Source organism: Nocardia sp. NPDC057353, assembly GCF_042667085.1.
GTDB lineage: Bacteria > Actinomycetota > Actinomycetes > Mycobacteriales > Mycobacteriaceae > Nocardia.
On record NZ_JBHVAK010000012.1, the window covers coordinates 1 to 54379 of the forward strand.

The 54379-nt window shown below is 72.3% G+C and carries 57 protein-coding genes and 1 tRNA gene (1 of these 58 cut by a window edge); 28 read left to right on the plus strand and 30 right to left on the minus strand.

Going from position 1 to position 54379, the window contains the following annotated elements; translation table 11 throughout:
- Positions 1–203 precede the first annotated feature (203 nt).
- Positions 204–941, plus strand: coding sequence for a glucose 1-dehydrogenase (locus tag ACFUUZ_RS08545; RefSeq protein ID WP_378693942.1), 738 nt, complete (start codon positions 204–206; stop codon positions 939–941).
- Between the two features lies 1 nt (position 942).
- Here ACFUUZ_RS08545 and ACFUUZ_RS08550 read toward each other — a convergent pair whose 3' ends face one another.
- Positions 943–1731 carry a LysE family transporter gene (locus tag ACFUUZ_RS08550; protein WP_378693944.1) on the minus strand — a complete coding sequence of 263 codons (789 nt, stop codon included), beginning with the start codon at positions 1729–1731 and terminating at the stop codon, positions 943–945.
- Between the two features lie 71 nt (positions 1732–1802).
- On the opposite strand from ACFUUZ_RS08550, the gene ACFUUZ_RS08555 reads away from it, so the two are divergent.
- Positions 1803–2681, plus strand: coding sequence for a LysR family transcriptional regulator ArgP (locus tag ACFUUZ_RS08555; RefSeq protein ID WP_378693946.1), 879 nt, complete (start codon positions 1803–1805; stop codon positions 2679–2681).
- 23 nt (positions 2682–2704) lie between these two features.
- Here the strand turns inward: ACFUUZ_RS08555 and ACFUUZ_RS08560 are convergent, their stop codons facing one another.
- Positions 2705–4237 carry an aldehyde dehydrogenase family protein gene (locus ACFUUZ_RS08560; protein ID WP_378693948.1) on the minus strand — a complete coding sequence of 511 codons (1533 nt, stop codon included), beginning with the start codon at positions 4235–4237 and terminating at the stop codon, positions 2705–2707.
- Between the two features lie 174 nt (positions 4238–4411).
- Here ACFUUZ_RS08560 and ACFUUZ_RS08565 point away from each other — a divergent pair, with 174 nt between their 5' ends.
- The 5 genes from ACFUUZ_RS08565 (at position 4412) to ACFUUZ_RS08585 (ending at position 8899) form a co-directional block, all read left to right on the plus strand.
- Complete coding sequence (locus tag ACFUUZ_RS08565; RefSeq protein ID WP_378693950.1) at positions 4412–4873, plus strand: Zn-ribbon domain-containing OB-fold protein; 462 nt, start codon at positions 4412–4414, stop codon at positions 4871–4873.
- A complete protein-coding gene (locus ACFUUZ_RS08570) occupies positions 4867–5409 on the plus strand; it encodes a Zn-ribbon domain-containing OB-fold protein (protein WP_378694133.1) in 543 nt (180 codons plus the stop codon). The genes ACFUUZ_RS08565 and ACFUUZ_RS08570 overlap by 7 nt, the downstream gene beginning before the upstream one ends.
- A complete protein-coding gene (locus ACFUUZ_RS08575; protein ID WP_378693952.1) occupies positions 5402–6469 on the plus strand; it encodes a lipid-transfer protein in 1068 nt (355 codons plus the stop codon). The genes ACFUUZ_RS08570 and ACFUUZ_RS08575 overlap by 8 nt, the downstream gene beginning before the upstream one ends.
- A 70-nt stretch (positions 6470–6539) precedes the next feature.
- On the plus strand, positions 6540–7688 hold the full coding sequence (locus tag ACFUUZ_RS08580; RefSeq protein ID WP_378693954.1) for a thiolase domain-containing protein: 1149 nt from the start codon (positions 6540–6542) through the stop codon (positions 7686–7688).
- 14 nt (positions 7689–7702) lie between these two features.
- Positions 7703–8899, plus strand: a complete 1197-nt coding sequence (locus ACFUUZ_RS08585) for a beta-ketoacyl synthase N-terminal-like domain-containing protein (RefSeq protein WP_378693956.1) — start codon at positions 7703–7705, stop codon at positions 8897–8899.
- Positions 8900–8922: 23 nt separating this feature from the next.
- On the opposite strand, the gene ACFUUZ_RS08590 is transcribed toward ACFUUZ_RS08585, so the two are convergent.
- Entirely contained in the window at positions 8923–10005 is a 1083-nt protein-coding gene (locus ACFUUZ_RS08590) for a diacylglycerol kinase (RefSeq protein ID WP_378693958.1), read from the minus strand.
- An 87-nt stretch (positions 10006–10092) separates the two neighbouring features.
- Between ACFUUZ_RS08590 and ACFUUZ_RS08595 the strand changes: the two genes are divergently transcribed.
- Together ACFUUZ_RS08595 and ACFUUZ_RS08600 are read left to right on the plus strand one after the other, a co-directional pair.
- A complete protein-coding gene (locus tag ACFUUZ_RS08595) occupies positions 10093–10833 on the plus strand; it encodes a glucose 1-dehydrogenase (protein WP_378693960.1) in 741 nt (246 codons plus the stop codon).
- A 141-nt stretch (positions 10834–10974) separates the two neighbouring features.
- Complete coding sequence (locus ACFUUZ_RS08600) at positions 10975–11634, plus strand: TetR/AcrR family transcriptional regulator (protein ID WP_378693962.1); 660 nt, start codon at positions 10975–10977, stop codon at positions 11632–11634.
- 55 nt (positions 11635–11689) lie between these two features.
- Here the strand turns inward: ACFUUZ_RS08600 and ACFUUZ_RS08605 are convergent, their stop codons facing one another.
- Together ACFUUZ_RS08605 and ACFUUZ_RS08610 are read right to left on the minus strand one after the other, a co-directional pair.
- Complete coding sequence (locus tag ACFUUZ_RS08605) at positions 11690–13282, minus strand: AMP-binding protein (RefSeq protein WP_378693964.1); 1593 nt, start codon at positions 13280–13282, stop codon at positions 11690–11692.
- Positions 13283–13383: 101 nt separating this feature from the next.
- The gene (locus ACFUUZ_RS08610; protein WP_378693965.1) at positions 13384–15081 is read right to left on the minus strand and encodes a PQQ-binding-like beta-propeller repeat protein; all 1698 of its coding nucleotides are present in this window, start codon (positions 15079–15081) and stop codon (positions 13384–13386) included.
- Positions 15082–15396: 315 nt separating this feature from the next.
- Here ACFUUZ_RS08610 and ACFUUZ_RS08615 point away from each other — a divergent pair, with 315 nt between their 5' ends.
- The gene (locus ACFUUZ_RS08615) at positions 15397–15696 is read left to right on the plus strand and encodes a DUF1540 domain-containing protein (RefSeq protein ID WP_378693967.1); all 300 of its coding nucleotides are present in this window, start codon (positions 15397–15399) and stop codon (positions 15694–15696) included.
- A gap of 53 nt (positions 15697–15749) precedes the next feature.
- On the opposite strand, the gene ACFUUZ_RS08620 is transcribed toward ACFUUZ_RS08615, so the two are convergent.
- Both ACFUUZ_RS08620 and ACFUUZ_RS08625 read right to left on the minus strand, forming a co-directional pair.
- Positions 15750–15956, minus strand: coding sequence for a hypothetical protein (locus ACFUUZ_RS08620; RefSeq protein ID WP_378693969.1), 207 nt, complete (start codon positions 15954–15956; stop codon positions 15750–15752).
- A 144-nt stretch (positions 15957–16100) separates the two neighbouring features.
- Positions 16101–16173 (minus strand) — tRNA-Asn (locus tag ACFUUZ_RS08625).
- Between the two features lie 166 nt (positions 16174–16339).
- On the opposite strand from ACFUUZ_RS08625, the gene ACFUUZ_RS08630 reads away from it, so the two are divergent.
- Positions 16340–16594, plus strand: coding sequence for a hypothetical protein (locus ACFUUZ_RS08630; RefSeq protein WP_067654740.1), 255 nt, complete (start codon positions 16340–16342; stop codon positions 16592–16594).
- Here the strand turns inward: ACFUUZ_RS08630 and dnaG are convergent.
- Genes dnaG through ACFUUZ_RS08645 form a run of 3 tightly spaced genes read right to left on the minus strand, consistent with a single transcriptional unit; the run spans position 16591 to position 20323 of the window.
- Complete coding sequence (dnaG, locus tag ACFUUZ_RS08635) at positions 16591–18489, minus strand: DNA primase (RefSeq protein WP_378693972.1); 1899 nt, start codon at positions 18487–18489, stop codon at positions 16591–16593. The genes ACFUUZ_RS08630 and dnaG overlap by 4 nt on opposite strands.
- Before the next feature lie 14 nt (positions 18490–18503).
- Positions 18504–19748, minus strand: a complete 1245-nt coding sequence (locus ACFUUZ_RS08640) for a deoxyguanosinetriphosphate triphosphohydrolase (RefSeq protein ID WP_378693974.1) — start codon at positions 19746–19748, stop codon at positions 18504–18506.
- Positions 19745–20323 (minus strand): YdcF family protein, encoded by a 579-nt coding sequence (locus ACFUUZ_RS08645; RefSeq protein ID WP_378694135.1) that lies wholly within the window; start codon positions 20321–20323, stop codon positions 19745–19747. Before ACFUUZ_RS08645 ends, ACFUUZ_RS08640 begins: the two co-directional genes overlap by 4 nt.
- A gap of 255 nt (positions 20324–20578) precedes the next feature.
- Here ACFUUZ_RS08645 and ACFUUZ_RS08650 point away from each other — a divergent pair, with 255 nt between their 5' ends.
- Positions 20579–21424 carry an NAD(P)-dependent oxidoreductase gene (locus ACFUUZ_RS08650; protein ID WP_378693976.1) on the plus strand — a complete coding sequence of 282 codons (846 nt, stop codon included), beginning with the start codon at positions 20579–20581 and terminating at the stop codon, positions 21422–21424.
- On the opposite strand, the gene ACFUUZ_RS08655 is transcribed toward ACFUUZ_RS08650, so the two are convergent.
- The gene (locus ACFUUZ_RS08655; protein ID WP_378693978.1) at positions 21425–21769 is read right to left on the minus strand and encodes a hypothetical protein; all 345 of its coding nucleotides are present in this window, start codon (positions 21767–21769) and stop codon (positions 21425–21427) included. It lies immediately after the preceding gene.
- 40 nt (positions 21770–21809) lie between these two features.
- Positions 21810–22484, minus strand: coding sequence for an MBL fold metallo-hydrolase (locus tag ACFUUZ_RS08660; RefSeq protein WP_378693980.1), 675 nt, complete (start codon positions 22482–22484; stop codon positions 21810–21812).
- Positions 22485–22533: 49 nt separating this feature from the next.
- On the opposite strand from ACFUUZ_RS08660, the gene ACFUUZ_RS08665 reads away from it, so the two are divergent.
- On the plus strand, positions 22534–24474 hold the full coding sequence (locus tag ACFUUZ_RS08665) for a TPM domain-containing protein (protein WP_378693982.1): 1941 nt from the start codon (positions 22534–22536) through the stop codon (positions 24472–24474).
- Positions 24475–24483: 9 nt separating this feature from the next.
- Here the strand turns inward: ACFUUZ_RS08665 and ACFUUZ_RS08670 are convergent, their stop codons facing one another.
- Positions 24484–25728 (minus strand): acyltransferase, encoded by a 1245-nt coding sequence (locus ACFUUZ_RS08670; protein ID WP_378693984.1) that lies wholly within the window; start codon positions 25726–25728, stop codon positions 24484–24486.
- 188 nt (positions 25729–25916) lie between these two features.
- Here ACFUUZ_RS08670 and ACFUUZ_RS08675 point away from each other — a divergent pair, with 188 nt between their 5' ends.
- A complete protein-coding gene (locus ACFUUZ_RS08675; RefSeq protein ID WP_378693986.1) occupies positions 25917–26573 on the plus strand; it encodes a DUF899 domain-containing protein in 657 nt (218 codons plus the stop codon).
- Here the strand turns inward: ACFUUZ_RS08675 and ACFUUZ_RS08680 are convergent, their stop codons facing one another.
- Entirely contained in the window at positions 26574–27959 is a 1386-nt protein-coding gene (locus ACFUUZ_RS08680) for a glycine--tRNA ligase (protein WP_378693988.1), read from the minus strand. It lies immediately after the preceding gene.
- 215 nt (positions 27960–28174) lie between these two features.
- On the opposite strand from ACFUUZ_RS08680, the gene ACFUUZ_RS08685 reads away from it, so the two are divergent.
- Both ACFUUZ_RS08685 and ACFUUZ_RS08690 read left to right on the plus strand, forming a co-directional pair.
- A complete protein-coding gene (locus tag ACFUUZ_RS08685) occupies positions 28175–28513 on the plus strand; it encodes a helix-turn-helix transcriptional regulator (RefSeq protein WP_067654691.1) in 339 nt (112 codons plus the stop codon).
- On the plus strand, positions 28510–28926 hold the full coding sequence (locus tag ACFUUZ_RS08690; protein ID WP_378693990.1) for a Fur family transcriptional regulator: 417 nt from the start codon (positions 28510–28512) through the stop codon (positions 28924–28926). The genes ACFUUZ_RS08685 and ACFUUZ_RS08690 overlap by 4 nt, the downstream gene beginning before the upstream one ends.
- Before the next feature lie 103 nt (positions 28927–29029).
- Here ACFUUZ_RS08690 and ACFUUZ_RS08695 read toward each other — a convergent pair whose 3' ends face one another.
- Positions 29030–30001 carry a hypothetical protein gene (locus tag ACFUUZ_RS08695; protein WP_378693992.1) on the minus strand — a complete coding sequence of 324 codons (972 nt, stop codon included), beginning with the start codon at positions 29999–30001 and terminating at the stop codon, positions 29030–29032.
- Between the two features lie 102 nt (positions 30002–30103).
- On the opposite strand from ACFUUZ_RS08695, the gene ACFUUZ_RS08700 reads away from it, so the two are divergent.
- Entirely contained in the window at positions 30104–30724 is a 621-nt protein-coding gene (locus ACFUUZ_RS08700; RefSeq protein ID WP_378693994.1) for a TetR/AcrR family transcriptional regulator, read from the plus strand.
- On the opposite strand, the gene ACFUUZ_RS08705 is transcribed toward ACFUUZ_RS08700, so the two are convergent.
- The 10 genes from ACFUUZ_RS08705 to ACFUUZ_RS08750 form a co-directional block, all read right to left on the minus strand.
- Positions 30700–31065, minus strand: coding sequence for a hypothetical protein (locus tag ACFUUZ_RS08705; RefSeq protein WP_378694137.1), 366 nt, complete (start codon positions 31063–31065; stop codon positions 30700–30702). The genes ACFUUZ_RS08700 and ACFUUZ_RS08705 overlap by 25 nt on opposite strands.
- Positions 31066–31112: 47 nt before the next feature.
- Positions 31113–31943: an isoprenyl transferase gene (locus ACFUUZ_RS08710; RefSeq protein ID WP_378693996.1), complete on the minus strand. Its 831-nt coding sequence runs from the start codon at positions 31941–31943 to the stop codon at positions 31113–31115.
- 75 nt (positions 31944–32018) lie between these two features.
- The gene (gene recO / locus ACFUUZ_RS08715) at positions 32019–32762 is read right to left on the minus strand and encodes a DNA repair protein RecO (RefSeq protein ID WP_378693998.1); all 744 of its coding nucleotides are present in this window, start codon (positions 32760–32762) and stop codon (positions 32019–32021) included.
- Between the two features lie 31 nt (positions 32763–32793).
- Positions 32794–33258, minus strand: a complete 465-nt coding sequence (locus tag ACFUUZ_RS08720) for a hypothetical protein (protein WP_378694000.1) — start codon at positions 33256–33258, stop codon at positions 32794–32796.
- Between the two features lie 146 nt (positions 33259–33404).
- Entirely contained in the window at positions 33405–34325 is a 921-nt protein-coding gene (era, locus tag ACFUUZ_RS08725) for a GTPase Era (protein WP_378694002.1), read from the minus strand.
- A complete protein-coding gene (locus ACFUUZ_RS08730) occupies positions 34297–34653 on the minus strand; it encodes a cytidine deaminase (RefSeq protein WP_378694004.1) in 357 nt (118 codons plus the stop codon). The genes era and ACFUUZ_RS08730 overlap by 29 nt, the downstream gene beginning before the upstream one ends.
- The gene (locus tag ACFUUZ_RS08735; RefSeq protein WP_378694006.1) at positions 34650–36080 is read right to left on the minus strand and encodes a hemolysin family protein; all 1431 of its coding nucleotides are present in this window, start codon (positions 36078–36080) and stop codon (positions 34650–34652) included. Before ACFUUZ_RS08735 ends, ACFUUZ_RS08730 begins: the two co-directional genes overlap by 4 nt.
- Positions 36077–36631 carry an rRNA maturation RNase YbeY gene (gene ybeY, locus ACFUUZ_RS08740; protein WP_378694008.1) on the minus strand — a complete coding sequence of 185 codons (555 nt, stop codon included), beginning with the start codon at positions 36629–36631 and terminating at the stop codon, positions 36077–36079. Before ybeY ends, ACFUUZ_RS08735 begins: the two co-directional genes overlap by 4 nt.
- 22 nt (positions 36632–36653) lie before the next feature.
- On the minus strand, positions 36654–37682 hold the full coding sequence (locus tag ACFUUZ_RS08745) for a PhoH family protein (protein ID WP_378694138.1): 1029 nt from the start codon (positions 37680–37682) through the stop codon (positions 36654–36656).
- Between the two features lie 177 nt (positions 37683–37859).
- Complete coding sequence (locus tag ACFUUZ_RS08750; protein ID WP_378694010.1) at positions 37860–38795, minus strand: LysR family transcriptional regulator; 936 nt, start codon at positions 38793–38795, stop codon at positions 37860–37862.
- An 89-nt stretch (positions 38796–38884) separates the two neighbouring features.
- On the opposite strand from ACFUUZ_RS08750, the gene ACFUUZ_RS08755 reads away from it, so the two are divergent.
- Positions 38885–40090 (plus strand): MFS transporter, encoded by a 1206-nt coding sequence (locus tag ACFUUZ_RS08755; RefSeq protein WP_378694012.1) that lies wholly within the window; start codon positions 38885–38887, stop codon positions 40088–40090.
- A gap of 196 nt (positions 40091–40286) precedes the next feature.
- Here ACFUUZ_RS08755 and ACFUUZ_RS08760 read toward each other — a convergent pair whose 3' ends face one another.
- From ACFUUZ_RS08760 to hrcA, 3 genes are all read right to left on the minus strand, one after another.
- Positions 40287–41027 carry a 16S rRNA (uracil(1498)-N(3))-methyltransferase gene (locus ACFUUZ_RS08760; protein ID WP_378694013.1) on the minus strand — a complete coding sequence of 247 codons (741 nt, stop codon included), beginning with the start codon at positions 41025–41027 and terminating at the stop codon, positions 40287–40289.
- Positions 41028–41029: 2 nt separating this feature from the next.
- Positions 41030–42181, minus strand: coding sequence for a molecular chaperone DnaJ (gene dnaJ / locus ACFUUZ_RS08765; RefSeq protein WP_378694015.1), 1152 nt, complete (start codon positions 42179–42181; stop codon positions 41030–41032).
- A gap of 164 nt (positions 42182–42345) precedes the next feature.
- Positions 42346–43377 carry a heat-inducible transcriptional repressor HrcA gene (gene hrcA / locus ACFUUZ_RS08770; protein ID WP_378694017.1) on the minus strand — a complete coding sequence of 344 codons (1032 nt, stop codon included), beginning with the start codon at positions 43375–43377 and terminating at the stop codon, positions 42346–42348.
- A gap of 186 nt (positions 43378–43563) precedes the next feature.
- Here hrcA and ACFUUZ_RS08775 point away from each other — a divergent pair, with 186 nt between their 5' ends.
- From ACFUUZ_RS08775 to ACFUUZ_RS08790, 4 genes are read left to right on the plus strand one after another with little or no spacing between them, the layout of a single operon-like run.
- Positions 43564–44100 carry a DUF3558 domain-containing protein gene (locus ACFUUZ_RS08775; RefSeq protein ID WP_378694019.1) on the plus strand — a complete coding sequence of 179 codons (537 nt, stop codon included), beginning with the start codon at positions 43564–43566 and terminating at the stop codon, positions 44098–44100.
- 21 nt (positions 44101–44121) lie between these two features.
- Positions 44122–44595 carry a hypothetical protein gene (locus ACFUUZ_RS08780; protein ID WP_378694021.1) on the plus strand — a complete coding sequence of 158 codons (474 nt, stop codon included), beginning with the start codon at positions 44122–44124 and terminating at the stop codon, positions 44593–44595.
- On the plus strand, positions 44592–45815 hold the full coding sequence (locus ACFUUZ_RS08785) for a hypothetical protein (RefSeq protein ID WP_378694022.1): 1224 nt from the start codon (positions 44592–44594) through the stop codon (positions 45813–45815). Before ACFUUZ_RS08780 ends, ACFUUZ_RS08785 begins: the two co-directional genes overlap by 4 nt.
- 13 nt (positions 45816–45828) lie before the next feature.
- Positions 45829–46590, plus strand: a complete 762-nt coding sequence (locus ACFUUZ_RS08790; RefSeq protein ID WP_378694024.1) for an ESX secretion-associated protein EspG — start codon at positions 45829–45831, stop codon at positions 46588–46590.
- Positions 46591–46794: 204 nt separating this feature from the next.
- On the opposite strand, the gene hemW is transcribed toward ACFUUZ_RS08790, so the two are convergent.
- Positions 46795–47991 carry a radical SAM family heme chaperone HemW gene (gene hemW / locus ACFUUZ_RS08795; RefSeq protein ID WP_378694026.1) on the minus strand — a complete coding sequence of 399 codons (1197 nt, stop codon included), beginning with the start codon at positions 47989–47991 and terminating at the stop codon, positions 46795–46797.
- Between the two features lie 160 nt (positions 47992–48151).
- Between hemW and ACFUUZ_RS08800 the strand changes: the two genes are divergently transcribed.
- The 6 genes from ACFUUZ_RS08800 to ACFUUZ_RS08825 all read left to right on the plus strand — a co-directional run bounded on the left by ACFUUZ_RS08800 (position 48152) and on the right by ACFUUZ_RS08825 (position 54114).
- A complete protein-coding gene (locus ACFUUZ_RS08800) occupies positions 48152–48244 on the plus strand; it encodes an Ms4527A family Cys-rich leader peptide (protein WP_378694027.1) in 93 nt (30 codons plus the stop codon).
- A gap of 151 nt (positions 48245–48395) precedes the next feature.
- A complete protein-coding gene (locus ACFUUZ_RS08805) occupies positions 48396–50216 on the plus strand; it encodes a nitrite/sulfite reductase (protein ID WP_378694029.1) in 1821 nt (606 codons plus the stop codon).
- 34 nt (positions 50217–50250) lie between these two features.
- Entirely contained in the window at positions 50251–50967 is a 717-nt protein-coding gene (locus ACFUUZ_RS08810) for a phosphoadenylyl-sulfate reductase (protein WP_378694031.1), read from the plus strand.
- Positions 50946–51896 carry a sulfate adenylyltransferase subunit CysD gene (cysD, locus tag ACFUUZ_RS08815; RefSeq protein WP_067654630.1) on the plus strand — a complete coding sequence of 317 codons (951 nt, stop codon included), beginning with the start codon at positions 50946–50948 and terminating at the stop codon, positions 51894–51896. Before ACFUUZ_RS08810 ends, cysD begins: the two co-directional genes overlap by 22 nt.
- Positions 51896–53218, plus strand: coding sequence for a sulfate adenylyltransferase subunit 1 (locus ACFUUZ_RS08820; protein ID WP_378694033.1), 1323 nt, complete (start codon positions 51896–51898; stop codon positions 53216–53218). The genes cysD and ACFUUZ_RS08820 overlap by 1 nt, the downstream gene beginning before the upstream one ends.
- A 164-nt stretch (positions 53219–53382) precedes the next feature.
- Positions 53383–54114 carry a sirohydrochlorin chelatase gene (locus tag ACFUUZ_RS08825; RefSeq protein ID WP_378694035.1) on the plus strand — a complete coding sequence of 244 codons (732 nt, stop codon included), beginning with the start codon at positions 53383–53385 and terminating at the stop codon, positions 54112–54114.
- Positions 54115–54216: 102 nt separating this feature from the next.
- On the opposite strand, the gene ACFUUZ_RS08830 is transcribed toward ACFUUZ_RS08825, so the two are convergent.
- On the minus strand, positions 54217–54379 hold the end of the coding sequence (locus tag ACFUUZ_RS08830) for a cation:proton antiporter (protein ID WP_378694037.1). It continues 1430 nt past the right edge of the window; 163 of the gene's 1593 nt are visible here — the last part of the coding sequence; its start codon lies beyond the right edge, outside the window; the stop codon is at positions 54217–54219.

Here is a 54379-nt window from a genome sequence, read left to right on the forward strand (position 1 = left end):
GAGTCTCGGTGCTGTGGGCGTTGCTGCGCGACCATCGGATATTCACCCCCGCTCCACCGGTCGCGCTCCCGGCTTGACAACTTCATTGAGACTCCTTCAGTCGGAATTACCGTAACCGGGAGTACGGATTATCTGCAACACCCGGTCACAGCTACAACCGGCGTAAGTTCGGTGCCGACGCTCTACTCAGGTGAGGAGATCCGGTGAGCCGACTCAGCGGCAAAGTGGCACTGATCAGCGGCGCGGCCCGCGGCATGGGCGCGGCCCACGCCAGGGCGGTGGTGGCCGAGGGCGGGCAGGTGGTGCTCGGCGACATCCTGGACGAGCCGGGCGCGGCGCTGGCCGACGAGCTCGGCGACGCTGCGGCCTACGTCCCACTCGACGTCCGCGACCCGGAGGCGTGGAGCGCCGCGGTGCGCACCGCGGAGGAGCGGTTCGGCGGGCTGCACGTGCTGGTCAACAATGCCGGAATCGCGAACGGGAACCTGCTCCCCGATTTCGAGCTCAGCGAGTGGCAGAAGATCATCGACATCAACCTGACCGGCACCTTCCTCGGCATGCGCGCCTCGGTGCCGCTGCTGAATAAGTCCGGCGGCGGGTCGATCGTGAACATCTCGTCGGTGGAGGGGATGCGCGGCAGCGCGGGGCTGCACGGGTACGTGGCGACCAAGTTCGCGGTGCGCGGGCTCACCAAGTCGGCGGCGCTGGAGCTGGCGCCGCAGGGCATTCGAGTGAACTCGGTGCACCCGGGGCTCATCCGCACGCCGATGACCGAGGGGATCCCGGAGGACTTCCTGCAGATCCCGCTCGGCCGCGGCGCGAATCCGGAGGAGGTGTCGGCGCTGGTGGTCTTCCTGGCCTCGGACGAGTCGTCGTACTCGACCGGCGCGGAATTCGTGGTGGACGGCGGGCTCACCGTCGGGGTGCCGCACAAGTCCTGACTCAGCCCAGCAGCAGCCCGGCGCCGAGCGCCAGCATGATCAGCGCGATGGCGGCGTCCAGCACCCGCCAGGCGCCGGGCCGGGCGAAGAGCGGGCCGAGCAGCCTGGCGCCGTAGCCGAGCGCGACGAACCACAGCACGCTGGCGAGCATGGCGCCCGCACCGAGGTACCACTTGTCCGCACCGGCGTGCGTCGAGGCGAAGGAGCCGAGCAGGACGACGGTGTCCAGGTAGACGTGCGGATTGAGCCAGGTCAGGGCGAGCGTCGTCGCGACGGCCGCGCCCAGCGCCGGCCCGGAGCGGCGCGACGTCGTCCGGCCCGGCGCGGAGTCGACCGGCCGAGTGGCCGGTTGATCTGCCCCGGCCCGGCGCGGGCGGCCCCGGTCCGCGGCCGCGCGATCGTCGATGGCCCGCGGTGCGGTGTCGCCCGCCGCCCCCACCCGCACCAGCTCGGTGTCCGTGCGCTCCGATTCGGGATCGGCGGCGGGCACCAACCCCGCCGGGCTCCACGCCCGCCGCAGCGCCAGCACCGCGTACCCGAACAGGAACAGCGCCCCGGCCCACCGCGCCACCACCAGCACCTCGGGCACCGAGCGCACCACCGCCCCGAACCCCGCGATCCCGGCCGCGATGAGCAGCACATCCGAGACCGCGCACACCGCGACCACCGCACCCACATGGGTGCGCGCGATCCCCAGCCGGAGCACATGGGCGTTCTGCGCGCCGATCGCCACGATGAGCGTGAGTCCGAAGCCGAAACCGGTGAGGGCGGAGGAGAGAGTCGAGGTCACCCAGCCAAACTAGGAACCCCCGGATCACCAGTCCACCTGAAGATTTTCACGCACCATTAGAATCGCTGAACATGGATCTGCAGCTCGACCAGCTGCGCGCCCTGAGCGCGGCGGTCACCGAGGGCACCTTCGACGCGGCGGCACGCAGCCTGCACATCACCCCGTCGGCGCTCAGCCAGCGCATCAAGGCACTGGAGGACGCCGCGGGCCGCATCCTGGTCCAGCGGGTGAAACCGGTGCGCCCCACCGAATCCGGCGCCGCTGTCCTGCGGCTGGCCAGGCAGCTGGAGCTCCTCGTCGGCGAGACCGCCCGCGAACTCGACGCCGAATCCGGCCCGGTGCGGCTCCCGTTCGCCGTGAACGCCGACTCGCTGGACACCTGGGTCATGCCCGCCCTCGCCCGCACCCCGCCGGGGCTGAGCTTCGAGATCCACCGCGAGGACGAGGAGCACACCACCGCGCTGCTCCGCGACGGCACGGTGGTCGCCGCGATCACCGCCACCCGCAGGGCGGTGCAGGGCTGCAAGGTCCGCCCGCTCGGCGTCATGCGTTACCGCCCCATGGCCGCCCCGGAGTTCGCCGCGACCTGGTTCCCGGACGGCGCCGACGCCGAATCGCTCGCCACCGCCCCGGTGGTGAACTTCGACCGCAAGGACAACCTGCAGGAGGCGTACCTGCGCAGGCGCACCCGGCGCCCGGTCACGGCGCCGCGGCACTTCGTCCCGACCCCGCACGCCTACGTCGCGGCCATCCGGCTCGGCCTCGGCTGGGGCATGGTCGCCGAGCCGCAGCTCACCGCGGCCCCCGAGCTCGCGCGGATCGACGGCGACGCCACCGTCGACGTGCCGCTGTACTGGCAGCAGTGGAAGGTGGAGTCACCGGCGCTGGAGGCACTGGCCGCCGCCATCGCCATCGCGGCGGCCGGCACCCTCCGTCCGGCGGGCCCCTGAGCTCGGAGCCCGCCCTCCGCAGGTCAGCGCATGAGTTTGCGCGCGAGCCTGCTCCCGAAACCGACCCGGATGGTGCGGTCCAGCGTCTGCACCATCTGATCGGCGTACGGGTACCAGATGCTCTCCTTCTTCGGCTGCCAGCGGTCGATCAGCACCGGCTGCGCGTGCGTGAACCCGCGCAGCGCGTCGATGCCGTTGACCTGCCCGAGCCCGCTGTCCTTGCGCCCGCCGAACGGCGCCTCCGGCACCCCGTAGATGACCGAGGCGTCGTTGTGCACCACCGACCCGGTGTGCAGCCTGCGTGCCAGCCGCACTGCCTTCTCCCGGTCGCGGGTGAAGACGCTGCCGCTCAGGCCGTAGGCGCAGTCGTTGGCGAGCCGGACGGCCTCGTCCTCGTCGGCGACCCGCATGATCGAGACGATCGGCCCGAACGTCTCCTCGCGCATGAGTTCCATGTCGTGCGTGACGTCGACGACGACGGTGGGCTGGAAGTACACCCCGTTCGCGGTGTCCTGCTCGCCGCCGAGCAGCACGGTGGCGCCCTTGTCCCTGGCGTCCTGCACGTGCTTGGTGACGATGTCGAGCTGGCGGTCCCAGAACAGCGGGCCGACGTCCTTGCCCGCGCCGTAGGTCACCGCCGCGGCCTTCTCCCGCACCTTGGCCACGAACTCGTCGGCCACGCTCTCCACCACGTAGATCCGCTCGACGCCGACGCACACCTGCCCGCTGTTGAACATCGACAGGTACACCGCCCCGGCCGAGGCCCGCTCCAGGTCGGCGTCGGCGCAGACGATCATGGCGTCCTTGCCGCCGAGCTCGAGCGTGCACGGGATCAGCCGCTCGGCGCAGGCCGCCGCGATCCGCTTGCCGGTCGGCACGCTCCCGGTGAACGAGACCTTGTCGATATCGCCGTTGACCAGGGCGGCGCCGGTCTCGCCGTCGCCGTGCAGCACCTGCAGCACGTCCGCGGGGACGCCCGCCTCGTGCAGCACCTTGACCGCCCACTCGCCGGAGTGCGGGGTGACCTCGGAGGGCTTGAGCAGCACCGCGTTCCCGGCGAGCAGCGCCTGCGCGACCGGGTTGATCGAGAGCACGAACGGCCCGTTCCACGGGGTGATCACGCCGACGACGCCGAGCGGCCGGTAGCTCACCCGCAGCTTCTTCAGCGGCGCCAGGTACCCGTGCAGCCTGCGCTTCTCGTCGGCCAGGTCCTTGACCGCGCGGCCGCTCCAGTAGTTCAGGAAGTCGCAGGAGGGCAGGATCTCCACCGCGAGCGCCTCGACCAGCGGCTTGCCGGTCTCCCCGCGCACGGTGGCGGCGATCTCGGCGCGCCGGTCGACCAGCACCTGCACCGCGCGCCGGATGATCGCGGCGCGCTCCTTCAGCGGGCGCTCGGCCCAGCCGGGCTGGGCGGCGCGGGCCTTCGCGATCGCGGCGGTCACCTCCTCCGGCGTGCGCACCACGATCTCGCCGACATCCGCCCCGTCCGCGGGCGAGCGCAGGCCGAGCCTGCGATGCCCGTCGGCGGTGGGCGTCAGCGTTTCGACGATGGCCATGCGATCTCCTCACACCGAATGGTGGAACAGGTTCTAATTATGCTCGAGCTTACGACACCGGCGCACACCTGTACACCTGTCCGAGCAGACCGAACCGCCTTGATTCAATCAGTTGATTGACAACGTCGCGGCCCCGGTCCACGATCGGGGGGCGATCCCTACCGAGGAGGTTCCGTGCCGAGCGAACCCGCCGAATCCGGCCTCACCGCGCCGTACAGCGTCGAATTCCCGTTCACCCGCACGGTCGGCCCCACGCTCGGCGTCTTCTTCGGCGGGCTGCGCGAGGCGCGGCTCTTCGGCGCCCGCACCGATCGCGGCACCGTGCTCTGCCCACCGCTGGAGATCGACCCCGAGACCGCACGCCCCACCGGCGAACTCGTTCCACTTCCCGACGTCGGCACGGTCATCGGCTGGACCGGTGTGCCGAGCCGGGAGGGCGACGAGCTCGGCCCCGGCCACTTCGCCTGGGCGCTGGTCCGGATCGACGGCACCGAGGGCGCCTTCTTCCACGCGGTCGACGTCGGCGGCGAGCTGGACCGGATCACGCCGGGGCTGCGGGTCAGGGTGCGCTGGCGCGCGGAGCGGGAGGGGAGCATCCGCGACATCGTCTGCTTCGAGCCACTGGAGGAATCGTGACCATGCCCGCCCCGGTGACCACCTTCACCAGCCCGTTCAAGATGGACTACACCTACGTGGCGGGCGGCGGGCGCTCGCTCTTCCTGCGCGGCCTCGCGCGGCGCGAGCTGCTGGCCCGGCGCTGCCCCGGCTGCGCGCAGGTGTACCTGCCGCCGCCGGAGTTCTGCTCGCGCTGCCTCACCGAGCTCTCCGCGCCGTTCCCGCTCGCGGGCACCGGCACCGTGCGCACCTTCTGCGTGGTGAACTTCCCGTTCCCCGGGCAGAAGTTCGACCCGCCGTACGCGGTCGCGCAGATCCAGGTGCACGGCGCCGACACCAGGCTCATGCACCTGGTGCGCGAGATCGACGCGGGCGCACTGGAGATCGGCATGGAGGTCGAGCCGGTGTGGGCCGATGACGCCGAGCTGACGCACTCGCTGGACAGCATCCGCTACTTCCGGCCGATTCGGAGCGCCGGGGAGTCACACTCGCGCAGCCACTCGCCGGCGCGACCGGGTGCGGGTGTCCCGCAGAACACCGGGGGTGCGCATGCGTGACGTCGCGGTGGTGGCGTACGAGCGGTCACCGGGGAAGGCGGCCGACCGCGAGGTCGACATGGCCGAGATCCTGCTCCCGGTCATGCGCCGCGCGCTGGAGTCGGCCGGGATCACCCGCGACCGGGTGGACTTCTGGGCCTCCGGCAGCCACGACTTCTTCGAGGGCCGCACCTTCGCCTACATCGACTCGCTGGACGCGGTCGGCGCCTGGCCCCCGATCTCCGAATCGCACGTCGAGATGGACGCCGCCTGGGCGCTGCACGAGGCGTGGACCTGGCTGCAGCTCGGCGAGGGCGAGATCGCGGTGGTGTACGGCATCGGCCGCGCCGCGCTCCCCAGCGACCTGGACCAGGTCATGGCCGCCCAGCTCGACCCCTACTTCCTCGCTCCCCTGCGCCCGCACCGGGACGCCGCCGCCGGGCTGCAGGCCGCCGCGCTGCTCGCCGCGGGCGCGCTGGACGAGAAACAGCTGGCCGAGGTGGTGGCGCGCAGCTTGGCCGCCGCCGTCGGCGAGCCGGGTGCGCAGGTCAGCGGGGTGGTGACGGTCGAGGAGCTGTTGGCAGCGCCGTACGTCGCCAGCCCGCTGCGGGCGCACGACTGCGGCCCCGCGGGCGACGCGGCCGCCGTGCTCGTGCTCGCCGCCGGTGCCACCGCGCGGGCGCTCGCGGAGCATCCGGCCTGGCTGCGCGGCATCGACCACCGGATGGACACGCACTACCTCGGCGCACGGGATCTCACGAGGTGCGACACCGTGATCCGCGCCGCCGCACGAGCCGCGGAGTTCGCCGGGTTCGGCGCCGCCGAGGTCGATATCGCCGAGCTGCACACCGAGTACAGCTACCAGGAGCCGTTCCTCGCGGCCGCGCTCGGCCTCGGCGCGACCCCGATCAACCCGGGCGGCGGCCCGCTCACCGGCCGCCCCGCCACCGCCACCGGGCTCATCCGGATCGGCGAGGCGGCCGCGCACATCCTGCGCGGCCGGGCCGGGCGCACGCTGGCGCACGCCACCAACGGCCCTGCGCTGCAACAGAACATGATCTGCCTGCTGGAGGGCCGATGAGCGACACTCGGCGTACGCCCGCCCATCGGCCCGACCGGGTGCGGGTGTCCCGCATGACACTGGAGGGCCGATGAGAACCGCGGTGGTCGGGATCGGGCAGAGTAAGCAGGCCAAGCGGCGCGAGGTCACCATCGGGGCCATGGTCCGCGAGTCGGTGGACGCGGCGCTCGCCGACGCCAGGCTGGAGTTCGCCGACATCGACGCGGTGGTGCTCTCCAAGACCCCCGACCTCTTCGACGGCGTGATGAACCCCGAGCTCTACCTCGCCGACGCCATTGGCGCCCGCGGCCTTCCGGTGACCAGGGTCTTCACCGGCGGCAGCGTCGGCGGGCACGCCGCCATCTACGGCGCGCACCTGGTGCAGGCCGGGCTGGCGCGGCGGGTGCTGGTGGTCGCCTACTCCAAGGAGTCCGAGGGCGACTTCACCTGGGCGCTCTCCCGCGGCCTCCCGTTCAGCGCGCACCTCGGCGCGGGCGCGGGCGCGCACTTCGCCCCGATCATCCGCGAGTACATCCGCCGCTCGCGGGCGCCGGAGCACATCGGCTGGCAGGTCGCGGTGAACCACCGGCTGAACGCCACCCGCAACCCGTACGCGCACATCCAGCGCCCGGACATCACCGTCGAGGAGGTGCGCGCATCGCGCATGCTCTGGGACCCCATCCGCTACCTGGAGTCCTGCCCCTCCTCGGACGGCTCCTGCGCCGTCGTGGTCACCGGCGAGGACGACACCGGCGGCGGCGCCAACCCGCCCGCCTGGATCCACGGCATGTCCTGGCGCACCGAGACCGGCCACTTCGCGGGCCGCGACGAGGTGAACCCCGAGGCGGGGCGCCAGTGCGCCGCCGACGCCTACCGCCAGGCCGGGATCACGAACCCCGCCGCCGAGATCGACACCGCCGAGCTGTACATCCCGTACAGCTGGTACGAGCCCATGTGGCTGGAGAACCTCGGCCTCGCCGAGGTCGGCCGCGGCTGGGAGCTCGTCGACGACGGCAGCACCGCGTTCGGCGGCAGCCTCCCGGTGAACCCCTCCGGCGGCGTGCTCTCCGGCAACCCCACCGGCGCCACCGGGCTGCTCCGCTTCGCCGAGGCCGCGCTGCAGGTGCGCGGCACCGCGGGCGCGCACCAGGTGGACGGCGCGCGCCGCGCGGTCGGGCACGCCATGGGCGGCGCCTCCCAGTTCCACGCCCTGTGGGTCGTCGGCAGCGACCGGCCCTGATCCGAGGAGAACGCATGACCAACCGGGCCTACGTCATCGGCGTCGGGATGACGAAGTTCGAGAAGATCCAGAGCCGGGACTGGACCTACCCGCAGATGGTGGCCGAGGCGGTGCACGGCGCGCTCGGCGACGCGGGCATCGGCTACGACCGGGTGGAGCGGGCGGCGGTCGGTTACGTCTTCCAGCCCTCCACCGCGGGCCAGCGCGCGCTGTACGAGGTCGGGCTGACCGGTATTCCCGCGGTGAACGTCAACAACAACTGCGCCACCGGCACCTCCGCGCTGCTGCTCGCCCAGGAGTGGGTGCGGTTCGGCGCCGCCGACGTGGCGCTGGCGGTCGGCTTCGAGCAGATGACCAGGGAGGCCATGGCCGGGTCAGGGGCGCGGCCCGCGGTCACCACCATCGACCGGCACCTGGCGGCGCTGAAGGCCGCGGCCGGGTTCGGCACGGCGCCGCTCACCACCCAGTTCTTCGGCGCCGCCGCCACCGAGCACATGCGCGCGCACGGCACCACCCGCGAGCAGCTCGCCGCCGTCGCGGTGAAGAACCACGAGCACTCGACGCGGAATCCCTACGCGCAGTTCCAGGATGCCTACACCGTCGAGCAGGTGCTGGCGGACAAGCCTGTGCACGACCCGCTCACCCGCTCGCAGTGCTCCCCCATGTCCGACGGCGCGGCCGCCGCGGTGGTCGCGAGCGAGCGGTTCGTCGACGAGCACGGGCTGGGCGGGCAGGCGGTGGAGATCGCGGCGCAGGCGATCGTCACCGACGACGCCGAATCCTTCGCGAGCGGGTCGATGATCGACGTGGTCGGCACGCACATGACGCGGCGGGCCGGGCGGCAGGTCTTCGCGGCGGCCGGGGTCGGGATCGAGGAGGTGGACGTGCTCGAGGTGCACGACTGCTTCTCCATCAACGAGCTGCTCACCTACGAGGGGCTCGGGATGTGCGCGCCCGGGGAGTCCGGGGCGCTGGTGGAATCCGGGGCGACCACGTACGGCGGGCGCTGGGTGGTGAACCCGTCCGGTGGGTTGATCTCCAAGGGGCACCCGCTCGGCGCCACCGGGCTGGCGCAGTGTGCCGAATTGTCCTGGCAGCTCAGGGGTCTCGCGGGCGAGCGGCAGGTGCCCGGCGCCCGAATCGGGCTGGCGCACAACCTCGGCCTCGGCGGGGCCTGCGCGGTGACGCTGTACCGGGGTCCGCAGGGATAGGGCTTCCCGCGGACCCCGACCCCTCACTTCCCGGGAATCGCGAACACTCCCCTGCCGGTGCCGAGCGGCAGATCCGCCGTGGTCCGAATGCCCGGCTCCGCCGCGACCACGTCCGGGATCGCGTTCACGATCCGCCCCGCCGCCGCCACGATGGCGGCGTGGTTGTGGTCACCGAGCTCGCTGGTCGGGCAGATGTCCACCGTGTACGACGGCTCCCCGGTGATCTCCACCCGGTACGACCCGCCCTCCTGCGCGGGCCGCGCCCAGTCCGGCCGCAGGTCGTCGCGGAGCCGCGTCACGTGCTCCACCACGATCGCCGGGTGACCCTGCACCCGCCCGGTGATCTCGAAGCGCAGCGCCGCGACCCCGCCCTTCGGCACGTGCCCCGCCGCGATGTCGAACGCCTCCGGCGCCGGCTCCCGCTCGTAGCTCTCGGTGATCTCGTCCAGCTCGATTCCGAACCCGGCCGCCAGCTGCCGCAGCGTCGACCCCCATGCGATGGTGAGCACGCCGGGCAGCAGCAGCATCGGCACCTCGTCCAGCGGCTTGCCGAACCCCATGACGTCGAACATGACGGTCGCGCCGTCGTAGGTCGCGTAGTCCGCGATCTCCAGGCAGCGCACCTGCTCGATCCGCTGACAGGTGGAGGCCAGCGCGAACGGGATCAGGTCGTTGGCGAACCCGGGATCCACCCCGGTGACGAAGAAGCTGGCCCCGCCCTCGACCGCGGTCCTCTGCACCCGGTCGATCACCTTCTGCGGCAGCACCTGCCACGGGTACTGGAAGGAGACCGGCGCCGAGCCGACCACGTTCACCCCGGCGGCCAGGAACTTCAGGCAGTCGTCGAGCGCCTCGGTCGGCCTGGTGTCGCCCATGGCGCAGTAGACCGCGCACTCGGGCTCCAGCGCGAGCAGCGCGTCCAGGTCGTCGACCGCGGTGATACCGGTGACGACGTCGAGCCCGGCCAGCTCCCCGGCGTCCCTGCCCACCTTGTCCGGCGTGGAGACCGCGAGCCCGACGAGCTCGAAGCGCGGATCGGTGACGAGCTGGCGCAGCGCCAGCGCGCCGACGTTGCCGGTGGCGATGTGGACGACGCGGACGGGCATGTGGGGCCTCCCTCGGCCGGACGGTGCCGAGCACCTGTCTGGAAATCTGTCTGGAACCTGTTCCAGATCCTATGGTAACGTCGCCCCATGGGACGCGTTGACGGCAAAGTTGCACTCATCACCGGCGGGGCCAGGGGCATGGGCGCCGCGCACGCCAGGCTGCTGGTCGCCGAGGGCGCGCAGGTCGTCATCGGCGACATCCTGGACGACGAGGGCAAGGCGCTGGCCGAGGAGATCGGCCCGAACGCCCGCTACGTCCACCTCGACGTCACGCAGCCCGAGGAGTGGGAGGCGGCCGTCGCCGTCGCCGTGCAGGAGTTCGGCTCGCTGACCGTGCTGGTGAACAACGCGGGCATCGTGAACGGCGCGCCCGTGCACAAGTTCGACCTCGACCAGTGGCGGCGCATCCTGGACGTCAACCTGACCGGCACCTTCCTCGGCCTGCGCGCCGCCGTGCCCGCCATGAAGAAGGCGGGCACCGGCTCGATCATCAACGTGTCCTCCATCGAGGGGCTGCGCGGGGCGCCGTGGGCGCACGGCTACGTCGCCACCAAGTGGGGCGTGCGCGGCCTGGCCAAGTCGGCCGCGCTGGAGTTGGCGCCGCTCGGCATCCGGGTGAACTCGCTGCACCCGGGGCTGATCCGCACCCCGATGACCGAGAACATCCCGGACGACATGGTCACCATCCCGATGGGCCGCCCGGCCGCGCCGGAGGAGGTCGCGACCTTCGTGCTCTTCCTGGCCAGCGACGAGTCGTCGTACTCCACCGGCGCCGAGTTCGTGGTGGACGGCGGGCTCGTCGTCGGCGTACCGCACAAGACCTCGTAGCGATTCGAGCCGCGGGCCGGTGGCATGCGGTCTCGGGGCCGGTTGCCACACCGCGCTCGCCCCGGTCGAGCCGCGCACCGGTGAACACCGGGAGATCGCGCGGTACGGCCCTGGGACGCCGGTGGCGCTAGGGTCGATCCCGTGACTGCAGGTCGGGAAGCGGAGGACTCCGGCGCACCGCGCGCGAACCCCGCCCTGCCCACCGACCGCCGCCTGGTGGCCGCCGCCGAGCGGCTCTTCGCCGAGCGCGGCATCGACGCCGTCTCGCTGCGCGCGGTGATGGCGGCGGCGGGCGCCAACGTCGCCTCCGTGCACTACCACTTCGGCTCCAAGGACGCCCTGATCCAGGCCGTGATCCGGGCCCGCGGCGGCGAGATCTCGGTGCGCCGCGCCGAACTGCTGGACGCCGCCGAGGCGGGCGACCCGTCCGCCCGCGCGCTGGCCGAGGCCTTCGTCCGCCCGGTCGCCGAGGCCATGACGGCGGGCGGCGGCGACTGGGTCACCGTCGTCGCCGACGTGATCGCGATCAACCACGGCGCGCTCCGCCAGGTCACCGAGGAGTTCGCGGGCCAGGCCCGCCGCTTCACCGCGCTGCTCACCCGGCTGCACCCGGAGCTGCCGCCGCGCACCGTGCGCTTCCGCCTCACCCAGGCGATGACGATCACCTTCCAGACCCTCGGCGACCGGGACCGGCTGCGCGACATCCTCGCGCTCAGCGGCACCCGCCTCACCGCCGACGAGGTGCTGGCCGAGCTGCTCGACACCGTCACCGCGATCCTGGCGGGACCGCCGGACCGCTGAGCCGGGCGCGGCACCTCGCCGCGCCCGGAAATCACCGCCCGGCAGCATATTCCGCTCAGTTCACCTGGCGCGCCGTCTCGCCCCAGTACTGCGCCCGCAGCGCCTTCTTGTCCGGCTTGCCGAGCGGGCTGACCGGGATGCTCGCCGCGAAGTCCACCGACTTCGGCGTGTACACCGCCCCCTTGCGCTCCTTGACCAGCGCCTGCAGCTCCTCGACGGCGACCTGCTGCCCGTCGCGCAGCACGACGACCGCCTTGACCGCCTCGCCCCACTTGTCGTCCGGCACCCCGATCACCGCGGCGGCGCTAACCGCCGGGTGCGCGGAGAGCACGTCCTCCACCTCGCGCGGGTACACGTTGAAGCCGCCGGAGACGATCATGTCCTTCTTCCGGTCGACGATGTAGAGGAACCCCTCCGCGTCCTGCCGCGCGATATCGCCGGTGTGCAGCCAGCCGAACTGGGTCGCCTCCGCCGTCTGCTCCGGCTTGTTCAGGTACCCCTGCATGACCAGCGGCCCGCGCACGCAGACCTCGCCCGGCTCGCCGTCGGGGACCTGGTTGCCCTGGTCGTCGAGGAGCGCGACGTGCAGCCACGGCACCGGCTTGCCGCAGGAGGCCAGCCGCTCCGGCCGGTCCAGGTCGTGGTCCTCCTTGCGCAGCACCGAGATCGTCATCGGGCTCTCGGCCTGGCCGTAGAACTGGAAGAAGATCGGCCCGAACTTCCGGATGGCCTCGGCGAGCCGGGTCGGCGAGATCGCCGAGGCGCCGTAGAAGACCGTCTCCAGGCTGGACAGGTCATACTTGTCCAGCTCCGGGTAGTCGAGCAGCGCGTAGAGCATGGTCGGGACCAGCATGGTCGAGGTGATCCGGTACTTCTCGATCGCCGCGAGCACCGCCGCCGGGCTGAACCCCGGCAGCACCACGATCGACCCGCCCTGCAGGCTGGTCGGATTCCAGAACGCGCCGCCCGCGTGGCTCAGCGGCGTGCAGACCAGGAACCTGGTCTCGGCGGGCCACTGCCACTCCGCCATCTGGATGCGCAGCAGCGCCGCCGCCCCCCGGTAGCTGAGCATGACGCCCTTGGACTTGCCGGTGGTGCCGCCGGTGTAGGCCAGGCTGCCGGTGTCGTTCAGCGAGACGTCCGGCGCGGTCAGCGGCGCGGGCTCGAACCCGGCCGCGGTCGCGATCAGATCCGTCCCCGCCTGCGTCGGCCCGAGCGCGAGCAGGTTCTTCAGGCTCGGCACCGCCGCCGCCAGCTGCGCCGCCCGCTCCTCGTACTTGTCCGGGTCGTAGATCAGCGTCTCGATATCGCCGTCCTCCAGCGCGTACGCGTGATCCTCCAGCGACCCCATCGGGTGCAGCGAGACGAACCGCACCCCCACGACGCCGTTCGCGCCCTGCGTGAACAGCACCTCCGGCCGATTCGCCGAGAGCAGCGCCACCCGGCTGCCGACCCCGAGCCCGAGCGCGCGATACGCCTGCGCGAAGGTGCTGATCCGATCGCGCACCTCGCGATAGGTGAGCGTCTCGTCGCCGATGTGCACGGCCGTCCGATCGGCGTAGCGGTCCAGCGAGCGGATCAGCAGGTCGACCGGGAGCGGCTCCCGGTGCAGCGGATCGGGTTCCCGGCTCGGCGCAGGTGTGTTCATCGTGCCCCTCTCGGCGCGTTCTTCTCGGTTGCGCCGGACCACGGCCACGGCGCAACCCGGCCGGCGGACGGTCGAAACTATAACACGTTCTATTTCTGTGGTCAGCGGTATCCGATGAGGAATCCGCCGCAGCGGACGAGCACCGCGCCGGGGGCGGCGAGCGGGGAGGCATCGCAGCTCCGACGCTCCGATGGCACGGGCAAGGTGGGGCCGGGCCGCAGGTCGGTGCGGCTCCAGATCTCCAGCCCTACTCCGGCCTCCTCCTTGTTCACCCCGACCACCTCCGCGTCGAGCAGCACATGGCTGTACCGGCCGTAGCGGGCCGGTCCCGGCCGCACCTCGGCGGCTCCGATCACCTCGGTGCGACGGCCCGACATCGCGAGCAGGGCCTCGTGTTCGGTGGCGGAGATCAGCGCGACCGCCCCGGGAACCGGTAGCGGGGGCTCCGCGCCGCGCAACAGGTACGCGGAATCTCGCCAGCCGAGCAGGCTGTGGTTACCGGCACGGCCGACCTCGATCTCGATCGAGTCGAAGGAACGCAGGGGGAAGTACGCGGGCAGCACCTGACTGCGGATCTCCGCGCCGGTGCGCGGGTCCAGCGTGGTCAGCCGGACCTGCGCGGCGGCGCCGCAGCCGGTCACCCGATGGACCGCCGCGACGGCGGCGACAAAATGGGTCACCGAGCTCGCCGCGCACCCGTCGTGATCGGCGGCGGCGGACCAGAGGCGCGCACCGGTGCGCGGGTCGTACACCGTGATCCCGTCGGCCACCTCGGAGTCGTACCGTCCGTCGATCCGGGTCAGCAGGTTCGGGAGTTCCCGGTCGAGCCGCTCTCGCCCCGGTGAGCTCGATCCGGCGTCCCGGTCTCGGGTGAACTCCGATTCCCGCCACAACTCGGCCCCGGTCATGGCGTCGAGCGCGACCCAGCCCCGGCGCTGCCACGACACCAGCACCACACCGTCCACGAGGGTGCGCACCGACTGCTGCTCGACGCCGATCCCCTCCGGCACCCGATCGCGCCGGTAGTGCCAGAGCTCCGCCCCGGTCTCCCCGTGATAGGCGGTGACCCCGTCCGCTCGGACGACGACGAAACCGGCCCCGGCAACCGCGATATCGACATCCCCCTCCCATGCCTCCTCGAAGATCGGGATGCGATACCGCTCGCCCTGGATCGAGCCTGGGACGGCAGGCACCGCCCCGGCCTGCACGGTTCGGTGGTCCAGACTCCTGGAGTCGTCCGCGGCGCGCACCACCAGCCCGGCCGCGAACACCACAGCGACCAGCCCGACCACGGCCGGGAGCAGCAACCCTGCCGGCCGAGGTCTGCGTAGCTTCGTCGGCAGCGCCGCGGCGGGAAGCAACAGCGCCGAGCCCGCTACGACCAGAAAACACCCCGCCAGCACCGCCGGGACGCCCGCGCTGAGCGGCAGCGCCGCCCTGGCGTGCGCCACCGCCGCACCCGCGTGCCCGGCCGAGGCCAGCACCGGCAGCACGATCAGCCCGGCGAAGACACCGACCGGCACCAGGAAGCCCCACTCGCCGTAGTACCCGTCGCCCCGGCGCACCCGCCGGACCATGACCGCCGCCGCCACCAGCACCAGCACCCCGACCACCAGCGCGACGACCGCGAGCCGCTCCAGCAGCGCGTCGACCACGAGATCGGTGTAGGCGCCGAGCCAGTCCCTGCCGTCGATCCGATCCTCCGTGGGTTCCGGCGGCGCGACGAACCGGCCGAAGACCGCGAACCCCACCCCGCCTGCCACCAGAACCGCGCCCGCCACCGCCGCGAAAACCAACACCCCGTGTCCCCCTTCACCCTCTGCGGGCAGAGTACGACACGGAGGGCATCCAACCCCTCCCGGTCGGTTCACCAGATGTTTGCCGTGATTCCTGTAGGGCACACTTCGGCACCACTGTCGACATTCGACGGATTCGTGAATTGGAAACAGAAATGTCGCGGAATCACCGCTGTGCCAATCGACCGCGAAGAATGCGCCACGCCCAGCTCAGGCAAGCCTGACCTTGCTGTTCATCCGCGCGGAACCGTCCTAGGATCGGCAACGGAATCCCCGTGGGACAGCCCTCCCGCGGGCCCCGACAGCACGGAGGAATTCATGACCACGATGGAAATGCCTCACGTCAGCGAATGTACGGTGAGCGATTGCTCGTACAACCACGACGGCTGCCACGCCTTCGCGATCAATGTCGCGGGCGAGAACGGCTCCGCCGACTGCACCACCTTCATCCCGCTCTCCACCCGCGGCGGCCTGGAGCGCGTCACCTCCATGGTCGGCGCCTGCCAGCGCGCCGACTGCAGGCACAACCAGAACCTGGAGTGCAGCGCGCCGGACATCCGGGTCGGCATCGGCTCGGGTGACCACTCGGCCAACTGCCTCACCTACTCCCCCGCCTGACCCTCGCTCCCCCGACGGGCGGCCCTCACCTCGAGGCGCCGCCCGTTCGCGCGTCATCTCCAGAGTGAGCATCCGGGCACCGGGGAGATGCCCCCGTTGTCCGCGCTGATGGTGCCGTAGATCAGCAGGCTGCTGAGCAGGCACACCGGATTGCCGAGCCACCCGGCGGAACCGGTGTCCGCCGAAGCCACCGAGGACGTGCCGAGCACCAACCCCGCCGCCGCCACCGTCACGATCACACCCCGCAGGGAATTCTTCATGTCGCTTCTCCCACAGTCGAATATTGCTGTCGGGGAAGAACTTAGAAGAATCGACCAGCGCCGGCCTGCCCCCAATTCCGGTGCTCACCCAGGTGCAACGCAAAAAGCCCCACACCGCTTATGCTGGTGCGAGGCTTCCTACTGCTCCCCCATCTGGACTCGAACCAGAAACCTGCCGATTAACAGTCGGCTGCTCTGCCAATTGAGCTATAGGGGACTACCACAACCTTCCCGTCCGGGCCGGCCGAGAGGAAACTTTAGCGTATGCACCGACGCCGACCCAAATCGCGGTTCTAGCTGGGAACATGCCCGGATCGACAGGTGGGGCGGGGGTCGGGCAGGATGGTGGGGGCGGACAGGCGGATCGGGAGGAGCTCACAGGCATGCTGCGGTTGATCATCGGTGTCGCGGCCGGGTACGTGCTGGGTAGCAAGGCGGGTCGGGCGCGGTACGAGCAGATCTCCGCGGCTACGCGGGCGGTTGCCGGTAGTCCGGTGACGCGCAAGCTGGTGCTGGTGGGTCGGCAGCGGCTGTCGGATCGGCTGAGCACGCAGCAGAAGCTGGAGCCGATGGAGCCGCTGGACGAGCGCACCACGATCATGGTGCCGCACGACCAGCTGCGGCGCGGGGCGCGCTAACCGCTGGTGGCGAAGTCGCCGTGGTTGCCCATGGCCTGCGTGAGCAGGCTCTTGCGGTACTGCTCCAGCGCGACCAGGTCACCGAAGAGGGTCATGTAGTCCTGGTCGGTCGAGGAGACCCGCTGCAGCTTGGACTTGAGTTCGGCGATCTGCCTGCCGACCCAGGCCTCCTGGGCGCGGGCGAGCACGCCGGTGACGAAGCGCGGGATGTCGGCGTCGGTCTTGACCGGGAGCGGCTGGCCCGCGAGTTCGCTGATCAGGCCGCGCAGGGTGAGGTCGTCGGCGCGGTCGGCGACGGCGCTCACCCAGGCCGCGCCGTCCAGGCCAGCGGCGGTGCCGCCCGCCTCGGCGATCAGGGCGCGGACGGCGGCGAAGGTGGGGTGGGTGAAGACCTCGGGCTCCAGCGCGTCGAAGGCGACGCCTGCGATGCCGGGGTACTGCAGCGCGGCGGCGAGGGCCTGGCGCTGCGGGATGAGCGCGGGGTCGGCGAGCGGGCTCGGCTCCGGCCTGGGCGCGGGGGCGGCGGCGGTCGCGCCCGCCCTGCGGTGCTCGGTGCGCGGGCCGCGGCGGGCCTCCTCGCCGACGCGGCGGACGACTGTCTGGATGTCGTCCCAGCCGACCCAGCCCGCCAGCTTGGTCGCGTACGCCTTGCGCAGCGCGTTGTCCTTGATCCTGGCGACCACGGGGACGGCGCGACGCAGCGCCTCGACCTGGCCCTCGGCGGTGTCCAGGTCGTGCTCGGCGAGCAGGCCGCGGATGACGAACTCGTAGAGCGGGGTGCGGCGGGCCACCAGGTCGCGCAGCGCGGCGTCGCCCGCGTGCTGGCGCAGGTCGCAGGGGTCCTGGCCGTCGGGGGCGACGGCGATGTAGGTCTGGCCGGCGAGCTTCTGGTCGCCGGAGAAGGCCTTGACCGCGGCGGCCTGGCCAGCGGCGTCGCCGTCGAAGGTGTAGATGATCTCGCCGCGCCAGAAGTTGTCGTCCATGAGCAGCCTGCGCAGCACGGCGAGGTGCTCGTCGCCGAAGGCGGTGCCGCAGGAGGCGACCGCCGTCTTGACGCCGGCCAGGTGCATGGCCATGACGTCGGTGTAGCCCTCGACGACCACCGCCTGGTGGCCCTTGGCGATCTCGCGCTTGGCCAGGTCCAGCCCGAAGAGCACCTGGGACTTCTTGTACAGCAGGGTCTCCGGGGTGTTGACGTACTTGCCGGGCATGGTGTCGTCATCGAACAGCTTGCGCGCGCCGAAGCCGATGACGTCGCCGCCGAGATTGCGGATGGGCCAGAGCAGCCGCCGGTGGAACCGGTCGATCGGGCCGTGCCTGCCCTGCTTGGAAAGCCCCGCCGCCTCCAGCTCCTTGAACTCGAAGCCGCGGCTCAGCAGGTGCTTGCTGAGCGCGTCCCAGCCGCCGGGGGCGTAGCCGCAGCCGAACTGCCTGGCGGCGGTGGAGTCGAAGTTGCGTTCGGTGAGGTAGTTCCGCGCGGCCTCGGCCTCGGGCTGGTTCAGCTGCGCCTGGTAGAACTCGTGCGCGGCGGCATTCGCCGCGACCAGCCTGGCCCTGGTGCCGCGGTCGCGCTGCACCGAGGCGCCGCCGCCCTCGTAGTTGATCCGGTAGCCGAGCCGGTCGGCCATCTGCTCGACGGCCTCGACGAAGCCGATGTGTTCGATCTTCTGCAGGAAGGCGTAGACGTCGCCGCCCTCGCCGCAGCCGAAGCAGTGGAAGAGCCCGAGGTGCGGGCGCACGTGGAAGGACGGCGACTTCTCGTCGTGGAACGGGCAGAGCCCGCGCATGGACTGCGGCCCGGCGCTGCGCAGTGCGACGTACTCGCCCACCACGTCCTCGATCCGGACGCGTTCTCTGATCGCCGCGATATCGCGGTCGGGAAGTCGTCCGGCCACGGCTCGATTCTAGGTCAGCCGGGCAGTGCGGCGGCCACCCGCTCCAGCCTGCTCTCGGTGTAGGAGGCGATCTGGTCGACGACCACCCTGACCCGCGCGGTGTCGTCGTCGGCGGCCTTCCACCACGGCAGCAGCACCGGGTCCAGGTAGCGCGGCGCGGCGGCCAGCAGCGCGTTCGCGACGCCGACGATGACCTCGCGCTGCGCGGCCTGGCGCTTCTTGTGCTCCGGGTCGGACATGACGTAGCGCAGCGCGACGGTCTTGAGCACGGCGACCTCGGCGGCGACCACACGCGGCACCTCCAGGTCGGCGGCGTAGCGGGTGAGCGGCTGCTCCCCCGCGACCGTCCTGGTGGCGTCGACGGCGGCGGTGGTGAAGCGCCCGACCAGCTCGCTGGTCAGCCGCTTGAGCGCGACCGAGGCGCGGAAGGTGGCGTCGTAGCCGGTGGCGGCGGCGACCACCGGCAGCTCGGAGAGGCGCTGGGCGGCGGCGCAGAGCTCGTCGACCGAGAGGTCGCGGCTGTGCCCGAGGTCGGCGAGCGCGCGCTGCTCGGCGGGGTCGGCGAGCGCGCGCAGGTCGATCCGGCCCGCGAGCACGCCGTCCTCGACATCGTGCACCGAGTAGGCGACGTCGTCGGCCCAGTCCATGACCTGGCACTCCAGCGTCTGCCTGCGCTCGGGGGCGCCCGCGCGGACCCAGGCCAGCCGCTCGGCGTCGACGGCGTAGGCGCCGAACTTGCTGGCGGGGGCATCGCGGACCCACGGGTACTTGATGGCGGCGTCCAGGGCCGCCCTGGTGAGGTTGAGCCCGGCTGATTCGCCGTCGGGGGTGACCACCTTGGGCTCCAGCCGGGTGAGGATGCGCAGGTTCTGCGCATTGCCCTCGAAGCCGCCGTACGCCTCGGCGAAGATGTCGAGCGCGCGCTCCCCGTTGTGGCCGTAGGGCGGGTGGCCGATGTCGTGCGCGAGGCCCGCCAGGTCGGCGAGGTCGGGGTCGCAGCCGAGGCCGTCGGCGATGCCGCGGCCGATCTGCGCGACCTCCAGCGAGTGGGTGAGCCTGGTGCGCGGGGTGTCGCCCTCGCGGGGCCCCATGACCTGGGTCTTGTCGGCCAGCCTGCGCAGTGCGGCGGAGTGCAGCACCCGGGCCCGGTCGCGGGCGAACTCGGTGCGGTGCCCGGTGTCCCCGCCGCTCGGGCCGAGCCCGGCGGTCTTGGCGGGCTCGCGGACCAGGCGGGCGCGGTCGTGCTCGGTGTAGGTCATTGCCCGGCGTCGTATTCGAAGTCGGCGGAGAAGTGGGTGAGCTGGTACCAGAGCAGCGCGCCGGTCTCCCTGGCGATGCCGTGCGCCTGCGATTCGCGGGTGTAGACGGCGGGGCCGGTGCGGGTGGGCGCGGTCCAGGCCGCCAGCCCGGCGTCGCGCGCCATGGTGCGGGTGCGCAGCGAGTGCCAGGGATCGCTGACCAGCGCCGCGGACGACCAGCCGCGCTCGCGCATGGCGGCGGCGACCGCCTCGATGCTGCGCAGCGTGTCCGACCCGGTCTCCACGGCGAGGATCGCCTCCTCGGGCACGCCCTGGTCCATGAGGTAGTTCTTGCCGGACGCGGCCTCGGTGTAGAGGTCGCCCTCCTGCTTGCCGCCGACCGTGATCACCACCGGCGCCACCCCGGCCTTGTAGAGCCGGTCGGCCCGCTCCAGCCTGGCCTCGAAGACCGACGACGGGGTGCCCGAGTACTGCGCGGCGCCCAGCACCACGATGGCGTCCGCCGGGGTGTAGTCGTCGATCCGCGCCACCTGCCAGACCCGGAACGCGGTACCGCCGACCAGCACCATCGCCATGAGCAGCGCGCCGAGGACGAACCGCACGGTCCAGCGCCACAGCGCCGCGCCGAAGCCGCGGCGCGGTTCGCGCGCGGCGTGCGGCAGCGGGCGGGTCTGCAGCTGAGCGGGATTCACGGCTCAAGTCTGCCAGGTCGCGGCCACACGCACCTCGGGGTAGGTAGCCAACGACGAAGTGCGTACTTGTGGGGGTGCGCGGGGGTCGGGAGGATCGGTGGCGGCGCCGACCTGTTCCTTCCCCTTCCAGGAGTTCGCATGACCACCTCCGTGACCGTGCTCGGTCAGGGCGCGATGGGCCGGGCGCTGGCCGCCGCGCTGCTCGCCGCCGGGCACCCCACCACCGTCTGGAACCGCACGCCGGGGCGGCCGGTGCCCGCAGGCGCGCGGGAACTGCCGCTGCCCGAGGCGCTGCACAGCGATCTCGTGATCGTGTGCCTGCTCGACCACGGTTCGATCCACGAGACGCTGGACCCGTTCGCCGGGAAGCTCGCGGGCAGCGCCGTCGTCAACCTCACCAGCACCGAACCCGCGGCCGCCAGGGAGCTGGCCGCGTGGGCCGCCGGGCACGGCGCCGACTACCTGGACGGCGGCATCATGGCGACCCCGCCGATGATCGGCGAGCCCGGGTCATCGGTGCTGTACAGCGGGGCGCCCGCGGTGTTCGAGCGGTACCGGCCGGTGCTGGAGGTGTTCGGCGCGGCGGAGTACTTCGGCGCCGACCCCGGGCAGGCCGCGCTGGTCGACTTCGCGCTGCTCGCCGCGATGTCGGCCATGTTCGCCGGCTTCTACCACGGCGCCGCAATGGTCCGGGCGGGCGGCATCTCCGCCGCCGACTTCGGAACCCGCTGCGCCGCCTGGCTCTCCGCCATGGCGGGGTCGCTGCCCGAGGCGGGCGCGCTGATCGACACCGGCGACTACTCGGAGCCGGTCCAGTCGCTGACCTTCACCAAGGCGGCGCTGGACGCCATCGTCGGCGCCAGCCGGGAGGCCGGGGTCGACCTCGACATCATCGGCGCCGTGCGGAATCTCGCGGATCGGCAGATCGCGGCGGGGTTCGGCGGGCACAGCTCCGAGCGCATGTTCGAGAGCCTGCTGCCCTGATCAGCCCGGCTGCAGCCCGGTGGCGATCTGCACCACCACCTGCTGGTCGGTGACCTCCTGCACGGCGACGTTCAACCCCTCCGCCGCCTGCCCCTGCTCCCCCGCGGGCACCGTCACCTGCTGGCCCGCGATGTCGAGGGTGACCAGGTTGCCGTTCACGGCAACGAGTTTCGCGTCGACGCCGAGGATGCTGGCCGAGGCGGAGACGCCGCGCTGGAACGTCACCGTGCAGCCGGAGACATCGCAGTTCGTCGTCGACCCGGGGCCCTCCGCCGTGCAGGCGGCGGAGGTCACGGCGGTGAACGCGGCGAGGGCGAGCAGGAGACGGGCGGGCGAGCGACGCATGGGGGTCAGTGTAGGGCGCTGTCCGTTTCGTCTCATCCGATCACCAGCCGCGCTCGCGCCACTCCTCGAGCTGCGGGCGCTCGGCGGCGAGCGTGGTGTCGTCGCCGTGGCCGGGGTAGACGATGGCGTCCTCGTAGCGCTCGAAGAGCTTGGTGCGGACGCCGGTGAGCAGCGATTCGAAGCCCTCGGCGCCGGAGGTCTTGCCGACGCCGCCGGGGAAGAGGCAGTCGCCGGTGAAGATGTGCACGCGGCCGTCGCCGTCGCGCAGGACCAGCGCGACCGAGCCGGGGGTGTGGCCCTGCAGGTGCACGATGTCGAAGCGGAGCTCGCCGATCTCGACGGTGTCGCCGTCGGCGAGCAGCCGGTCGGGGGTGACCGGGAGCGGGCCCGCGTCCAGCTCGTGCGCGGCGGTGGGGGCGCCGGTGGCGCCCGCGACCTCGGCGAGCGCCTGCCAGTGGTCACCGTGCTGGTGCGTGGTGACGATCAGCTCGACCCTGTCCTTCGCCTCCTGGGCGAGCAGGGCGCCGAGCCGGTCGGCTTCGTTGGCGGCGTCGATGAGCAGGGCGGCGCCGGTGGCGGCGCACTGCACCAGGTAGCTGTTGTTGTCCATCGGGCCGACCGACAGTTTGACGATGCGGGCGCCGGGGACGTCGCGCTGCTGCGGGTTCGATCCCGGGGAGACGTGGCCGGTGTAGGGCTTGTCGATCGTGATCACGGCTCGATGCTAGCCGGCCCGCGGCCCGCGGTCTGGTTGGATCGGGGCCATGTCGGTGCTGAGGGTGCGCGTGGTTCTGCTGATCGGGCTGTTGCTGGCCCTGCTCCCGGCGGCACCGGCGGGCGCGGAGCCGCCGCTGCGGATCGGGCCGCACGTGCTGGACCGGGCGGGCGCGCTGGACACCGCGGGCAGCGACCGGGTGAACGCCGCGGTCGACAACCTCTACGGCAACCACCAGGTCCGGCTCTGGGTGGTCTACGTGCGCGACTTCGACGGCACCGCGCCGCAGCGCTGGGCCGAGCGCACCGCCGAGCTCTCCGGCTTCGGCTCGCGCGACCTGCTGCTCGCGGTGGCGACCGAGGACCGGGCGTACTGGTTCGACGGCGAGCTGCCGTCCGGGCTCACCGAGGGCGAGCTGGACGGGATCCTGGCCGGGCAGGTGGAGCCGGAGCTGCGCGCCGGGCGCTGGGCGGGCGCCGGGGTCGCGGCGGCCGACGGCATCGACGCGGCGCTGCGCGGCGGCGGGGTGAGCGCGCTGGGGGTGGTGCTCGTCGTCGCGGTCATCGCCGCGGCGGCCGCGGGGCTGGTCGTGTGGTCGCGGGTGCGGCGAAACCGCAGGCGTACGGCGGAATTGGCGGCCGCGCGCAACCTGGACCCGGACAATGTCGCCGCGATCGGCGCGCTCTCGCTGGAGACGCTGCACACCCGCTCGCGGGAGGTGTTGGTCGAGCTGGACGACGCGATCCGCACCAGCGCCGAGGAGCTGGAGATCGCCGCAGGCGAGTTCGGCGCCACCGCCGCCGCCCCGTTCCGGACCGCGCTGGACAGCGCGCGGCAGGCGGCGAGCCGCGCCTTCGAGATCAGGCAGCAGCTCGACGACGCCGTCCCGGAGACGCCGGACCAGCAGCGCACGCTGCTGCTGGAGCTGCTCGGCACCGCCGACCGGGCGGACCGCGAACTCGACGCGCGGGTCGCGGAGTTCGACGCCATGCGGGATCTGCTGCTGAACGGCGGCGCCCGGCTCGACGCGCTCACCCGGGACCTGGTCGAGCTCACCGGCGCGGTGCCGGGCGCCGAGGCCGAGCTGGCCCGGCTCACCGGTACCTACCCGGCGAGCACGCTGGTCTCGGTGCAGGGGAATGTCGCCGCCGCCAGGGAGCGGATCACCTTCGGCGAACGGGCGATCGACGCCGGGCGGGCGGCGCTGGCCGAGCCGGTCGGTGAGCAGGGCGAGGCGGTGGCGGCGATCCGCGGCGCCGAGGCGGCGCTGGGGCAGGCTCGCACGCTGCTCGGGGCCATTGCCACCGCGGCCGCCGACATCGCCTCCGCGCGGGCCGGGCTGCCGGGGGCGCTGGCGGAGCTGCGGGCCGATCTGGAGACGGCGGCGGGGCTCGCCGCGCACGGCGGGCCGCAGCTCGAGGCCGCGCGCACGGCCGCGCAGGCGGCGCTGGCCGGTGCGGAGGCTGCTGCGGAGAGTGATCCGCTGGGGTCCTTCCGCGAGGTCGTGCGGGCCGACGGCGAGCTGGATCGGGCGGTCGCCGCAGCCAGTGCGCACCGGCGGGCCGAGGAGGAGCTGCGGGGGCGGTTGGAGCACGCGCTCACCGCGGCGCGCGGGCAGGTCTCGGCCGCGGGCGATTTCGTCGGGACGCGGCGCGGGGCGGTGGACGCGCAGGCCCGCACCCGGCTCTCCGAGGCGCAGCGCAGGCTGGACGAGGCGCAGCGGCTGGCCGCGGGTGACCCCGCCGCCGCGCTGGAGAACGCGCGCGCGGCGGCGGAGCTCGGGGCGGCGGCGCTGCGCGAGGCACAGGCCGATGTGCGGCGCTGGGAGTCGAGCCGGGCGCCCGCCGGGGGCGGCCAGGCGGGTGCGGTGCTCGGCGGCATCCTGGTGGAGAGTTTGCTGCGCGGTGCCGCGGGCGGCGGTGGGTACCGCCCGCGCTCCTACGGCGGGTCCACGGGGTCGCGCAGGATCGGCCGCGGCGGGCGTTTCTGAGCTGCCCGCTCAGCCTGCGACCGGAACCCGTTCGACCAGCAGATCCAGCTCGGCGCGGACGGCGGCGGCCATCCGCTCCGGGTCGCCACCGCCGAGCACCCCGACGCTCAGCCGCCCGGCGTAGGTGTACACCAGGAACGTCACCGCGGCGCTCGCCCCCGCCGAAGGGCGGGGATGCGCGGAGAGGTAGACGATCTCGTAGTCCAGCACCCGAAGCCCGGCGGGCACCGTGAACGGCGCGACGGCACCGGTATTGGTGATCGCCACGTGCCCGGCCAGCGAGTGCACCCGCCGCTCGCCGTAGAAATCCGGGAAGTGCAGCACCGACTGCTGCACGATGCCCTCGGCGAGGTCGTGCCGCAGCGTGTTCGTCACCCGCTGCGCCAGCTCCAGCGGGTCGTCCGCGCGGTCGATCTCGGCCGCGATGGCCGTCAGCCCGGCCATATTGGTGCCGCCGACCGGCGTTACCCGCTTGCCGAGCCTGCCGCGCAGATCCACCGGGTAGACGCAGCGGACCGGCCCCGGCGCCGGTGCGAGTTCTGCGAAGGCGCGCAGCAGCGCCGCGGTCACCACGCCGTTCATCGAGACCCCGTGCGCGCGGGCGAATCCGGTGAGCCGCGCGGTCGCCGCCGGGTCGAGGACCAGGCGGTACGGCCGGGCCAGCGCCTGCGGCCCCGGCGTGTGCCCTGCGGGCGGCGGTGGCGGCGGCTCCGGGGCGATCACGTCCTCCAGCCCGGAGACGCCCGCCCGGCTCAGCCCGCTGTCGAGCAGGTGCTGCTCCAGCGGGAGCGGCAGCGGGTGCTCGACCACGGTGGCCCGCCCGCACTCGACCCGCTCGGTGTAGAGCTCCCACAGCCGGGCGAAGAGCGCGAGGCAGTGCCCCGCGTCGGCGACCGCGTGGTGCACGTACAGCGTCACCCTCGCCGTGCCGCGGTCGCGCACCACGTCCAGGTAGCCGAGCGCGCGGTCCGGGCGCAGCGCGCGGCGCGGCAGCGCCACCGCCGCCGGGTCGCCGGTGGCGAGCCGGAGCCGGGGCGCCCGGCCGCGCGGCCCGAGCAGCCGGGCCGGGTCGGCGGCGATGCGGCAGCGCAGGACGGGATACGAGGTCTGCAGGTCGCCGAAGGCTCTTCGGAGCACCCGGATATCGAGCGCGCCGGACACCAGCACGGAACGTCCGGTGAACGTTCCGTGCCGAACGAACCTCTCCTCCGACGGCGCCAGTTCGCGCACCACGTCGACCCTCTCCCGCAACACATCCGCAAGGGTGAGGCAACCGGGGTCGGGATGCAATCCGGATCGCCGCCGCCTCCTGCGAATACTGCGAATCCCCGGCAACCGTCCGGAAAACTCTCCCCGCGCCCCAGCATCGCTCCAGCAACCAATCCGCAGCGGCCGCGGGAACGAACCCGTGGCACAGCATCGAGCGGCGGAGGAGAGGACCCATGACGCGTCCGGTCGTGGCGAGCCGGGCCGAGTGGCTCGCGGCCCGCACAGCCCTGCTCACCGAGGAGAAGGCCGTCACCCGCGCGCTGGACGCGCTCGCCGCGCGCAGGCGGGCGCTGCCCATGGTCCCGGTGCCGGAGTACGTCTTCGAGGGGCCGGACGGCCGGGTGCGGCTGCCGGAGCTGTTCGACGGCCGCAGGCAGCTCATCGTCTACCACCTGATGTGGCGATGGGACCGGGACGACGGCTGCCCCGGCTGCGCCCGCGTGCTCGACGGCATCGGCGGGCTGGCCCGACTACCCGAGCGCGACACCGCCTTCGCCGCGATCAGCCGCGGCCCGTGGGAGCGGCTGGCGGGCTACCACGCCGGGCACGGCTGGGCCTTCCCGGTGCTGTCGTCCTTCGGCAGCGACTTCAACTACGACTTCCACGCCTCACTGGACGCCGAGATCGCCCCGGTCCGCTACAACTACCGCTCGGCCAAGGAGCACGCGCTCGCGGGCCGCCCGCCCGCCGACGAGCAGGCGGGCGTCAGCGTCTTCTGGCGCGACGACGACGATGCCGTCTTCCACACCTACTCCGCCTACGCGCGCGGCACCGACCCGCTGGACGGCGCCAACGCGCTGCTCGACCTCACGCCGCTCGGCAGGCCGTGATCAGGCGCCGATCAGGTGCTGCGCCAGGTACCCCTCGACCTTGTCCAGCGCGATCCGCTCCTGCGCCATGGAGTCCCGCTCGCGCACCGTGACGGCCTGGTCCTCCAGGGTGTCGAAGTCGACGGTGATGCAGAACGGGGTGCCGATCTCGTCCTGGCGCCGGTAGCGGCGGCCGATGGCGCCCGCGTCGTCGAAGTCGACGTTCCAGTTCCGGCGCAGCTGCGCGGCGAGGTCCTTGGCCTTGGGCGTCAGGTCGGCATTGCGGGAGAGCGGCAGCACCGCGGCCTTGACCGGCGCGAGCCTGCGGTCCAGCCGGAGCACGGTGCGCACGTCGACCCCGCCCTTGGCATTCGGCGCCTCGTCCTCGGCGTAGGCGTCGACCAGGAAGGCCATCAGCGAGCGGGTGAGCCCGGCGGCAGGCTCGATCACGTACGGGATGTAGCGCTCGCCCGCGGCCTGGTCGAAGTAGCTCAGGTCGGCGCCGGAGTGCTCGGCGTGCGTGCGCAGGTCGAAGTCGGTGCGGTTGGCCAGCCCCTCCAGCTCGCCCCACTCGCTGCCCTGGAAGCGGAAGCGGTACTCGATGTCGACCGTGCGGGTCGAGTAGTGCGAGAGCTTCTCCTTGGCGTGCTCGTAGAGCCGCAGGTTCTCCGGGTCGATGCCGAGGTCGGTGTACCAGGCCAGCCTGGTGTCGATCCAGTACTGGTGCCACCGCTCGTCCTCGCCCGGCTTGACGAAGAACTCCATCTCCATCTGCTCGAACTCGCGGGTCCGGAAGATGAAGTTGCCCGGGGTGATCTCGTTGCGGAAGCTCTTGCCGATCTGGGCGATGCCGAACGGCGGCTTCTTGCGCGCGGTGGTCTCGACGTTCTTGTAGTTGACGAAGATGCCCTGCGCGGTCTCCGGGCGCAGGTAGTGCAGCCCCTCCTCGTCGTCGACCGCGCCGAGGAAGGTCTTGAGCAGGCCGGAGAAGTTGCGCGGCTCGGTCCACCTACCCGGGTCGCCGGTCTCCGGGTCGCGGATGTCGGCGAGGCCGTTGGCGGGCGGGTGGCCGTGCTTCTCCTCGTACGCCTCCAGCAGGTGGTCGGCGCGGTACCGCTTGTGCGTGATGAGCGACTCGACCAGCGGGTCGGTGAAGGTGGCGACGTGGCCGGAGGCCTCCCAGACCTGGCGCGGCAGGATCACCGAGGAGTCGAGCCCGACGACGTCGTCGCGGCTGGTGACCATGGAGCGCCACCACTGCCGCTTGATGTTCTCCTTCAGCTCGACGCCGAGCGGGCCGTAATCCCAGGCCGACTTGGTGCCGCCGTAGATCTCACCGCACGGGTACACCAGACCCCGGCGCTTGGCGAGGTTGGCAACGGTGTCCACCTTCGACTTGGGTGCCACGCGAGAATTCTCCGTTCCTGCGAATCGACTCGATATCGGTGCTGTTACGCGTAACAGCCGCACGTTACGCAGTCACCGGGCGCTGTTACGCACGCGATCAGCGTAACGGGAGCGTTTATGACCACCGCCACCAGCACAGCCATGGAGCGTGTCCGTTTGACATGCGCAATTGTGCATATCAAAATGGGATCGCTTTCCGATAAGGAGATGGTCCGATGACAGCCGCCGTGCCGCACAACCCCTATCGTTCCCCCGCCCCGGCGCCGGTGCCGAGCCGGGCGGTCCTGGAGGACGCCGGTGAACTGCTGCGCGCACTCGCCGCCCCCGTTCGCATCGCGATCGTGCTGCAATTGCGGGAGTCGCCGCGCTGCGTGCACGAACTGGTGGACGCGCTCGGCGTCACCCAGCCGCTGGTGAGTCAGCACCTGCGGATTCTCAAGGCGGCGGGGGTGGTGCACGGCGAGCGCTCGGGCCGCGAGGTGCTCTACGAGCTGGTCGACGACCATCTGGCGCACATCGTCGTGGACGCCGTCGCGCACGCCGAGGAAGGATGACCGTGGCCGAGAAGCCGAACGCCGTCGGGGTGCGCAGCACCCGCCAGCGCAATGCCATCGCGGCGCTGCTCGGCGATATCGAGGAGTTCCGCTCCGCCCAGGAACTGCACGACGAGCTGCGCAAGCGCGGCGAGGGGATCGGGCTCACCACCGTCTACCGCACCCTGCAGTCGCTCTCCGACGCGGGCATGGTCGACGTGCTGCGCACCGACACCGGCGAGTCCGTCTACCGGCAGTGCTCCACGGGTCACCATCACCACCTGGTCTGCCGCGGCTGCGGCCGGACCGTCGAGGTCGAGGGCCCCGCGGTCGAGGCGTGGGCCGACGCCACCGCCGCCGAGCACGGCTTCACCGAGGTCAGCCACACCCTGGAGATCTTCGGCACCTGCGCCGACTGCCTGCGCACGCGCTGAGCCCGCCCGCCCGCGCAAGCGGGATCGCCGCCCGCCCGGCAGGCGAGCGCATCCGCGAAAGGGTCCCGCTCCGCGGAGCGGGACCCACCGGGCACCTGTCGGATCAGGCGGGCTGCGGAACGGCGCGCGCAGGCGCGGGTTCGGCGTTCCGCTCCCTGACCACCCCGACCCCGAGCAGCGCCAGCGCCGCGCCCGCCCAGATCAGCAGCACCAGCAGCGGCCCACCGGCGGCGGCGCCGTCGAAGAAGGCGACCGAGCGGAGCAGCGAGACCGCGGCACCCGGCGGCAGCGCCTGCCCGATCGCGCTCCACGGCTGCGGCAGCAGCTCCGGCGCCGCGGCGGCCGCGGAGAACGGGTTGCCGATCAGCAGCATGGTGAGCGCGGCGATACCGATCCCGGCCCGGCCGATCGCGGTCGCCAGCCCGGCCACCGCCCCCGCCACCGCGAACGAGACCAGCGCCGCGACCCCGGCCAGCTCCAGGTACTCCCCCGGCAGGATGGAGAGCCAGCCCTGCGCGATGGCCATGCTCAGCACCCCGCCCGCCAGCGCGAAGGTGACCACCCCGGCGATCCGCGCCGCCGCGGTGGGAACCAGCAGGCTGAGCAGCACCCCGGCCGCGATCCCTGACATCACCAGCGGCAGCACCATGGCCCCGAAGCCCGCGCCGCGCGGATCGTCCGGGTCGGCGGGCACCACGTCCTCCACCGCGGCGGCGGCCGCGGGCGCGGCTGCGAACTGCCGCGCGAGCTGGGTGAGCTGCTGCGCGACCAGCGGGCTCGCACCGGAGGCCACCAGCACCCGCGGCTGCGGGCCGGTCAGGATCGCGCCGTAGACCTCGCGCTCGGTGAGCGCGGCGCGCGCCGCGGCCTCGTCGGCGACGGTGCGCGGCTCGATCGCCCCCGGGCTGCGCTGCGCCAGCTGCGCGGAGACCTGGGCCGCGCCGGGCCCGGCGACGGCGACCGGCAGGTCGCGCGGGGCGGTGTGCACGGCGGGCCAGGCGAAGGCGATCAGCATCAGCGCCTGGAGCAGGGCCGCTCCGAGGCCGACGGCCAGCGCGCGCTGCAGGATGTTCATGACCACTCCCCATAAATCGAATGTTCGTTCTTTTATGTGGAACCACGGTCGCACCCCGTCACCCGCGTTGTCAAGAACGAACATCCGTTTTAGATTGGGGTCATGCCCCGAGTGAGTGAAGAGCACCTGGAACGCCGCAGGCAGCAGATCGTCGAGGCGGCGCAGCGCTGCTTCGCGCGCAAGGGCTTCCACCAGACCTCGATGCAGGACGTCTTCGCCGAGTCCGGGCTCTCCGCGGGCGCGGTGTACCGCTACTTCAAGAGCAAGGACGAGCTGGTGGCGGCGCTGGCCTCGGACGCGGGCACCGACATCAGGGCGGTGCTGCTCGAGGTCATGCGGCGGGATCCGCTGCCGACGCCCGCCGAGGTGGTCGGTGCGGTCACCGCGTGGATGTCGCAGAACAGCGGCATCGAGGGGCGGCTACGGCTGGCGCCGCAGGCGTGGGCGCTGGCCCTTACCGACCCGGAGGCGGCCGGGTACATCCGGCCCACCGTCATCGGCATCCGCGGCATGTGGCGCGGGTACGCGCAGCGGATGGCGGAGGCGGGCTGGCTGCCCGCCGGCACCGACCTGGACGCGGTGGCCGCCACCCTGTTCGGGCTGCTCCCCGGCTACCTGCTGCAGTTCCTGATCGTCGGCGACCTGGACCCGCGCGCGCTGGAGCGGGCCGTGCGCTCCCTGCTCCCCTACGGCCGGGATCAGGCCGGGACCAGCAGCCCCTGACGGGCCTTGCCCGCGCCGGAGAGCACCAGCAGCAGCATGGTGCCGAGCGCGCCGTCGTCCAGCCCGACCGCCGGGAAGGTGTAGCGGAGCACGACGTCGGCGAGCTTCTCCCTGGTGACCACCACGATCGAGCCGAACTGCAGCGTGGCGTTGCGCTCCGCGACCCGCTTGTGCAGCTGCGGCTTGAGCGGGCGGTCCCAGGCGAGCACGCAGGTCAGGGTGAGCACGTCCAGCCCGGGGGCCAGCGTGACGGCGTCCAGCGAGCAGAGCGCGCCCTCGTAGTCGAAGCGCAGCGAGCCGTCGTTGTCCACCCGCACGTCGACGTCGTAGATGGAGAGCACGGCGCCCGCCGACGCCTTGAGCTCCGTGGCGGGGTCGAGCGGCTCGGTCACTTGGCGCCCCCGAAGCGGCGGTCGCGGCGGGCGTAGGCCAGACAGGCGTCCCACAGGTTGCGGCGGTCGAAGTCGGGGAAGAGCGTCTCCTGGAAGACGAATTCGGCGTACGCGGCCTGCCAGAGCAGGAAGTTGGAGGTGCGGAACTCACCCGAGGGGCGCAGGAACAGGTCCACGTCGGGCATGTCCGGCTCGTCCAGGTAGCGGGCCACCGTCGCCTCGTCGACCTTCTCCGGGTCGATCTCGCCCGCCGCCACCCGGCGCGCGATCTCCCGTGCGGCGTCGGCGATCTCGGCGCGACCACCGTAGTTGACGCACATGGTGAGCGTCATGACGGTGTTGTCCCTGGTGAGCTCCTCGGCCACCTCGAGTTCCTTGATCACGCTGCGCCACAGCCGCGGCCGCCTGCCCGCCCAGCGCACCCGGACGCCCATCTCGTGCATCTCGTCCCGGCGGCGGCGGATGACGTCGCGGTTGAAGCCCATGAGGAAGCGCACCTCGTCCGGGCTGCGGCGCCAGTTCTCGGTGGAGAAGGCGTAGGCGGAGAGCCACTTGACGCCGATCTCGATGCAGCCCTCGACGGTGTCCATGAGCACCGCCTCGCCGCGCTCGTGCCCCGCCGTCCTGGCCAGCCCGCGCTCCTGCGCCCAGCGGCCGTTGCCGTCCATCACCAGCGCCACGTGCGCGGGCACCAGCTCCGGCGGCAGCTCCGGCGGGCGGGCGCCGGAGGGGTGCGGCGACGGCGGGCGGACGGTGCGCGGGCCGTCGGACAGTGCGCTGCCCGTTCCGGACCCGGAGGAGTCGCGACGGAGGATCACGGCCCCCATCCTGCCCGATGCGGTCGCGCCGGTGTAGCGGCCTCCCGCCGGACGGCGCCCCCGCCGGTCGCGGGGCAGGCACGGTCAGGGTGCCGCGGGCGTGCGCTCCAGCAGGGGCAGGGTGCGCAGTCTGCGCTCGAGGTGCCACTGCAGGTGCGCGGCGACCAGGCCGCTGGCCCGGGTGCGCACCGGCGCGGGCACCGCCTCGACCTTCTCCCACTCCCCGCGCAGCAGCGCGACCAGCAGCTCCAGCGCCCCCTCCGGCGGGCTGGACGACCCCGGCGGGCGGCAGTGCACGCACACCGCGCCGCCCGCGGCGACGTGGAAGGCGCGGTGCGGGCCGGGGGTGGCGCACTTGGCGCACTCGTCCAGCGCGGGCGCCCACCCCGCGAACCCCATGGCCCGCAGCAGGAAGGCGTCCAGGATCAGCTCGTGCGGCCGCTCCCCCGCGGCGATGGCGCGCAGCGCGCTCGCGGTGAGCGCGTGCAGCTTGGGCGCGGGCGCGCGCTCCTCGCCCGCCAGCCGCTCCGCGGTCTCCAGCACCGCGCAGCCGGTGGTGTAGCGGCCGTAGTCGGCCACGATGTCGGCGGCGAACGCCTCGACGGTGTGCACCTGGGTGACGGTGTCGAAGGTGCGACCCGGGTACAGCTGCACGTCGACGTAGGCGAAGGGCTCCAGCCGCGCCCCGAACCGCGACCCGGTGCGCCGCACCCCCTTCGCCACCGCCCGCACCAGCCCGTGCCGCCGGGTCAGCAGCGTGACGATGCGGTCGGCCTCGCCCAGCTTGTGCTGGCGCACCACCACCGCCTCATCCCGATACGAACGCACCGGCCCATCCTCGCACGGACCGGCGACACGGTCAGCGAACCGGCGGCACACCCATCGTCGCGGTGACCGCGACCACCTGGATCTGCTCCAGCGTCTGCCCCAGCGCCGCCAATCGGGCGACCACGCCGAGCCGGTGCTCCGGCGAGCCGGGGCGCACCAGCACCGGCGGCCCGGCATTGCGCGGCCGGACGAAGGCGCCGCGCTCGCTCACGTACCGCATCGGCACGCCGTCGCGCACCGCACGGTAGGCGTCCAGATCCAGGTCGCGGTGGCGCACCGGGTCGATGTGCAGCTCGGCGAGGTACCGGTCGGCCTGGGCCAGCCGCAGCTCGCGATCGGCCGGGTCCAGGTAGCGCACCCACTGCCCGATCCGCAGCCGGTAGGCCGCCACCGCGTCCCTGAGCAGCTCGCGGTGGTGCTCGGCGACCGCGGCCAGCTCGGGCTGCTCCCCGGCCACGAAGTCGAACGCCGGGTGCCCGGTGTACAGATCGGTCATCTTCGCCCCCACACCTCGGTCGCGAATAGCACTGCGCGGCAACCTGATCGGGATCTCGCAGAGCACCATTGTGCCTCGAGTGCGGTGGCGGGCGGAACGGTTCGGGCGGCGCGGGGGCGGCGGCAGGGCGAAAACGGCGGTCCGGGTCAGAAACCGAGGCGGCGCAGCTGCTTCGGATCGCGCTGCCAGTCCTTGGCGACCTTCACGTGCAGGTCCAGGTAGATCCTGGTGCCGAGGATGTGCTCGATCTGCTTGCGGGCGTTGGTGCCGACCTCCTTGAGCCGGGAACCCCCCTTGCCGATGATGATGGCCTTCTGGCTCGGCCGCTCGACGTAGAGCAGCGCGTGCACGTCGAGCAGGTCCTCCCGGTCCTCGCGGGGCAGCACCTCCTCGATGACCACGGCCAGCGAGTGCGGCAGCTCGTCCCGCACCCCCTCCAGCGCGGCCTCCCGGATGAGCTCGGCCATGAGCGTCTCCTCGGGCTCGTCGGTGAGCTCGCCGTCCGGGTAGAAGGCGGGGCCCTCCGGCATCTTCGAGGCGATCACGTCGACCAGCACCTCGACCTGCTCGCCGCGCACCGCGGAGACCGGCACCAGCTCGGCCTCCGGGCCGAGCAGGTTCGAGACGGCGAGCAGCTGCGCCGCCACCTCGTCCCGGCTCACCTTGTCGATCTTGGTGACCACGCCGAGCAGCGTGGTCTTCGGCGCCATCTGCCGGATCTGCTGCACGATCCAGCGGTCGCCCGGCCCGATCTTCTCGTCCGCCGGGATGCACAGCGCGATCACGTCGACCTCGGAGTAGGTGTCGCGCACCAGGTCGTTCAGCCGGGCGCCGAGCAGCGTGCGCGGCCGGTGCAGCCCCGGCGTGTCCACCAGGATGAGCTGCGCGTGCTCGCGGTGCACGATGCCGCGGATGGTGTGCCGCGTGGTCTGCGGGCGGGACGAGGTGATCGCGATCTTCTGCCCGACGAGCGCGTTCGTCAGCGTCGACTTGCCGGTGTTCGGGCGGCCGACGAAACAGACGAAACCGGAGCGGAATTCAGCCACCGGACACCTCGGCGGCGGCATCGTCGACGATGTCGAAGACCGCGCCGGACTTGTCGGCGAAGACGATCCGCGCGCTCGCCGAGACCTCGCGCACCGCGTACACCCCGGCGTCCTTGAACTGCCCGCCGACCACGACAGCCGCCTCGAACCCCTCGGCGCCGCTGGAGATCGCGGCCGCGACCGCGGCCTGCAGCGCGGTCAGCCGCAGCTCCTGCAGCCCGACCTCGCCGGCGGCGTAGGTGCGGCCGTCGGTGTCCCGGACGGCGGCGCCCGCCGCACCCCCGGTCCGCCCCAGCGCGCCGCGCGCGAGCGTCAGCAGTTTCGTGTCCTCGGCGTCGAGCTCGCTCATTCGGATCCCTCCTGGTCGCGGTCGGCCGTCGTGGTGCGGCTCGATCCGTTCTGTGCTGACTCCGCCGCCGCGGCCTCGCCGCGGTCCTTCCGGCGGCTCGCCTTGTCGGCGCCGCGGTCCTTGCGGCCGCGCTCGACGTCGCGCTGGGGTTCGATCTTCTCGTCGTCGCCGGTGGACTTGTCCCGGCGCACCACCACGGTCTGCACCCGCATCCGGCCGCGGGCGTCCGGCCCCCCTTCGCCGCGCAGCACCAGCCCGTGCGCGGAGACCTTCGAGCCGGGCAGCGGCACCCGGCCCAGCTCGTGCGCGAGCAGCCCGCCGACGGTGTCGACCTCCTCGTCGTCGATCTGCACCCCGAACAGCTCGGCCAGATCCTGCACCGGCAGCCGCGCCGAGACCCGGTAGCGGCCGTCGCCGAGCTCCTCGACCGGCGGCGTCTCGCCGATGTCGTACTCGTCCGCGATCTCGCCGACGATCTCCTCCAGCACGTCCTCGATGGTGACCAGCCCGGCGATGCCGCCGTACTCGTCCACCAGCAGCGCCATGTGGTTGCGCCTGCGCTGCATCTCGTCGAGCAGGCTGTCCAGCGGCTTGGAGTCCGGCATGAAGACCGCGGGGCGCATGACCTCGCGCACCTTCACCTTGCGGCTGCGGTCGGCATAGGGCACCAGGTCCTTGAGGTAGACCACGCCGAGGATGTCGTCGACGTTCTCGCCGATCACCGGCATCCGGGAGTGCCCGCTGCGCACCGCGAGCGACATGGCCTGGGCGGCGGTCTTGTCCGCCTCGATCCAGATCATCTCGGTGCGCGGCACCATGACCGCGCGGGCCGCGGTGTCGCCGAGCTCGAAGACCGACTGGATCATCCGCCGCTCCTCGTCGGCGACGACGCCGCGCTCACCGGCCATCTCGACCACCTCGCGCAGCTCGATCTCGGAGGCGAACGGGCCGTTGCGGAACCCACGGCCTGGCGTGATCGCGTTGCCGATGAGGATGAGCAGCCTGCTCACCGGGCCGAGCAGCACGCCGATCAGCTGCAGCGGCAGCGCCGCGGCGAGCGCGATGGAGTAGGCGTGCTGGCGGCCGAGGGTGCGCGGCCCGACGCCGATCACCACGTAGTCGACCAGCACCATGATCACGGCGGTGGCGAGCAGCGCCCAGCCGTCCGCCCAGACGTCCAGCAGCGCCGCCGCGAGCAGCACCGTCGCGGTGATCTCGCAGAGCACCCGGAGCAGCACCATGAGGTTCACGTAGCGCGGCCGGTCGTCCATGATCCGGAGCAGCCGCGCGGCGCCCGCCCGCTCGGCGCGCACCATGTCGTCCAGCCGAGCCCTGGAGACGGTGTTGAGCGCAGCGTCCAGCCCGGCGAAGAGGCCGCCCGCGGGGACGAGCAGGACGGCCAGCACGATCAGCGTCGCGGAGCTCACGCCTGCCCCTGGCCGTCACCGGGGGCGGTGAAGCCGGTCTTGCCGAGCAGCTTGGTGTCGCGTTCGGCCAGCTGGGCGCGGTACCGCGCCGCGCGCAGGCTCTCGTACCACTCCTCGAGCAGCCGGGCCTGCAGGGCGAACATCTCCTTCTCCTCGTCCGGCTCGGCGTGGTCGTAGCCGAGCAGGTGCAGCACGCCGTGCACGGTGAGCAGCGCCAGCTCGTGCTGCAGCGAGTGCCCGGCCTTGCGCGCCTGCCCGGCGGCGAACTCCGGGCACAGCACGATGTCGCCGAGCATGGACGGGCCGGGCTCCGGGCTGTCCGGCCGCCCGCCCGGCTCCAACTCGTCCATCGGGAAGGACATCACGTCGGTGGGGCCGGGCAGGTCCATCCAGCGCACGTGCAGGTCGGCCATGGTGTCCAGATCGACGAGCACCATCGACAACTCGGCGGCCGGGTGGACGTCCATCCGCGCGATGGCGAAGCGCGCGACGCCCACCAGATCCTCTTCGGGGACGTCGAACCCCGACTCGTTGGCGATCTCGATGCTCACCCGACCAGGGTAGGCAATCGGGTCAGCGCCGGTCTCCCCGGCTCGCGGCTCGGCGCTGCGCCCGATTGCCCGGGTAGTGCGGCCCCACCGGCGGCCGCGCCTCCGACTCGAACCGGTCGTAGGCGTCGACGATCTCCGACACCAGCCGGTGCCGCACCACATCGCTGCTGGTGAGCTGGGCGAAGTGGATGTCGTCGATGTCGGTGAGGATCTCGCTGGCCGCGCGCAGCCCGGACCGCGCCCCGCCGGGCAGGTCGACCTGCGTGACATCGCCCGTCACCACGATCTTGGAGCCGAAGCCGAGCCTGGTCAGGAACATCTTCATCTGCTCGGCGGTGGTGTTCTGCGCCTCGTCCAGCACGATGAAGGAGTCGTTCAGCGTGCGCCCGCGCATGTACGCCAGCGGCGCGACCTCGATCACGCCCGCCGCCATGAGCTTGGGGATCGCCTCGGGATCCATCATGTCGTGCAGCGCGTCGTAGAGCGGCCGCAGGTACGGGTCGATCTTCTCGTTCAGCGTGCCGGGCAGGAAGCCGAGCCGCTCGCCCGCCTCCACCGCGGGCCGGGTGAGGATGATCCGGTTGACCTGCTTGGTCTGCAGCGCCTGCACCGCCTTGGCCATGGCCAGGTAGGTCTTGCCGGTACCGGCCGGGCCGATGCCGAAGACGACGGTGTTGTTGTCGATGGCGTCGACGTAGCGCTTCTGGTTCAGCGTCTTGGGCCGGATGGTCTTGCCGCGCCGGGAGAGGATGTCCAGGCTGAGCACCTCGGCCGGGGACTCCTCGCTGCCCTCGGTGAGCATCGAGACCGTGTGCCGCACGGTGTCCGGCGTAATGCCCTTGTTCCGGCCGGTGAGCGAGACCAGCTCGCCGATGATCCGCTCGGCCAGCGCCACCTCGGCCGGGCGGCCGGTGAGCGTCACCGAGCTGCCCCGGACGTGGATGTCCGCCTCGAGCAGCCGCTCCAGCTCGCGCAGGTTCTCATCCGCCGAGCCGAGGAGCGGGAACACCGATTCGGGGGCCAGTTCGAGGCTGGAGCGCACGCTCTTCATGGCCGGAGCGGCATTGTCGTCGTCGCCGGACGCGCCAGGCACGGCCTGGGCTCCGGAGGTGTTGCCGAATTCGTCTGGTGTTCGCAAAAGTCGCCGCAGCCTCTTTCGATCTCGGGGGAACGTGGGTGGGGCGGGGGCTGCCGCACGCGGATGACCGGCCCCTTCCCGACACGCAGTTTACCGCCCGGTACCGACAGCCGACAGGGAATATGCCCCCGGCGAACGGTGCGCCGCCCAGCCCTGGATCGCGGCGCGGAACCGGCGCGCCGCCTCCGGCATGGGCCGGTCCGCCGCCCATACCAGCCCGACCTCGCGGACCGCGCCCGCATCGGCCAGCGGCACCCTGGCCACGGCCGGGCTCGGGGTCGCGCCGGGCGGCGGGTCCTCCAGCGGCACCAGCGCGACGCCGAGCCCGGCGGCCACCAGCCCGGTGACCGTCACCAGGTCGCTCGATTCGAACACGATGCGCGGGTGCAGCCCGGCCGCCGCGGCGAGTTCGTCCAGCAGGCGGCGCATGCCGTAGCCGTGCCGCATGGCGATGACGTCCTCGCCCGCCAGGTCGGCGAGCGTGGTGTGGCGTCTGCCTGCCAGCCGGTGCCCAGCGGGGACCGCCAGGACCAGCGGCTGGCGCAGCAGCCCGGACCAGCCCAGCCCCGGTTCGGCCGGGCGCGGGGAGACGATCGCGAGGTCGGCCTCGCCGTCGAGCACCATGCGGGTGATGGTGGCCGCGGCGTCCTGGTGCAGCGACACCGTGACCCGCCCCGCCTGCCTGCGGAAATCGCCGACCAGCTGGGGGACCAGCCAGCTGCCGAAGGAGTGCAGGAAGGCCAGCCGCACGGTGCCCTCGGCCGGGTCGGCGAGGTCGGCGACGGCCCTGGCGCCCGAGTCCAGCTCGATGCGGGCGCGGCGGGCATGCTCGTAGTAGGCCCGGCCGAACTCGTTCAGCCGGAGCCGCTTGCCCGCCCGGTCGAAGAGCCGCACCCCGAGCCTGCGCTCCAGCCGGGCCAGCATCCGGGAGAGCGTGGGCTGCGCGAGGTGCAGCCGGTCGGCCGTCGCGCCCACGTGCTCGAGTTCGGCGAGTGTGATGAACCACGTCAGGTCGTCGCCCAACACGTTGTCACCTCCACTAATGTCACTGCTGCATCAACTTGTCGCTGATTATGCATTTCCTTCACCGATCGTGCTCGGCGCAGGCTGGCGACATGAGCGGATCGAGCGGACGGGAGCGGCGGATCGTCACCGCGCTCTTCGCGGCGGGGCTGACCACCTTCGCCTCGATGTACAGCGCGCAGGCGCTGCTGCCGAGCCTCGCGGCGGCGTTCCGGGTCGCGCCCGCGCAGGCGGCGCTGGCGGTCTCGCTCACCACCGGGTTCCTGGCGCTGGCGATCATCCCGGTGAGCGCGCTCTCCGGGCGGTTCGGGCGAACCAGGGTGATGGTCTGGTCGGCGGGCGTCTCCGCCGCGATCGGGCTGCTGCTTCCGCTGGCGCCGACGCTGGAGGTGCTGCTCGCCGCCCGCGCGGTGCAGGGCGTCACGCTCGCCGGGGTGCCCGCGGTGGCCATGGCCTACCTGGCCGAGGAGGTCGACGCGGGCAGGCTCGGCGCCGCCATGGGCGTCTACGTCTCCGGCACCACGCTGGGCGGGCTGACCGGGCGGCTGGTCCCGGCCTTCGCGGTCGACCACACCTCGTGGCGCTGGGCGCAGGCGCTGATCGCGGTGGTCGGGGCGCTGTGCACGGTGTGGTTCGTGCGGGCGCTGCCCGCCTCGCGCGGGTTCCGGCCGCGGCGCTCGGGGGTCGGGCGGGAGCTGGCCGCGCAGCTGCGGGAGCCGCGGCTGGTCGCGCTGTGCACGCTGGCCTTCGTGCTCATGGGCGGGTTCGTCTCGGTCTACAACTACCTGGGGTTCCGGCTGCTGGCCGCGCCCTTCGGGCTGCCCGCGAGCGTGGCAGGGCTGGTGTTCGTGCTGTACCTGGCGGGCACCGTCGCCTCCACCACCGCCGGGCGGCTCGCCGACCGCTTCGGGCGCGGACCGGTGCTGACCGGGTCGGTGGTGGTGACCGCGGTGGGGGCCGCGCTGTCGCTGCCGGATCGGCTGCCGCTGGTGCTGGCCGGGATCCTGCTCTTCACCGCCGGTTTCTTCGGTGCGCACGCGGTCGCGAGCGCGTGGGTCGGGGTGGCGGCGGCGGGCGGGAATCGAGCGGCGGCCTCGTCGCTGTACCTGTTCTGCTACTACCTGGGGAGTGCGGTGCTCGGCGGGCTGTCCGGGTTGGCGTTCGCGGAGTTCGGGTGGGCGGGGCTGGTCGGTGGGGTCGGGGTGCTGCTGGTGCTGGCCGGGGGTGCGGTGGTCGTCGTGGTGCGCGGGGAGCGGAGGGTCCCGGGGGTGGCGGTCGAGTTGGTCGGGAGCGGGTAGCGCTCGGGAGTCCTGAACTGTTCAGCGCACTGTGCCTGCGGGCTACGTCGATCAGCGCGTGGGTCGTCGGGCCACGTGTGCCCGCGGCACGGCGTGATCGTTGTGCGGCATCTCGTACGACTCGTCGAGTACTACCGCTGCGGGCCGCGCTACTCGCGCGGGTTCGACGCGATCGGTGCGCGGCCTTTCAGCGGTACTACCAGCGCGACGTCAGGGCGCCGAGCGCGCCGAGAGCGACGGCGGCGGCGGTGGAGGTACGCAGCACGGTGGGGCCGAGCAGCGCGGCCGTGGCCCCCGCCGCCGTGAACGCGGCGAGTTCGGCCTCGTCCAGCCCGCCCTCGGGGCCGACGATCAGCACCACCCGCGCGGCTTCGGCGAACGGCAGCGCGGTGAACCGCTCCGCCCCGGATTCGTGCAGCGCCGCCACCACTCCCCCGTCCGCGACGGTGGCGCGCACCAGCTCCGCCACCTCCCGGGTCCGGTGCACCGCGGTCACCTCGGGAATGTAGGCCCGCCGCGACTGCCGAGCCGCGGACCGCGCCGCCGCCCGCCACTTCTCGACCCCCTTGGCCGCCTTGCCCTCCCAGTTCGCGACGCAGCGCGCCGCCTGCCACGGTACGATCACGTCCGCCCCGGCCTCGGTCATGAGCTCGACCGCGAGCTCGGACCGATCCGACTTGGGCAGCGCCTGCACCACCGTCACCGGCGGTGCCGCCGACTCGGCGACCCGCCGATCCAGCACCGCGAGCTCCAGCCGATCCTTCTGCGCCGCGACCACCTCGGACTCCGCGACCACCCCGCGCCCGTCGGAGAGCGTAATCGGCTCCCCGACCCGGATCCGCCGCACCGTGGCGGCGTGCCTGCCCTCCGGCCCGTCGAGCACCGCGACCGCGCCGGGCTGCGGAATCTCGTCCAGGTAGAAGACCGTCGCGGCCACGCTCAGCGACCGCTGAACGACGCCCGCAGCCGGGCGAAGAGCCCGCTGTTGTGCTCGGACTGCGCCGAGACCACCTCGGCCCGATCCCGCTCACGCAGCCCCTTGTACTTGCGCAGCAGGTCGTTCTGCTTGCTGTCCAGCTTCGACGGCACCACGATCTCCAGGTGCGCGAGCAGGTCACCGCGGGCACCGGAGCGCAGCTTGGGCATGCCGTGCCCGCGCAGCACCGAGACCTCGCCGGGCTGGGTGCCCGGCGGGATGGTCAGCTCCGTCGGCCCGTCCAGGATGGTGTCGATCACCACGGTGGTGCCGAGCGCGGCGTCCACCATCGGCACCCGGATGGTGCAGTGCAGGTCGTCGCCGTCGCGGACGAAGACGTCGTGCGGCTGCTCCACCACCTCGACGTAGAGGTCGCCCGCGTGCCCCCCGCCGGGGCCGACCTCGCCCTGCGCGGCCAGCCGCACCCGCATGCCGTTCGCCACACCGGCCGGGATCGGCGCCGCGATCTCGCGCCGCGCCCGCACCCGCCCGTCGCCGCCGCACTTGCCGCACGGATCGGGGATGGTCTCGCCCGCGCCGCGGCAGGTCGGGCAGGGCCGCGAGGTGAGCACCTGGCCGAGGAACGAGCGCTGCACCGACTGCACCTCGCCCGCGCCGCCGCAGGTCTCGCAGCGCACCGGCTTGGAGTCGCCGTTGGTGCCCGCGCCGTGGCAGAGATCGCAGAGGATCGCGGTGTCGACGGTCAGGTGCTTGGTCACCCCGACCGCGCACTCGGCCAGGCTGAGCCGGGTGCGCAGCAGCGAGTCGGCGCCGGGCTGCACCCGGCCGCGCGGCTTGCGCTGGCCGCCGGAGGCGTTCATCCCGCCGAAGAAGGCCTCGAAGACGTCGCCGAGGCCGCCGAAGCCCGCACCGGAGAAGCCACCCGCGCCGCCACCGTTCTCCAGCGGGTCGCCGCCCATGTCGACGATGCGCCGCTTCTCCGGGTCGGCCAGCACCTCGTAGGCGGTCGACACATCCCGGAACCGCGCCTGCGCCGCCTCGTCGGGGTTGACGTCCGGGTGGAGCTCCCGCGCCAGCTTGCGATAGGCGCGCTTGATCTCCTGATCGGTCGCGTTCTTCGCGACGCCGAGCAGTCCGTAGTAGTCCCGTGCCACTTCGCTTCTCTAGTCCTTGGTCGCCGTTTCCCGATACCCGGCCGGTCCGCGCGGCACACGCCGCCGGGCCGGGCCCCGATACCGGCCTTAGTCGGATGCACTCAACTTTATCCGTTCGAGCCTACGGCCCGGCAGCGGAGTCCCCCCGAAGGCCGGACCGGACCTCAGCGTCCGGCCAGTACCTCGCCGATATAGCGGGCCACCGCCGCCACCGAGGCGATGGTGCCCGGATAATCCATGCGCGTCGGCCCCAGCACCCCCATGCCGCCGAGAACCGCGCCCGCCGCACCGTACCCCGTGGTGACCACCGAGGTCCCGCGCATCTCCTCGACCTGCGTCTCCTCGCCGATCCGGACCGTGACCGTGCCCGGCTGCTGCGCCGCCGCGAGCAGCTTGAGCACCACCACCTGCTCCTCCAGCGCCTCCAGCACCGTGCGCAGCGAGCCGGGCAACCCGAAGTCGCCCGCATTGCGCGTCAGATTCGCCGTTCCGCCGAGCACCAACCGCTCCTCCGGGTGCTCCACCAGCGTCTCCACCAGCACCGTCGACACCCGGATCAGCACTTCGCGCAGCTTCCCCGGTGCGTTCTCCGGCAGCGCCGCGACCGCCGCCGAGGCCGTGGCCAGCCGCTTGCCGTCCATCGCCCCGCCCAGCAGCGCGCGCAGCGCCGCCAGGTCCTCGTCGTCCACCAGCGCGCCCAGCTCGACGATCCGCTGATCGACCCGGCCGGTGTCGGTGATCACCACCAGCAGCAGCCGCGCCGGATTCAGCGCCACCACCTCGATGTGCCGCACCGTCGACGCGGACACCGTCGGGTACTGCACCACCGCGACCTGCCTGGTCAGCTGCGCCAGCAACCGGACCCCGCGGCGCAGCACGTCATCCAGGTCGACCCCGGACTCCAGGAACTCCAGAATCGCCCGCCGCTCCGCCGCGGACAGCGGCTTCACCTCGGCGATCCGATCCACGAACTGCCGATACCCTTTGTCCGTCGGAATCCGACCGGAGCTGGTGTGCGGCTGCGCGATGTAGCCCTCCGCCTCCAGCACCGCCATGTCATTGCGCACCGTCGCGCTGGAAACGCCCAGGTTGTGCCGCTCGACCAGCGTCTTCGACCCGATCGGCTCCTTGGTCGCGACGTAGTCGGCAACGATCGCCCGCAGCACCTCGAAACGGCGATCCTCGGTACTCGACACGGCCCACCTCCTCGCTTGCCTGTCCCAGTCTAGGTGCCCGCCGCCCGATATCCCCCGTTCCGGACCGCGCCTGTGGATGAATCGCCCGGGTCGACGGGAGTTGTCCACAGGCGCCTTGCCCGGGGTCCGGGTGCGCCGGTAGCGTCACGGATCAGACCAGGGGGACGTCGGCTTCGAGGGGGACTCGTGCGATTCGGCACCGCGGCTCTGGCCGCCCTCACCGTTCTCGCTATCGCGGGATGTGACTCGTCCGGGGGTTCGGAAGCGTCACCGACGACCACCACTCTGCCGAGCGCACCCACAGCTTTCGACCCGTGCGCGGATATCCCACAGGGCGTGTTGGACTCCGAGGGACTGCGAGCAAAGACCAAGAACGACAACAACGGAGCCGATGGACTGCAGTGGCGCGGATGCGTGTGGTCCCAAGTGGACGGCTACTCGGCAACCATCGCGACAACCAACGTGACGGTCGACATGGTGCGAGCTAGGAAATTTCCCGATTCGCGCGATTTCACACTGGCCGGACGCTCTGCGATATCTACTCGGAAAGACACAGAGCGACCGTCGGAGCAATGCAACGTCAATGTTCAGATTTCCGGCGGCAGTCTGGAGATACTGCTGACGAATCCGAGCTCGCGCAAGAAGACCGGAAGCCTCGATTCCTGCGCCTTAGCGACCACTCTCACCGAGAAGGTGGTCGGCGTGCTTCCGGCCGATATCTGAGCAGGAGGTGAGGAAGAGATCGTGAACGAACCGCAGACATCCCGACCGTTGCAAGGGCTCCTCGATGACGTCGACGGCGGCTCGGCCGTCCTAGCGATGAGCCCCGAAGATTTCGTCTATATCGATCGCGACTGCGAGGCCTTCAAGCTCGTCATCCAGAACATCATGAACATCATGGTGTCTGTCGCCGACGTCGAAGACTGGCGAATAGGCGACAAGAATCCCGACATGGTGTCGGCGGGAGCCGTGGTAAAACGCTTCAGAACCAAAGCCAAGGGCTCATCGGGAGACAACAGTGTGCACGCCGTGATGGAGCAGCACCTGCAGATCGTCGAAGACATTCAGCAAGTTCATCGCATGGCGCGACAACGAATGAGTGACACCGATTCCACCTTCGCAGCCGAATTCGATCGTCTGAGCCAGACTCTTCCCGAGCGGCCTGCCGTCGGCGTGCCGTTCGGCCCCTACATCCTCCCTGACGGGAGCGCCCGATGACAGCCTATGAGCAGACCACCATCCCGGGCGGTGGGGAGCAGACGGATAGTTGGGAGCATCCGGATATCAAGGCGGCGTTCGATCCCCTCGACACGACCGAGGCGGTGGAGCAGGCACAGAAGTACTGGGAGGTGCACCAACTGTGGGAGCAGGGGCTGGCTACCTTCGCCCGCTCCATCCAGAACTCCATCTCGCAGTCGTGGTCCGGCCCGGCGGCCGACAAGGCGAAGGACGCGATCGCGCAGTATGCGGCGGATGCGCAGCGGTTGAGCCCGGCGCTCGCGGAGATGTACACCAGGGTGCGGGATGCGGCGGCCGCGATCGTGGACACCAAGAACGCGATCCCGGATCCGGTGGAGGTGACCTGGACGTCGTGGGCGTGGCCGCCGAACCGGTGGGATCTGCAGCGCGAACAGTCGGAGGCGGCGCAGGTCGCGCGGACCGAGATGCGGCAGCGCTATGTGGAGCCGTTCGGGCAGGTGGATGGGTTGATCCCGGTGCTGCCGACGCCGATCAGCCCGACCGTGTCGCCGGATATCGCGGCGCCGCCGCCCGGCGGGTACCTCCCGGTCGACGCCACCAGCGGCGTGCCCGGCTCCACCGGTCCTGCGGGTGACGGGGCGCCGGGGACGCCGAGTGGTACTGAGGACGGCGCGCAGTCCGAGGAGGCCGGTGCGGGGGCGCCTGCCGAGGACGAGGCGGCCGGTACCGAGCAGCCGGGCGACACCGAGACCACGCCCGCCGGGACGGTGCCGAGTTCGACGAATCAGCAGTCCACCCCGAATGACTCGGTGCCGCGGTCGACAACCGATCCGACCCGTACGGTCCCCGCGAGCACGGTGCCGAGCAGCACCGCGCCGAGCGGGGCACCGGGGTACACCCCGGGTGGGACGCCGTCGTCGGTGAATTCGCCGGGCTCACCGAGCACCACGAACCAGCCGGGGCCGGAGCGCAGTATCCCCGGTGGCCCGGGCAATGCGGTGGCGCCCGCAGCGGCGGCTGCCGCGGCGCAGGCGCAGGGATCGCGCTCGGTCACCGGCTATCCGGGTATGTTCGGTGCGGGTGCGGGTGCGGGGCGCGGGCAGGGGGACGAGGATTCCGAGCACCAGCGGCCCGACTACCTGGTCAACCAGGAGAACACCGAGGAGTTGCTCGGGGAGATTCCGCGCACCGTCGCGGGCGGCGTGATCGGCGGCGACCCGGCGGAGCGGCCGCGGTGATCCGCTTCGCGGCATGACCGAATGGAGCTGGGCCACGGATGATTTCGCGGCTCTCTGGTACAGCGACGGCCGTGACCGGTTGCCGAGCCCGCTGCGGTACACCAGTCGGTTCCGGCTGCGGGACGAGTTCGCGGCGCATCGGCGCGCGGTGTTCGCCCGGTACGGAACCGACGAGCGGGACGAGATCGACGCGGCGCTCGGGACGCTGGCCGATGCGGTGATCCGGGTCGAGATCCTCGGTGGCAGTTGCAGGCATCGGCAGAGCACCGGGCCCGAGGATGTGCGGCAGTACCGGATCGTCGGGGCGCGCACGGCTTTTCGCGCGGTCACCGCGGTGCAGTACGGGACCGATGCCGAGCACGGGCCGATTCGGTTGCGGATGAGCAGGGCGGAGGATCTGCCCGCGCGGCTGGCGGCGGCGATTCCGGGGTGCCCGGCGGGCGCGGCGGGGGGCGAGACCTTCCATGCCGACGATCTCCGTCAGACCAGGGACAGCTACCTGGAGGACAACGGGCACAACACGCCGCGAGACCGCTACCGACGGCTGCTCGGCAGGCCCGCCGACGGGGGCGGCAGTGCGGTGCTGCTGATCGGGCCGATCAATCGGCTCGACCCGCCGCTCGCCGCCGTGCAGTGGCACGACATCACCGGAGACGGGCGGTACACCGAGCGGCGCGGGACGCACGTGAGCGTGCGGCCCACCACCGAGGCCGACCTGCTCGCCACCTTCGCCGGGTGGATCGAGCGAGCCGACCAACGGCTCCGCGAGGAGTAGCGCCCACAGCAGGGACGAATCGCCCCCTTCGGCGGCCATATTGCCCAGCGGCAACGAGTCGCACGGGTCGACAGTGACGAGCAGCACCGAGTCGGGAAGCGTCCCACCGCCAACGACGAGTCGCCCCCCAGCCGGCGAGCCGCGCCCTACCGTCGGCAGACACGAGTCGCACCCCTCGGCGACTCGAGCGGCCCGGATCGGCCGTCAGACCAGCAGGTCCCGGACGACACCGTCCGCCAGCAGCCGGCCGCGATCGGTGAGCACCAACCGCTCCCCGCGCACCTCGGCCAACCCGCCCGCCACCACCCCGGGCACCGCGGCCCGACCGTGCGCGTCGAGATCGGCGAGCGGCAGCCCGGTGCGCAGCCGCACGGCGAGCATGACCCGCTCGGTGTGCCGCTCCTCGGCGCTCAGCGCCTCCCAGCCCGCCGCGGGCAGCCCGCCTGCGGCGACCCGCTCGGCGTAGCGGGCCGGGTGCTTGACGTTCCACCAGCGGACCCCGCCGAGGTGGCTGTGCGCGCCGGGCCCGGCGCCGAGCCAGTCGCCGCCGTCCCAGTAGCCGAGGTTGTGCCTGCAGCGGGCGGCGTCGCCCGCGGCCCAGTTGGAGACCTCGTACCACTCCAGCCCGGCGCCGCGCAGCCTGGCGTCGATGCGTTCGTAGCGGGCGGCGAGCACGTCCTCGTCGGGGGCGGGCAGCTCGCCCCGGCGGACCCGGCGGGCCAGCGCGGTGCCGTCCTCCACGATCAGCGAGTAGGCGGAGACGTGGTCGACGCCCGCGGCGAGCACCGCGTCCAGGCTGGCGTCCAGGTCGGCGTCGGTCTCGCCGGGGGTGCCGTAGATCAGGTCCAGGTTGACGTGCGCGAAACCGGCGGCGCGCGCCTCGAGGGCGGCGGCGACGGCGCGGCCGGGAGTGTGGGTGCGGTCGAGCACGGCGAGCACGTGCGCGGCGGCGGACTGCATGCCGAGCGAGATCCGGGTGAAGCCGGCGGCGCGCAGCCGCTCGAAGAAGGCGGGGCCGGTGGACTCGGGGTTGGATTCGGTGGTGACCTCCGCCCCCGGCGCCAGGGCGAAGTTCGCCCGGACGGCGCCGAGCACCTCGGCCAGGCCGTCGCCGCCGAGCAGCGACGGGGTGCCGCCGCCGACGAAGATCGTCGCCACCTCGGGGGTCGGCGAGGGCAGGGCGTCGAAGGCCGCCGCGGCGGCGGCCAGCTCGCCGCGCAGCGCCTCCAGCCAAGAGGCGGGCGAGGCGGCGGTGCCGAGCTCCCCCGCGGTGTAGGTATTGAAGTCGCAGTACCCGCAGCGGGTCGCGCAGAACGGAACGTGCACGTAGATGCCGAAGGGCCCACCCCCGAAGTCGCCGAGGACGGGGGCGGCGTCGGGGCTGCGGACCGGAGTGCTCACGGCTCCAGTCTGGCAAGTGCGCCCGCGCGGGCTCGACCCGCGTGTCGCCGTATGACTGGCGTCACAGTTGCTCCGGTCGCTCCTGGGGATTCCCCGCCTTTTTCCGGAAAATACCCCCACTCGGTCGGAGCGACCGCTCTGACGTGGCACAATGGGTCGCATGCGCGGAAGTGGAGTTCGACTGGTGGCACGGCGCCACGTCGACTTCAAGCGCGTCTGCAGTGCATGCTGTCTGCCGGAGTGTCAATCCTAGCCCCCCTGCGGCGCACCTCCCGACAGCCCCGGTGAAACGTCGAATCCACCCTTTCGGTTCCGTCCGATCGACGCGGAGCGCCGCCCTGCGCGAGTGACGTTTCTCGCGCCTTCAGCACGGACGTACCACTCAGATCCAGCAGGAGCGATTCATGACGTCGAGCACCGACGCCGGCCCCGGCGAGAACTCCTCCGCCGCGACCGAGGCGGCGGCGCCCGCCCGCCAACGGCCGGAGCGCCCCGCCTCCGAGCGCCGGGTCCGCCCGGACCGCCCGCGCGCGGCCGCCGCCGATGCCGCGCCCCGCGCCCGCACCGGCAAGCCGACCCGCCGCCGGGCCGAGGGCCAGTGGGCGCTCGGCTACCGCGAGCCGCTCAACCCGAACGAGCAGTCCAAGAAGGACGACAACCCGCTGAACGTGCGGGCGCGGATCGAGAACATCTACAGCAAGACCGGCTTCGACGGCATCGACAAGGGCGACCTGCGCGGCCGTTTCCGCTGGTGGGGCCTGTACACCCAGCGCGAGCAGGGGTACGACGGCACCTGGACCGGCGACGAGAACATCGACATCCTCGAAGCCAAGTACTTCATGATGCGCATCCGCTGCGACGGCGGCGCGCTGAACGTCGCGCAGCTGCGCACCCTCGGCGAGATCTCCACCGAGTTCGGCCGGGACACCGCCGACCTCTCGGACCGGGAGAACGTCCAGTACCACTGGATCGAGGTGGAGAACGTCCCGGAGATCTGGAAGCGGATCGAGGCGGTCGGGCTCAAGACCACCGAGGCCTGCGGCGACTGCCCGCGCGTCGTGCTCGGCTCGCCGCTGGCCGGTGAGTCGTTGGACGAGATCATCGACCCCACCCCGGCGATCGACGAGATCGTGCGCCGCTACATCGGCAAGCCGGAGTACTCCAACCTGCCGCGCAAGTTCAAGACCGCGATCTCCGGCCAGCAGGACGTGGTGCACGAGATCAACGACGTCGCCTTCATCGGGGTGAACCACCCCGAGCACGGCCCCGGCCTCGACCTCTGGGTCGGCGGCGGGCTCTCCACCAACCCGATGCTGGCGCAGCGGGTCGGCGTGTGGGTGCCGCTGGCCGAGGTGCCCGACGTCTGGGAGGGCGTGGTCTCGATCTTCCGGGACTACGGCTACCGGCGGCTGCGCACCAAGGCCAGGCTCAAGTTCCTGATCAAGGACTGGGGCATCGAGAAGTTCCGCCAGGTGCTGGAGGACGAGTACCTGAAGCGCAAGCTCGTCGACGGCCCGGCCCCGGTGCAGCCGACCAGGCCGATCGACCACGTCGGCGTGCAGAAGCTGCGCAACGGCCGCAACGCCGTCGGCTTCTCCCCCATCGCGGGCCGGGTCTCCGGCACCATCCTGACGAAGGTCGCCGCGGCCGCCGAACGGGCGGGCTCGGACCGGATCCGGTTCACTCCGTACCAGAAGCTCATCGTGCTCGATGTGCCGGACGAGCAGGTCGAGGCGCTGATCGCGGAGCTGGAGCCGCTCGGGCTGCAGGCGCGGCCGTCGATCTGGCGGCGCAACCTGATGGCGTGCAGCGGGATCGAGTTCTGCAAGCTCTCCTTCGCCGAGACCCGCAAGCGCTCGCAGGCGCTGGTGCCGGAGCTGGAGCAGCGGCTCGCCGACCTCAATGCCGGGCTGGACGTGCCGATCACGATCAACATCAACGGCTGCCCGAACTCGTGCGCCCGCTCGCAGATCGCCGACATCGGCTTCAAGGGCCAGCTGGTCGACGACGGCGAGGGCAACCAGGTCGAGGGCTTCCAGGTGCACCTGGGCGGCAGCCTCGGGCTGGACAGCGCCTTCGGCCGCAAGCTGCGGCAGCACAAGGTGACCACCGGCGAGCTCGGCGACTACGTCGAGCGGGTGGTGCGCAATTTCGTCAAACACCGCACGGAAGGCGAACGGTTCGCGCAGTGGGCCGTCCGCGCCGACGAGGCCGACCTCCGATGACGGGGAAGGCCGCACGGTCGATGGGAGATCAGCGATGACAACGGGAGTGACAGGCAAGCTCTCCGAGGAGGAGCTGCGGTCGATCGCCGAGCGCGGCGCCGCCGACCTCGTCGGCGCCTCGGCGACCGACCTGCTGCGCTGGACCGACGAGACCTTCGGTACCGGCTACATCGTCGCCTCGAACATGCAGGACGGCGTGCTGGTGCACCTGGCCGCGCAGGTCAGGTCCGGGGTGGACGTGCTCTTCCTGGACACCGGCTACCACTTCGCCGAGACCATCGGCACCAGGGACGCGGTCGAGGCCGTGTACGGGGTGAACGTGGTGAACGTGCGCCCGGAGCAGAGCGTCGCCGAGCAGGATCGGCTGCTCGGCCGCGACCTCTTCGCCCGGGACGCCGCCGAGTGCTGCAGGCTGCGCAAGGTGGTGCCGCTGCAGCGCTCGCTGAGCGGCTACAACGCCTGGGTCACCGGCATCCGCCGGGTGGAGGCGCCGACCCGCGCCAACGCCCCGCTGGTCTCCTACGACGAGGGCTTCGGGCTGGTGAAGATCAACCCGATCGCGCCCTGGTCCGACGACGAGATGCAGGCCTATATCGAGGCGCACGGCATCCTCGTCAATCCCCTGGTGGAGGAGGGATATCCGTCCATCGGCTGCGCTCCGTGCACACGGAAGCCGGAGCCGGGTTCCGATCCGCGAAGCGGCCGCTGGGCCGGCTCCGCCAAGACCGAATGCGGGTTGCACGCCTCATGACCGACACCATTCGCACCGAGCGTTCCCTCGGGCTCAGCGATTTCGACACCCTCGACGCGCTGGAGTCCGAGGCCATCCACATCTTCCGCGAGGTCGCGGGCGAGTTCGAGCGGCCGGTGATCCTCTTCTCCGGCGGCAAGGACTCCACGGTGCTGCTGCACCTGGCGCTCAAGGCCTTCTGGCCCGCGCCGCTGCCGTTCGCGCTGCTGCACGTCGACACCGGGCACAACCTGCCCGAGGTGCTGGAATTCCGGGACCGCATCGTGGAGCGGCACGGGCTGCGGCTGCACGTGGCGAGCGTCGAGGAGTACCTGGCCGACGGCAGGCTCACCGAGCGCCCGGACGGCATCCGCAACCCGCTGCAGACCGTCCCGCTGCTCGACGCCATCACCGAGAACCGCTTCGACGCGGTATTCGGCGGCGGCCGCCGCGACGAGGAGCGCTCGCGCGCCAAGGAGCGGATCTTCTCGCTGCGCAACGCCTTCGGCCAGTGGGACCCGAAGCGGCAGCGCCCCGAGCTGTGGAATCTGTACAACGGCAGGCACGCGGCGGGCGAGCACGTCCGGGTGTTCCCGCTGAGCAACTGGACCGAGCTCGACATCTGGCGATACATCGCGCGCGAGGATGTCGATCTCGCGAGCATCTACTACACGCACCAGCGCCCGGTGTTCCAGCGCGACGGCATGTGGATGACGCCGGGCGTGTGGGGCGGCCCGCGCGACGGCGAGGTGCTGGAGACCAGGGCGGTGCGGTACCGCACCGTCGGCGACGGCTCCTCCACCGGCGCGGTGCTCTCCGAGGCCGCGACCAACGAGGCCATCCTGGCCGAGGTCGCCGCCTCCCGGTTGACCGAGCGCGGCGCCACCCGCGGCGACGACCGGGTCTCCGAGGCCGCGATGGAAGACCGCAAGCGAGAGGGATACTTCTGATGGCCGACACGGTGCCGATCGAGCCGCCCGCGCAGCTGCTCCGGCTGGCGACCGCGGGCTCGGTCGACGACGGCAAGTCCACGCTGGTGGGGCGGCTGCTGTACGACACGAAGTCGGTGCTCGCCGACCAGATCGATGCCGTCACCCGGGCCTCGGTGGACCGCGGGCTGGCGACGCCGGACCTGTCGCTGCTGGTCGACGGGTTGCGCGCGGAGCGCGAGCAGGGCATCACCATCGACGTGGCGTACCGCTACTTCGCCACGCCGAAGCGCTCCTTCGTGCTCGCCGACACCCCGGGGCACGTGCAGTACACCCGGAACACGGTCTCCGGCGCCTCGACCGCGCAGCTGGTGATCCTGCTGGTCGACGCGCGCAAGGGCGTCATCGAGCAGACCCGCAGGCACGCGGCGGTGCTGGCGCTGCTCGGCGTGCCGAAGCTGGTGCTCGCGGTGAACAAGATCGACCTGGTCGAGGATGCCGCCGCGGTGTTCGAGCGGATCTCGGCCGAGTTCACCGAGTTCACCGGCGCCCTCGGCTGGGCGTCGGAGGACGTGCTGGAGATCCCGGTCTCCGCGCTGCACGGCGACAATATCGCCACCCGCTCGGCGAACACCCCGTACTACGACGGCCCCTCGCTGATCGAGCACCTGGAGTCGGTGCCGGTGGACGCGGACAGCACCGGCACGCACTCGCTCGGGCTGCGCTTCCCGGTGCAGTACGTGATCCGGCCGCGCACCGCCGAGTACCCGGACTACCGCGGGTACGCCGGGCAGATCGCCGCGGGGTCGGTCTCGCCGGGCGACGAGATCGTGGTGCTGCCCTCCGGGGTGCGGACCACGGTCGAGCGGATCGACACCCCCGCGGGCGAGCTGGCGGTGGCGCAGACCGGGCGCAGCGTCACGCTGATTCTCAGCGACGACGTCGACATCTCGCGCGGCGACATCATCGCCACGGCCGCGGACGCGCCGGAGCCGATCGACGACTTCGAGGCGACCGTCTGCTGGCTCGGTGACAAGCCGCTGCGGGCCGGGGCGCGGCTGCTGCTCAAGCACGGCACCAGGACCACGCAGGCGATCGTCGGGGCGCTGGTCGAGCGCTTCGACGAGCAGCGGCTGGCGGCCGATCCGGCGCCGGAGACGCTGGCGCTCAACGATATCGGGCGGATCTCGGTGCGGGTCGCGGAGCCGATCGCGGCCGACGACTACCGGGTGAACCGGCACACCGGCAGCTTCCTGCTCATCGACCCGGCCAACGGGAACACGCTCGCGGCCGGGCTGGTCGGCGACGTGCTCACCGCGGTCGAGGTCGGTGCCGGGGTCTGAGGGTGGACTTCCGGCGCAGCCGGGCCCGCGCCACGGCGCGTGGTCGGGTCGGGGCCGACGCGGCTCCGCGGGACCGGACTGCGGCGCGTGATCGGGTGCCGCGGGACCCGGCTGCGGCTCGGGGTCGGGCCGGGATCGAGGCCGCGGCTCAGTCCGCCGGCCCGGTGCTGGTCGGGGTCGGGCACGGGAGCCGGGATCCGCGGTCGGCGGCGACGGTGAGCGCGGTGCTGGCGGCGGTCGCGGCCGCGCGGCCCTGGCAACCGGTGCGGACCGCGTTCCTCGATCTGAACGCGCCGTCGGTGGACCGGGTGCTCGACGCCGTCGCTGGGGCGGGCCACCGGCACGCCGTGGTGGTCCCGCTGCTGCTCGGCAGCGCTTTCCACGCCAGGGTGGACCTGCCGGGGCTGCTCGCCACCGCCAGGTCGCGGCACCCGCTGCTGCGCATCGACCAGGCCGGTGTCCTCGGCCCTGATGTCCGGTTGCTCGACGTACTCGCGGACCGCGTCCGGGAGGCGCTCGACGCAGGTCTTTCCGAACACGGCGACGAGCTCGGCGTGATCCTCGCGGCGGTCGGCGCCTCCTCGGCGGCGGCCAATGCGCGCACCCGCCTGGTCGCGGACGAGTTCGCCGCGCGCACCGGCCTGCGCACCGAGGTCTGCTTCGCCACCACCGATCCCGGCGTCCAGGTGGCGCGCGAGCGGCTGCGCGCCCGCGGTGCGCGGCGGATCGTCGTCGCCCCGTACTTCCTGGCCCCCGGGCTGCTCACCGACCGGATCGCCGACGCGGCACCGGAACTCGCGCACGCCGCTGCGCTGGGTGCGCACCCGGCGCTCACCGAGCTGATCTGGGACCGCTACGACGCCGCCGTCGCCGAGCGGCACACCCTCTCCGCCTGAGTCCTCGAAGCAGCGCGGTCGACCGGGCGTCGCCGAACGGCACAGCCTCTGCGTTCGGGTCCTCGGGGCAGCGCGGTCGTTGTCCGAGCGGCCCCGCGGGGTTCAGTCCGGCCCGCCGCGCAGGTCGAGCGCGAGCTGTTCGGCGTCGATGGTGACGAGGGTGTGCTGCAGGACGTCGGCGTCGAAGATGCCGTCGTCGCGGGCGTCGAGGACGGCGGCGCGCTGGGCGTCGAGCACGGCGAGCCGGTGCTGCTTCGGGGAGAGC

Excerpts from the sequence above, each read along its gene's own strand:
- ACFUUZ_RS08575 (WP_378693952.1), top strand. The coding sequence starts at position 5,402 with ATGCGTGACGTCGCGGTGGTGGCGTACGAGCGGTCACCGGGGAAGGCG.
- cysD (WP_067654630.1), top strand. The coding sequence starts at position 50,946 with ATGCGGGTTGCACGCCTCATGACCGACACCATTCGCACCGAGCGTTCC.
- ACFUUZ_RS08730 (WP_378694004.1), bottom strand. The coding sequence starts at position 34,653 with ATGAGCGAGCTCGACGCCGAGGACACGAAACTGCTGACGCTCGCGCGC.
- ACFUUZ_RS08585 (WP_378693956.1), top strand. The coding sequence starts at position 7,703 with ATGACCAACCGGGCCTACGTCATCGGCGTCGGGATGACGAAGTTCGAG.
- ACFUUZ_RS08800 (WP_378694027.1), top strand. The coding sequence starts at position 48,152 with ATGCGCGGAAGTGGAGTTCGACTGGTGGCACGGCGCCACGTCGACTTC.
- ACFUUZ_RS08650 (WP_378693976.1), top strand. The coding sequence starts at position 20,579 with ATGACCACCTCCGTGACCGTGCTCGGTCAGGGCGCGATGGGCCGGGCG.
- ACFUUZ_RS08555 (WP_378693946.1), top strand. The coding sequence starts at position 1,803 with ATGGATCTGCAGCTCGACCAGCTGCGCGCCCTGAGCGCGGCGGTCACC.
- ACFUUZ_RS08695 (WP_378693992.1), bottom strand. The coding sequence starts at position 30,001 with ATGAACATCCTGCAGCGCGCGCTGGCCGTCGGCCTCGGAGCGGCCCTG.
- ACFUUZ_RS08590 (WP_378693958.1), bottom strand. The coding sequence starts at position 10,005 with ATGCCCGTCCGCGTCGTCCACATCGCCACCGGCAACGTCGGCGCGCTG.
- ACFUUZ_RS08645 (WP_378694135.1), bottom strand. The coding sequence starts at position 20,323 with ATGGCGATGGTGCTGGTCGGCGGTACCGCGTTCCGGGTCTGGCAGGTG.
- ACFUUZ_RS08560 (WP_378693948.1), bottom strand. The coding sequence starts at position 4,237 with ATGGCCATCGTCGAAACGCTGACGCCCACCGCCGACGGGCATCGCAGG.
- ACFUUZ_RS08700 (WP_378693994.1), top strand. The coding sequence starts at position 30,104 with ATGCCCCGAGTGAGTGAAGAGCACCTGGAACGCCGCAGGCAGCAGATC.
- ACFUUZ_RS08615 (WP_378693967.1), top strand. The coding sequence starts at position 15,397 with ATGACCACGATGGAAATGCCTCACGTCAGCGAATGTACGGTGAGCGAT.
- ACFUUZ_RS08710 (WP_378693996.1), bottom strand. The coding sequence starts at position 31,943 with ATGGGGGCCGTGATCCTCCGTCGCGACTCCTCCGGGTCCGGAACGGGC.
- ACFUUZ_RS08665 (WP_378693982.1), top strand. The coding sequence starts at position 22,534 with ATGTCGGTGCTGAGGGTGCGCGTGGTTCTGCTGATCGGGCTGTTGCTG.
- ACFUUZ_RS08805 (WP_378694029.1), top strand. The coding sequence starts at position 48,396 with ATGACGTCGAGCACCGACGCCGGCCCCGGCGAGAACTCCTCCGCCGCG.
- ACFUUZ_RS08605 (WP_378693964.1), bottom strand. The coding sequence starts at position 13,282 with ATGAACACACCTGCGCCGAGCCGGGAACCCGATCCGCTGCACCGGGAG.
- ACFUUZ_RS08630 (WP_067654740.1), top strand. The coding sequence starts at position 16,340 with ATGCTGCGGTTGATCATCGGTGTCGCGGCCGGGTACGTGCTGGGTAGC.
- ACFUUZ_RS08790 (WP_378694024.1), top strand. The coding sequence starts at position 45,829 with ATGACCGAATGGAGCTGGGCCACGGATGATTTCGCGGCTCTCTGGTAC.
- era (WP_378694002.1), bottom strand. The coding sequence starts at position 34,325 with ATGCCGCCGCCGAGGTGTCCGGTGGCTGAATTCCGCTCCGGTTTCGTC.
- ACFUUZ_RS08810 (WP_378694031.1), top strand. The coding sequence starts at position 50,251 with ATGACAACGGGAGTGACAGGCAAGCTCTCCGAGGAGGAGCTGCGGTCG.
- ACFUUZ_RS08720 (WP_378694000.1), bottom strand. The coding sequence starts at position 33,258 with ATGACCGATCTGTACACCGGGCACCCGGCGTTCGACTTCGTGGCCGGG.
- ACFUUZ_RS08580 (WP_378693954.1), top strand. The coding sequence starts at position 6,540 with ATGAGAACCGCGGTGGTCGGGATCGGGCAGAGTAAGCAGGCCAAGCGG.
- ACFUUZ_RS08685 (WP_067654691.1), top strand. The coding sequence starts at position 28,175 with ATGACAGCCGCCGTGCCGCACAACCCCTATCGTTCCCCCGCCCCGGCG.
- ACFUUZ_RS08820 (WP_378694033.1), top strand. The coding sequence starts at position 51,896 with ATGGCCGACACGGTGCCGATCGAGCCGCCCGCGCAGCTGCTCCGGCTG.
- ACFUUZ_RS08595 (WP_378693960.1), top strand. The coding sequence starts at position 10,093 with ATGGGACGCGTTGACGGCAAAGTTGCACTCATCACCGGCGGGGCCAGG.
- ACFUUZ_RS08655 (WP_378693978.1), bottom strand. The coding sequence starts at position 21,769 with ATGCGTCGCTCGCCCGCCCGTCTCCTGCTCGCCCTCGCCGCGTTCACC.
- ACFUUZ_RS08690 (WP_378693990.1), top strand. The coding sequence starts at position 28,510 with ATGACCGTGGCCGAGAAGCCGAACGCCGTCGGGGTGCGCAGCACCCGC.
- ACFUUZ_RS08785 (WP_378694022.1), top strand. The coding sequence starts at position 44,592 with ATGACAGCCTATGAGCAGACCACCATCCCGGGCGGTGGGGAGCAGACG.
- ACFUUZ_RS08755 (WP_378694012.1), top strand. The coding sequence starts at position 38,885 with ATGAGCGGATCGAGCGGACGGGAGCGGCGGATCGTCACCGCGCTCTTC.
- ACFUUZ_RS08745 (WP_378694138.1), bottom strand. The coding sequence starts at position 37,682 with ATGAAGAGCGTGCGCTCCAGCCTCGAACTGGCCCCCGAATCGGTGTTC.
- ACFUUZ_RS08675 (WP_378693986.1), top strand. The coding sequence starts at position 25,917 with ATGACGCGTCCGGTCGTGGCGAGCCGGGCCGAGTGGCTCGCGGCCCGC.
- ACFUUZ_RS08620 (WP_378693969.1), bottom strand. The coding sequence starts at position 15,956 with ATGAAGAATTCCCTGCGGGGTGTGATCGTGACGGTGGCGGCGGCGGGG.
- ACFUUZ_RS08640 (WP_378693974.1), bottom strand. The coding sequence starts at position 19,748 with ATGACCTACACCGAGCACGACCGCGCCCGCCTGGTCCGCGAGCCCGCC.